At 68.1% G+C, this 56,101-nt stretch carries 57 protein-coding genes (2 of these 57 cut by a window edge); 31 read left to right on the top strand and 26 right to left on the bottom strand.

What is annotated here, in order from left to right; all coding sequences use genetic code 11:
- The 3 genes from O3I_RS33170 to O3I_RS33160 form a co-directional block, all read left to right on the top strand.
- Nucleotides 1-1,290 carry the 3' portion of a lysine N(6)-hydroxylase/L-ornithine N(5)-oxygenase family protein gene (locus O3I_RS33170; RefSeq protein ID WP_014987402.1) on the top strand. The gene continues 15 nt to the left of window position 1, outside the view, so 1,290 of the gene's 1,305 nt are visible here — the last part of the coding sequence; its start codon lies off the left edge, out of view; the stop codon is at nucleotides 1,288-1,290.
- 183 nt (nucleotides 1,291-1,473) lie between these two features.
- The gene (locus tag O3I_RS33165) at nucleotides 1,474-2,064 is read left to right on the top strand and encodes a hypothetical protein (RefSeq protein ID WP_014987401.1); all 591 of its coding nucleotides are present in this window, start codon (nucleotides 1,474-1,476) and stop codon (nucleotides 2,062-2,064) included.
- A gap of 238 nt (nucleotides 2,065-2,302) precedes the next feature.
- Nucleotides 2,303-3,328 (top strand): alpha/beta fold hydrolase, encoded by a 1,026-nt coding sequence (locus O3I_RS33160; RefSeq protein ID WP_041563021.1) that lies wholly within the window; start codon nucleotides 2,303-2,305, stop codon nucleotides 3,326-3,328.
- Between the two features lie 4 nt (nucleotides 3,329-3,332).
- Here O3I_RS33160 and O3I_RS33155 read toward each other — a convergent pair whose 3' ends face one another.
- Entirely contained in the window at nucleotides 3,333-4,346 is a 1,014-nt protein-coding gene (locus O3I_RS33155; protein WP_014987399.1) for a LysR family transcriptional regulator, read from the bottom strand.
- Nucleotides 4,347-5,216: 870 nt separating this feature from the next.
- Here O3I_RS33155 and O3I_RS33150 point away from each other — a divergent pair.
- Nucleotides 5,217-5,957: a hypothetical protein gene (locus tag O3I_RS33150; protein ID WP_141692132.1), complete on the top strand. Its 741-nt coding sequence runs from the start codon at nucleotides 5,217-5,219 to the stop codon at nucleotides 5,955-5,957.
- Between the two features lie 42 nt (nucleotides 5,958-5,999).
- Entirely contained in the window at nucleotides 6,000-6,923 is a 924-nt protein-coding gene (locus tag O3I_RS45960; protein ID WP_014987397.1) for a CAP domain-containing protein, read from the top strand.
- Between the two features lie 144 nt (nucleotides 6,924-7,067).
- Here O3I_RS45960 and O3I_RS33140 read toward each other — a convergent pair whose 3' ends face one another.
- Both O3I_RS33140 and O3I_RS33135 read right to left on the bottom strand, forming a co-directional pair.
- Nucleotides 7,068-8,222 (bottom strand): GDSL-type esterase/lipase family protein, encoded by a 1,155-nt coding sequence (locus O3I_RS33140; protein ID WP_014987396.1) that lies wholly within the window; start codon nucleotides 8,220-8,222, stop codon nucleotides 7,068-7,070.
- Entirely contained in the window at nucleotides 8,219-9,301 is a 1,083-nt protein-coding gene (locus O3I_RS33135) for an amidohydrolase family protein (protein ID WP_014987395.1), read from the bottom strand. Before O3I_RS33135 ends, O3I_RS33140 begins: the two co-directional genes overlap by 4 nt.
- Before the next feature lie 110 nt (nucleotides 9,302-9,411).
- On the opposite strand from O3I_RS33135, the gene O3I_RS33130 reads away from it, so the two are divergent.
- Complete coding sequence (locus O3I_RS33130; protein ID WP_014987394.1) at nucleotides 9,412-9,981, top strand: TetR/AcrR family transcriptional regulator; 570 nt, start codon at nucleotides 9,412-9,414, stop codon at nucleotides 9,979-9,981.
- On the opposite strand, the gene O3I_RS33125 is transcribed toward O3I_RS33130, so the two are convergent.
- Nucleotides 9,982-10,494, bottom strand: coding sequence for a mycothiol transferase (locus O3I_RS33125; RefSeq protein WP_041564679.1), 513 nt, complete (start codon nucleotides 10,492-10,494; stop codon nucleotides 9,982-9,984).
- A gap of 552 nt (nucleotides 10,495-11,046) precedes the next feature.
- Between O3I_RS33125 and O3I_RS33120 the strand changes: the two genes are divergently transcribed.
- A complete protein-coding gene (locus O3I_RS33120; protein ID WP_014987392.1) occupies nucleotides 11,047-12,294 on the top strand; it encodes a lipase family protein in 1,248 nt (415 codons plus the stop codon).
- Between the two features lie 65 nt (nucleotides 12,295-12,359).
- Here the strand turns inward: O3I_RS33120 and O3I_RS33115 are convergent, their stop codons facing one another.
- The gene (locus O3I_RS33115; RefSeq protein ID WP_014987391.1) at nucleotides 12,360-13,070 is read right to left on the bottom strand and encodes a DsbA family oxidoreductase; all 711 of its coding nucleotides are present in this window, start codon (nucleotides 13,068-13,070) and stop codon (nucleotides 12,360-12,362) included.
- Nucleotides 13,071-13,251: 181 nt separating this feature from the next.
- Here O3I_RS33115 and O3I_RS33110 point away from each other — a divergent pair, with 181 nt between their 5' ends.
- The 6 genes from O3I_RS33110 to O3I_RS33085 all read left to right on the top strand — a co-directional run bounded on the left by O3I_RS33110 (nucleotide 13,252) and on the right by O3I_RS33085 (nucleotide 17,759).
- The gene (locus O3I_RS33110; protein WP_141692131.1) at nucleotides 13,252-14,250 is read left to right on the top strand and encodes an AurF N-oxygenase family protein; all 999 of its coding nucleotides are present in this window, start codon (nucleotides 13,252-13,254) and stop codon (nucleotides 14,248-14,250) included.
- Between the two features lie 207 nt (nucleotides 14,251-14,457).
- Entirely contained in the window at nucleotides 14,458-14,667 is a 210-nt protein-coding gene (locus O3I_RS33105) for a hypothetical protein (RefSeq protein WP_014987389.1), read from the top strand.
- 114 nt (nucleotides 14,668-14,781) lie between these two features.
- On the top strand, nucleotides 14,782-15,009 hold the full coding sequence (locus O3I_RS33100) for a hypothetical protein (protein ID WP_014987388.1): 228 nt from the start codon (nucleotides 14,782-14,784) through the stop codon (nucleotides 15,007-15,009).
- A 7-nt stretch (nucleotides 15,010-15,016) separates the two neighbouring features.
- Nucleotides 15,017-16,039 carry an ArsR/SmtB family transcription factor gene (locus tag O3I_RS33095; RefSeq protein WP_014987387.1) on the top strand — a complete coding sequence of 341 codons (1,023 nt, stop codon included), beginning with the start codon at nucleotides 15,017-15,019 and terminating at the stop codon, nucleotides 16,037-16,039.
- Between the two features lie 69 nt (nucleotides 16,040-16,108).
- Nucleotides 16,109-17,041: a DMT family transporter gene (locus O3I_RS33090; protein ID WP_014987386.1), complete on the top strand. Its 933-nt coding sequence runs from the start codon at nucleotides 16,109-16,111 to the stop codon at nucleotides 17,039-17,041.
- 91 nt (nucleotides 17,042-17,132) lie between these two features.
- On the top strand, nucleotides 17,133-17,759 hold the full coding sequence (locus O3I_RS33085) for a SanA/YdcF family protein (RefSeq protein WP_014987385.1): 627 nt from the start codon (nucleotides 17,133-17,135) through the stop codon (nucleotides 17,757-17,759).
- A 152-nt stretch (nucleotides 17,760-17,911) separates the two neighbouring features.
- Here the strand turns inward: O3I_RS33085 and O3I_RS46620 are convergent, their stop codons facing one another.
- On the bottom strand, nucleotides 17,912-18,631 hold the full coding sequence (locus O3I_RS46620) for an LppP/LprE family lipoprotein (protein WP_014987384.1): 720 nt from the start codon (nucleotides 18,629-18,631) through the stop codon (nucleotides 17,912-17,914).
- Nucleotides 18,632-18,973: 342 nt separating this feature from the next.
- On the opposite strand from O3I_RS46620, the gene O3I_RS33075 reads away from it, so the two are divergent.
- Entirely contained in the window at nucleotides 18,974-19,876 is a 903-nt protein-coding gene (locus O3I_RS33075; RefSeq protein ID WP_014987383.1) for a hypothetical protein, read from the top strand.
- Here O3I_RS33075 and O3I_RS33070 read toward each other — a convergent pair.
- From O3I_RS33070 to O3I_RS33045, 6 genes are all read right to left on the bottom strand, one after another.
- A complete protein-coding gene (locus O3I_RS33070) occupies nucleotides 19,864-20,358 on the bottom strand; it encodes a group II truncated hemoglobin (protein ID WP_014987382.1) in 495 nt (164 codons plus the stop codon). The two genes, O3I_RS33075 and O3I_RS33070, sit on opposite strands and share 13 nt — an antisense overlap.
- A 127-nt stretch (nucleotides 20,359-20,485) precedes the next feature.
- On the bottom strand, nucleotides 20,486-21,064 hold the full coding sequence (locus O3I_RS33065) for a hypothetical protein (RefSeq protein ID WP_014987381.1): 579 nt from the start codon (nucleotides 21,062-21,064) through the stop codon (nucleotides 20,486-20,488).
- On the bottom strand, nucleotides 21,061-21,549 hold the full coding sequence (locus O3I_RS33060; RefSeq protein ID WP_014987380.1) for a F0F1 ATP synthase subunit B: 489 nt from the start codon (nucleotides 21,547-21,549) through the stop codon (nucleotides 21,061-21,063). The genes O3I_RS33065 and O3I_RS33060 overlap by 4 nt, the downstream gene beginning before the upstream one ends.
- A 27-nt stretch (nucleotides 21,550-21,576) precedes the next feature.
- A complete protein-coding gene (locus tag O3I_RS33055; protein WP_014987379.1) occupies nucleotides 21,577-21,834 on the bottom strand; it encodes a F0F1 ATP synthase subunit C in 258 nt (85 codons plus the stop codon).
- 49 nt (nucleotides 21,835-21,883) lie between these two features.
- Nucleotides 21,884-22,654, bottom strand: a complete 771-nt coding sequence (atpB, locus tag O3I_RS33050) for a F0F1 ATP synthase subunit A (protein ID WP_014987378.1) — start codon at nucleotides 22,652-22,654, stop codon at nucleotides 21,884-21,886.
- A gap of 26 nt (nucleotides 22,655-22,680) precedes the next feature.
- Nucleotides 22,681-23,082: a hypothetical protein gene (locus O3I_RS33045; RefSeq protein WP_014987377.1), complete on the bottom strand. Its 402-nt coding sequence runs from the start codon at nucleotides 23,080-23,082 to the stop codon at nucleotides 22,681-22,683.
- Between the two features lie 633 nt (nucleotides 23,083-23,715).
- Here O3I_RS33045 and O3I_RS45750 point away from each other — a divergent pair.
- Genes O3I_RS45750 through O3I_RS33025 form a run of 4 tightly spaced genes read left to right on the top strand, consistent with a single transcriptional unit; the run spans nucleotide 23,716 to nucleotide 27,468 of the window.
- Nucleotides 23,716-25,551, top strand: a complete 1,836-nt coding sequence (locus O3I_RS45750; protein WP_014987376.1) for a hypothetical protein — start codon at nucleotides 23,716-23,718, stop codon at nucleotides 25,549-25,551.
- A complete protein-coding gene (locus O3I_RS33035) occupies nucleotides 25,548-25,736 on the top strand; it encodes a hypothetical protein (RefSeq protein ID WP_014987375.1) in 189 nt (62 codons plus the stop codon). The genes O3I_RS45750 and O3I_RS33035 overlap by 4 nt, the downstream gene beginning before the upstream one ends.
- A complete protein-coding gene (locus O3I_RS33030) occupies nucleotides 25,733-26,131 on the top strand; it encodes a hypothetical protein (RefSeq protein WP_014987374.1) in 399 nt (132 codons plus the stop codon). Before O3I_RS33035 ends, O3I_RS33030 begins: the two co-directional genes overlap by 4 nt.
- Complete coding sequence (locus O3I_RS33025; protein ID WP_014987373.1) at nucleotides 26,128-27,468, top strand: hypothetical protein; 1,341 nt, start codon at nucleotides 26,128-26,130, stop codon at nucleotides 27,466-27,468. Before O3I_RS33030 ends, O3I_RS33025 begins: the two co-directional genes overlap by 4 nt.
- Here the strand turns inward: O3I_RS33025 and O3I_RS33020 are convergent, their stop codons facing one another.
- The 7 genes from O3I_RS33020 to O3I_RS32990 all read right to left on the bottom strand — a co-directional run bounded on the left by O3I_RS33020 (nucleotide 27,469) and on the right by O3I_RS32990 (nucleotide 35,821).
- Entirely contained in the window at nucleotides 27,469-28,749 is a 1,281-nt protein-coding gene (locus tag O3I_RS33020) for an ABC transporter permease (RefSeq protein ID WP_051067054.1), read from the bottom strand.
- Nucleotides 28,749-29,918 carry an ABC transporter permease gene (locus tag O3I_RS33015; protein ID WP_014987371.1) on the bottom strand — a complete coding sequence of 390 codons (1,170 nt, stop codon included), beginning with the start codon at nucleotides 29,916-29,918 and terminating at the stop codon, nucleotides 28,749-28,751. The genes O3I_RS33020 and O3I_RS33015 overlap by 1 nt, the downstream gene beginning before the upstream one ends.
- Entirely contained in the window at nucleotides 29,915-31,426 is a 1,512-nt protein-coding gene (locus tag O3I_RS33010) for an ABC transporter ATP-binding protein (protein ID WP_014987370.1), read from the bottom strand. Before O3I_RS33010 ends, O3I_RS33015 begins: the two co-directional genes overlap by 4 nt.
- A 27-nt stretch (nucleotides 31,427-31,453) precedes the next feature.
- Nucleotides 31,454-32,548 carry a BMP family lipoprotein gene (locus tag O3I_RS33005; protein ID WP_014987369.1) on the bottom strand — a complete coding sequence of 365 codons (1,095 nt, stop codon included), beginning with the start codon at nucleotides 32,546-32,548 and terminating at the stop codon, nucleotides 31,454-31,456.
- 138 nt (nucleotides 32,549-32,686) lie between these two features.
- A complete protein-coding gene (locus O3I_RS33000) occupies nucleotides 32,687-33,838 on the bottom strand; it encodes a metallophosphoesterase (protein WP_041563020.1) in 1,152 nt (383 codons plus the stop codon).
- A gap of 126 nt (nucleotides 33,839-33,964) precedes the next feature.
- Entirely contained in the window at nucleotides 33,965-34,885 is a 921-nt protein-coding gene (locus O3I_RS32995; RefSeq protein ID WP_041563019.1) for an aldose 1-epimerase family protein, read from the bottom strand.
- Between the two features lie 126 nt (nucleotides 34,886-35,011).
- On the bottom strand, nucleotides 35,012-35,821 hold the full coding sequence (locus O3I_RS32990; RefSeq protein ID WP_014987366.1) for an SAM-dependent methyltransferase: 810 nt from the start codon (nucleotides 35,819-35,821) through the stop codon (nucleotides 35,012-35,014).
- Nucleotides 35,822-35,916: 95 nt separating this feature from the next.
- Between O3I_RS32990 and O3I_RS32985 the strand changes: the two genes are divergently transcribed.
- From O3I_RS32985 to O3I_RS32930, 12 genes are all read left to right on the top strand, one after another.
- Entirely contained in the window at nucleotides 35,917-37,098 is a 1,182-nt protein-coding gene (locus O3I_RS32985; protein ID WP_014987365.1) for a cytochrome P450, read from the top strand.
- Nucleotides 37,099-37,546: 448 nt separating this feature from the next.
- Nucleotides 37,547-38,689 carry a 3,5-dihydroxyphenylacetyl-CoA synthase DpgA gene (gene dpgA, locus O3I_RS32980; protein ID WP_014987364.1) on the top strand — a complete coding sequence of 381 codons (1,143 nt, stop codon included), beginning with the start codon at nucleotides 37,547-37,549 and terminating at the stop codon, nucleotides 38,687-38,689.
- Between the two features lie 40 nt (nucleotides 38,690-38,729).
- Entirely contained in the window at nucleotides 38,730-39,455 is a 726-nt protein-coding gene (gene dpgB, locus O3I_RS32975; RefSeq protein WP_141692129.1) for an enoyl-CoA-hydratase DpgB, read from the top strand.
- Nucleotides 39,452-40,765, top strand: a complete 1,314-nt coding sequence (gene dpgC / locus O3I_RS32970) for a (3,5-dihydroxyphenyl)acetyl-CoA 1,2-dioxygenase DpgC (protein WP_014987362.1) — start codon at nucleotides 39,452-39,454, stop codon at nucleotides 40,763-40,765. The genes dpgB and dpgC overlap by 4 nt, the downstream gene beginning before the upstream one ends.
- Nucleotides 40,762-41,574: an enoyl-CoA-hydratase DpgD gene (gene dpgD / locus O3I_RS32965; RefSeq protein WP_014987361.1), complete on the top strand. Its 813-nt coding sequence runs from the start codon at nucleotides 40,762-40,764 to the stop codon at nucleotides 41,572-41,574. Before dpgC ends, dpgD begins: the two co-directional genes overlap by 4 nt.
- Nucleotides 41,575-41,584: 10 nt before the next feature.
- Entirely contained in the window at nucleotides 41,585-43,402 is a 1,818-nt protein-coding gene (locus O3I_RS32960; protein WP_014987360.1) for a thiamine pyrophosphate-binding protein, read from the top strand.
- Nucleotides 43,403-43,467: 65 nt separating this feature from the next.
- Nucleotides 43,468-44,538, top strand: coding sequence for a catalase family peroxidase (locus O3I_RS32955; RefSeq protein WP_014987359.1), 1,071 nt, complete (start codon nucleotides 43,468-43,470; stop codon nucleotides 44,536-44,538).
- Nucleotides 44,538-45,098, top strand: coding sequence for a cytochrome b (locus O3I_RS32950; RefSeq protein ID WP_014987358.1), 561 nt, complete (start codon nucleotides 44,538-44,540; stop codon nucleotides 45,096-45,098). The genes O3I_RS32955 and O3I_RS32950 overlap by 1 nt, the downstream gene beginning before the upstream one ends.
- Before the next feature lie 10 nt (nucleotides 45,099-45,108).
- Nucleotides 45,109-46,293, top strand: coding sequence for an MFS transporter (locus O3I_RS32945; protein WP_014987357.1), 1,185 nt, complete (start codon nucleotides 45,109-45,111; stop codon nucleotides 46,291-46,293).
- A gap of 84 nt (nucleotides 46,294-46,377) precedes the next feature.
- A complete protein-coding gene (locus O3I_RS32940; protein ID WP_014987356.1) occupies nucleotides 46,378-46,983 on the top strand; it encodes a M23 family metallopeptidase in 606 nt (201 codons plus the stop codon).
- 31 nt (nucleotides 46,984-47,014) lie between these two features.
- Complete coding sequence (locus O3I_RS32935) at nucleotides 47,015-47,983, top strand: DNA polymerase domain-containing protein (RefSeq protein WP_014987355.1); 969 nt, start codon at nucleotides 47,015-47,017, stop codon at nucleotides 47,981-47,983.
- A gap of 156 nt (nucleotides 47,984-48,139) precedes the next feature.
- A complete protein-coding gene (locus O3I_RS32930; RefSeq protein ID WP_014987354.1) occupies nucleotides 48,140-48,583 on the top strand; it encodes a hypothetical protein in 444 nt (147 codons plus the stop codon).
- A gap of 9 nt (nucleotides 48,584-48,592) precedes the next feature.
- Here O3I_RS32930 and O3I_RS32925 read toward each other — a convergent pair whose 3' ends face one another.
- The 7 genes from O3I_RS32925 to O3I_RS32895 all read right to left on the bottom strand — a co-directional run bounded on the left by O3I_RS32925 (nucleotide 48,593) and on the right by O3I_RS32895 (nucleotide 55,440).
- Entirely contained in the window at nucleotides 48,593-49,156 is a 564-nt protein-coding gene (locus O3I_RS32925) for a phospholipase D-like domain-containing protein (RefSeq protein ID WP_014987353.1), read from the bottom strand.
- Nucleotides 49,157-49,213: 57 nt separating this feature from the next.
- Nucleotides 49,214-50,116 (bottom strand): N-acetylmuramic acid 6-phosphate etherase, encoded by a 903-nt coding sequence (gene murQ, locus O3I_RS32920; protein WP_014987352.1) that lies wholly within the window; start codon nucleotides 50,114-50,116, stop codon nucleotides 49,214-49,216.
- Nucleotides 50,117-50,172: 56 nt separating this feature from the next.
- Nucleotides 50,173-51,102 carry a MurR/RpiR family transcriptional regulator gene (locus O3I_RS32915; protein ID WP_014987351.1) on the bottom strand — a complete coding sequence of 310 codons (930 nt, stop codon included), beginning with the start codon at nucleotides 51,100-51,102 and terminating at the stop codon, nucleotides 50,173-50,175.
- Entirely contained in the window at nucleotides 51,099-52,262 is a 1,164-nt protein-coding gene (locus O3I_RS32910) for an anhydro-N-acetylmuramic acid kinase (RefSeq protein ID WP_014987350.1), read from the bottom strand. The genes O3I_RS32915 and O3I_RS32910 overlap by 4 nt, the downstream gene beginning before the upstream one ends.
- Entirely contained in the window at nucleotides 52,262-53,788 is a 1,527-nt protein-coding gene (locus tag O3I_RS32905) for a sodium:solute symporter (RefSeq protein WP_014987349.1), read from the bottom strand. The genes O3I_RS32910 and O3I_RS32905 overlap by 1 nt, the downstream gene beginning before the upstream one ends.
- A gap of 73 nt (nucleotides 53,789-53,861) precedes the next feature.
- Nucleotides 53,862-54,788: an N-acetylglucosamine kinase gene (locus tag O3I_RS32900; protein WP_014987348.1), complete on the bottom strand. Its 927-nt coding sequence runs from the start codon at nucleotides 54,786-54,788 to the stop codon at nucleotides 53,862-53,864.
- Nucleotides 54,789-54,885: 97 nt separating this feature from the next.
- Complete coding sequence (locus O3I_RS32895) at nucleotides 54,886-55,440, bottom strand: hypothetical protein (RefSeq protein ID WP_041564669.1); 555 nt, start codon at nucleotides 55,438-55,440, stop codon at nucleotides 54,886-54,888.
- A gap of 423 nt (nucleotides 55,441-55,863) precedes the next feature.
- On the opposite strand from O3I_RS32895, the gene O3I_RS32890 reads away from it, so the two are divergent.
- A protein-coding gene (locus tag O3I_RS32890; protein ID WP_051066805.1) for a peptide ABC transporter substrate-binding protein crosses the window boundary here: on the top strand, nucleotides 55,864-56,101 show its start. Its footprint extends 1,385 nt past the window's final position; the window shows 238 of its 1,623 coding nt (coding positions 1-238); it begins with the start codon at nucleotides 55,864-55,866; its stop codon lies beyond the right edge, outside the window.

The following is a 56,101-nucleotide window of genomic DNA, read 5'->3' as shown; positions in this document are numbered from 1 at the left end:
GGTGACGAGATCGTCGATATCGCCGGGATCGGTTTCGGGCCCTCGAATCTCGCGTTGGCGATCGCGCTGGAGGAGCACAACCAAGACCGTTCACACGAGCGGCTGAGTGCCCGGTTCGTCGAGACGAAAGCGCGTTTCGAGTGGCATCCCGGCATGCTGCTGCCCGGCGCGACAATGCAGATCTCGTTCCTGAAAGACCTTGTCACGCAGCGCAATGTGCGCAGCAGGTACAGCTTCCTGAACTATCTGAAAGAACACGACCGGCTCACCGATTTCATCAACCTGTCGACCTTCCGGCCCACCCGGCTGGAGTTCCAGGACTACCTGCGGTGGGCGGCGCGCACGGTGGACGCCGAGGTGTCCTTCGGCACCACCGCGGTGTCGGTGGCCGCGGCCGGCGACTACTTCGAGATTCAGCTGGACGGTGCCGCGCCCGGCGTGCTGCGTGCGCGCAATATCGTGGTGGCCGTGGGCCTTTCGGCGCGTTTGCCGGAAGGGGTGGCCCCGAGCGCGCGAGTGTTCCACAGCCATCGCCTGCTGCCCAGCCTGGAAACGCTGCCGCGGTTGCGGCACAACAGGTTCGTGGTGCTGGGTGCGGGGCAGAGCGCGGCCGAGGTGGTCGGGCATCTGCATCAGCGCTACGAGGACGCGCGAGTACACGCGGTGTTCGGCAAGTACGGGCTCAGCCCGGCCGACGACAGTCCGTACGCGAACCGGATCTTCGACCCGGCCGCGGTGGACGACTTCTACGCGTCCTCGCCGGAGTTGCGGCGGCAGTTGATGACCTATCACCGCGGCACCAACTATTCCGCAGTGGAGCCCTCCCTCATCGAGCGGTTGTACGCGCAGGAGTACGCGGAGCGGGTCGCCGGTGATCGGCGGCTGTTCATGCACGGGGCCTCGACGGTCGCGAGCATCGAGGATTCCGGCAGCGGCGTCCGGGTCGACGTGACGCACGGGCCGACCGGCCTGACCGAGACCCTGATGTGCGATGCGGTGGTGTGCGCCACCGGTTTCCGGCCCGGCGACGTCCGGACCGTACTCGGGGAACTGGCCGAATCCGTCGCGTTCGAGAGCGGGCAGGTCCAGGTGACCCGGGACTACCGGCTGGTGCCGACCGCGCCGTTGCCCGGCGATATCTATCTGCAAGGCGGCACCGAGCACACGCACGGGCTCTCCTCGTCGCTGCTGTCGAATATCGCGGTGCGCACCGGCGAGATCGTGCGCTCGGTCGCGCGGGCGGCGACGGGTGCGCGGGCCGATCGTGCGGCGGACCGGGCGGGGAGGTAGCTACGCGATCTCCAGGCCCCGCCCGCGGGCGGCATGTGCGAAACTCGGTGTCGGACTTGGCATCCGAGTGGTTCGCGCGCATTTAAGTAATTCTAAACAGTGACAACGAACATGTTGACAAAATAAGGTGTGGCTATCCTAAGCTTCCGGCATCCCGACCACACCTACGAAGGACTTCGAAGAATGCTGATGAGGAACCTCGCCGCGACAGCCACCATGCTGATCGCCGCACTCGGTGTCGCCGCAGGCACCGCGGCCGCAGACCCGGCCGCCGCCGACGCGCCGATCAATTTCACCGCCGAGTCCACCGACACGCAGGCCATCGTCTCCCTGGACGCCGGCTCGATCGTCGTCGAGGACGGCGCGTTGAAGATCAAGGCCGCCAACGGAAACGTCGTCGCGGGCACCCCCCTGAAGTTCCGGCTCGACGAGTTCGAGTTCCCGATCGCGGCCGATATCGCCGGCCGCACGGCGACGCTGACCCCGCAGCTGGACATGAGCAAGGCCGTCTACAAGCCGGTCGCGCTGCCGTTCGAGGACAAGGCGCCGTGGAAGAGCGAGTACGACCGTGAGCAGGCCGCCTGGTCCCGCATGACCGGCACGATCAGCCTCGGCGCGAGCATCGCCACCCTGGTCGGCGGCCTCGGCGGCGCGGCCGCCATGGGCGCGCTCGGCACCGTCGCGGGCCAGATCTTCATCACCGCCCCGGTGGCGATCGGTGCGGCGATTCAGTACTTCACCACGATCAACCAGCCGTTCAACCCGGCCAAGTAAGACCTGACCCGGGTCGACAGCGCGAACCGCCCCTCACAAGGGGGCGGTTCGTTACTTTTGCGACCGAGTCGCCTGGAGTGGCTTGCCCCGCAACGAGTTCGGTGCCGCCGACGCGCGCGTTCGAATCCGCGGCATTCCTTGCGATGTGCTCCCCGCTGGCGATAGCCTGCCTGACTAGTTGCTGGACAGGGACGCCGGACGGGCGTTCTGCGCATCTCACTTTCGAGGAGCTCGTCGCGTGCGGATCTCGGTTCGAACATTGGCCGCGTTGGCGGCAGCAGCTCTACTCGGCGTCGTTCCGGGAGTGGCGCAGGCCGATCCCGCACCGGCCTCGGACAATTGCCGATCCTTTCCCTTCGAGGTAGCCCGGGGTCAGTTGGCCTCGACATTGTGCCTGCCCGCCGACGGTACGGCCGATACGGTCATGGTGCTCATGGCCGGGTCGAATTACAACGGTTCCTATTGGGATTTCCAGTACGCCCCCGAGACCTACAACTTCCGGCGCGCGATGAACGCCGCCGGATTGGCCACCCTCGTAGTCGATCGGCTCGGCAACGGTGACAGCACGCGTCCGCCGAGCCTGACCCTCACCGCGACCGCCACCGCGGACGCGCTGCACGACATCGTGCAGGCCCTGCGCGCCGGGCTCGCCGGCGCCGCGCCGTTCGCGAAGGTGATCAGCGTCGGGCATTCGCTGACCTCCGGTACCGCGGTGATCGAGGCGACCAGGCATCACGATGTGGACGGCGTTGTGCTGACCGGATATTCGCATTCGCTCAATATTCCGGAGACCCTCGGCGTGATCTCCACCTACTATCCGGCGGTGCAGGACCCCAAGTTCGCCGGGCAGGGGCTCGACTCCGGCTACCTGGTGTCCCGGCCGGGCACCCGCCTGCGCGACTTCTTCGATCCCGGCAATGTCGACCCGCAGGTCCTCGCGGTCGATGAACAGAACAAAGAAGTCTTCTCGCTCACCGAATATCCCGACGGCCTGACCTCCACCCTGCCCGGTATGTCCAGCCTCATCACGGCGCCGGTGCTGCTCGTCAACGGCAGCCGGGATCGATTGTCCTGCGGCACCAACTATTCGGTCTGCACGGACTCGGCCACCCTGCTGGCGTCGGAGTCCCAGTACTTCGGCCCGGCCGCGAAGTTGCGCGCCTTCGTGCTGCCCGGTAGCGGGCATTCGGTCAACTTGGCGCGCAACACTCGCGACTATCAGGCGGCAGTCATCGACTGGGCGAACTCGATGGTCCGGCCGTAACACCTCACTGCGCCTTGGCCTCGGGGATATAAGCGGAGTCACGGGCGCCGATCTGGGCGGGCACCTGCTGCCGCGACGCCGACTCGAGCTTCGGGCGCCGGATATCGAACAGTCCTGCGGCGCCGAACTTCCGGACGAGTTCGGTGTCGGTGATCGCGTCCAGGAACTTCTCCACATACGGGGATTTGTCGCGGGCGTGCACCGTCAGTTCGCGCCGGATCGGGCGGGGCAGCCGGACGATGGACACCAGGCGCGAGGACCCGTGCAAGGCCATGCGGGGCACCAGTGCCACGCCGACACCGTGTTCCACCAGGCTCAAGGCGGTGGACACGTCGGGCGCGCGGACCGCGAAGCGGATGTGCACGCCGGCCCGGCCCGCCTCGCGGGAAAGGATATCCGTGAGATCGGAATTCGCGCCGCAGCGAATCCACGGCGCCTCGATCAACTGCTTCCAGGAGCCGTCGAAGCTGTTGCGATGGCTGTGGTGGCACACGACGACGAGTTCCTCCTCGCCGAAGCAGTGGAACACCTTCGCGGTGGACCGCTCCAGCGGACCGACGGCGAGATCGAGCGCGCCCTCGTCGAGGGTGGAATGCAGTTCGCGGATATCGGTGAACGACCGGACCTCGATGTTGTCGATATTGCGCTCCAGCCGCATCCGATAGATCAGCGGCGGCAACAGTTTCTGCGCGATCGTCGGCGTCGTGCCGACGGTCATGACGCCGTCGCCGAACGTTTGACCCATGGCCATCGCCTGCCGGACCGAGTCGACGACATCGGAGGCCTGGGTGAAGAACTCGCGGCCGAACTTGGTGAGCCTCGATCTTCGGGATCGGGGGTCGAACAGTTTCCGGCCGAGCGAGCTCTCCAGCGAGTCGATCTGCTGCGACATCGCGGACGGCGTTATTCCGAATCGGCGCGCCGCCGCGGACAGTGAACCCAGTTGCACCGTGTTCACAAAGTAATCGAACTGCCGCAACGTGATCGTGTTGGAAGTGAGCAAGGGATAATCAGACATCGGCAACCTTCATATCGAGCCTTCGGCTCATCTACCGCACTTGCGGTCCTTCACTGAAATTTAAGTGAGCATCCGTCGCCGAGTCGTGGCAGTTGCCGATCAGCGTCGATCGACTTCGACTTCCGGCTCTTTCCGTTTACCGTGCGTTCATATCTCGAATGGTTCGGCGATGGCCGGGAAAGAACTAACTCGGAGATCGTGCCGACTTGCGCGGAGTCAGTATCTACGCGGGTGCAGGATACGTCAATGTGGAAGTATTTATCGTTCTGTTATCTGGATCACCTTGCCACTTCGCACACTGACTCGCTTGCTCTCGCTACCTGGGGTGATGGCTGCTGAACCGCCTTCTGGGTCCGTCGAGCGCGCCCCTGCATCGTGCTCATCGGATACTGGATCGTAACCGTGTCGGTCTCGAAGTATGGGCCGTGGGGTGCTTATTCAATCGAAACTTAACGCAATGTTAGAGCGGCTAACAACCGGTAGACATCTTGTATCGAATGACAATCGGGGTTGTGCGTTGCGACAACTCTCGCGATATGGCGGAACGGCTATGAATCGCGCGGTTTACGTGATCGCGTCGTGATCGGAGAATTGTCCGTTTCGACGCTGTACGTGATCTGACCGTGATCGCCGATCCAACGCCTGTTAATTGGGATCTTGATTCGATGTAAGAATGTTCTCGCCGCCTTGTCGGGTGTCTGCGGCGCTCGTACGCTTCGAATCGGAAGCCAGCACGCTGGAACCGCGTACTAGACCGCAGAGTCGCGGCTAGCCGGTCCGGCCGGTCGCAGTGTCGCGACCGGCCGGAATCGGCGATCAATTCGACTCAGTCGATCCGATGGACGATCGGCCATTTCGAAGGAAGACATCTTGGGTAAGCACAGCGCGCCGAGAAATACCTATGTCCCCGCCCGGATGGCGATGCTGTCCACGGTGACGCTGATCGGCATGGCGGTCTCGGCCAACGCGGGAGCCGGCGAGCCGGCGCCGCACGCAGGGGGTGCGGTTCGCGACGGCGCGACCGCGGCACCGGAACCGACGGTGGCCGTGCCTGTTTCGCGGACGCCCGCAGACGCGCGGGCGCAACGGCCGCAAGTCGGTGCCCCCGCGCAACAGTCGAGTCGTCCGGAGCGCGCGGAGCCGGACACCGGCAACACGGCGGCGCTGATCGAGAGTGCGCAGAAACTGCTCGAGCTGGGCGGCCCCGCCTTGCAGGAGCCGATGCGCGTGGTGATCAAGGCGCTCGCGGCGGCGCTCAGCGCGGGCAACGCCGCGATCGGTCCCGAGGTGGCCAAGGGGATCAACCAGTTGCTCGCCAGTGTTGCACCCGCACCGGCGCCTGGCGGTGCGCCCAGGCACGCGGCGGTCGTCTCGAACGACGAGGTGGAACCAGTCGACGAGTCGACCTACGGCGATGACGCGGCTGCCGAGACCGATGACTCGGCCTACGCCGACGATGATGCGCCTGCCGAAGCCGATGACTCGACTTACGCCGAGGACGACTCGGCGTACGAGACCGATGAATCAGCCTATGCCGCTGACGATTCGGCCTATGTGACCGACGACGACGCCGAGTGGGCTCCGCTCGCGCTCGGCCCGAGCGTCGGCTGACAACCGAACAACAAGGTAATCGACAACTTCACGAAGGAAATTGTGCGTTTCTCGCCAGCGACCATGCTGTCTCTGTCCACCGCTGTCGGCGCCTCGGCGATTGCCGTGGCCGCTCTTGCCGGAGCCCCCGCGGCTCAGGCCGCACCCTCGGCCGAATCGCCCACCGATGCGGTGATCAGTCTGACCAACGACGAACGCGCCAAGGCCGGTTGTCCGGCGTTGCGCGCGGAAAGTCATCTCACCCAAGCCGCACAGGGCCATTCGGAGGATATGGCCGCCGGCAACTTCATGGATCACAACTCGTCGAAGGGCGATCCGGGCGCACGGATCCGCGCGGCGGGGTACAAGCCGCAGACCTGGGCGGAGAACATCGCCGCCGGATACCAGAGTGCCGCCGACGTGGTCGACGGGTGGATGAACAGCCCGGGGCACCGCGCCAATATCCTGAACTGCGGACTGCGCGATATCGGGGTCGGATACGCGAAGGCGCGCAACGGAACTCCGTACTGGACCCAGAACTTCGGCACGTCGAGCCGGCCCGACTCCGGTACACCGACGGACGGTAAACCCGGCAAGCCGACCGACGGCCAGCCGGGCAAACCCGATAAGCCCGGCCAGCCCGGCCAGCCCGGCCAGCCCGGCGGTGGCGATCCCTCCGACGGTGACTGTGGGAACCCGTCAGACGGGGGCTCGCCGTGGGATCCGTGGGGCGATTGGTCCGACAGCGGCGGCGATTCCTGGGATCCGTGGGGGGACGGTTCCGACGGTGGCGGCGATTCGTGGGATCCCTGGGGTGAAAGCTCCGACGGCGCGGGCGATTCCTGGGATCCGTGGGGCGATTCCGCTTGGGACCCTTGGGGTTCGGACGACAGTGCCGAGTCGTCCTGGGATCCGTGGAGCAACGGCTTCGACGCCCCTATTCGAAATGTCTTCGAGCAGTTGGCCGCTCGTACGAGTCATCGCTGACTCGATAGGTAAGCCACAAACTCGCTTTGTGGTTTACCGGGTCTTCGCGGGACCGGCCGCGCCCGCGGGGGCTTCGGATCAGCACGCGAGGGTGCCGCCGGACCGAGGACCGGTCCGGCGGCATCCGCTGTTTGCGCGGCGGGTTCAGCCCACCGGTGCCAGCGGCCCCGACGCACCGAAGGCGAGGTCGGCGAAGCGCTCGCCGATGCGACGGTGCGTCGCGGCGTCCGGATGCAGTTGGTCCGGCAGCGGCAACTCGGCGAAATCCTGCTCGCCGTACAGCAATCGGCCGTCGAGATAGTGCAGGTTCGGGTCGTCGTCGGCACGCTGTTTGACGATGCGGACGAGTTCGTCGCGTACGACATTAAGGGTCAGTTTTCCGTGCGCTCGCTCCGCCGGATCGCCGAGCGCGCGGAAACTCACGCGCTGACCGTCGAAGTCCAGCGCACCCGGGCCGGGGGTGTCCTCATGGATCGGGCAGAGGATGGGCGACACCACCAGCAGCGGGGTGTCCGGGTGGCCGTCCCGGATGGTGTCCAGGAAGCCGTGCACCGCAGGCGTGAAGGCGCGCACGCGCATCACATCGCTGCTCACCAGGTTGATGCCGAGCTTCAGACTGATCAGGTCCGCGGGCGTGTCCCGGATCGCCCGGGCGACGAACGGATCGAGCAGACAGTTGCCGCGCAGGCTCAGATTCAGCAGCGAGACACCGCCGCGCGCCGCCGCCAGCGCGGGCCAGGTCGCGGTCGGGCGGTCGGCGTTCGAGCCGTGACTGATCGAACTGCCGTGGTGCAGCCAGACTTTCCGGCCGTCGGCCGGAGCGGGCTGGACCGGCGCGTTGGTGCGCAGCGCCACCAATGCGGCGGTTTCGGTGTGCGGCAGCCAGATCTCGATGTTCTTGGTGCCCGCGGGCAGGTCGAACCGGAGGGTGCCCGCCGCCGCGTCCGCGGTGACGACGGCCTGGGTGGTCATGTCGACGAGCCGGCCGGTGCCCGGCACGGTCGCGCTACCGGCCGGGCGGCCGTCGACGAGCAGTTCATAGACACCGGCGGCAGGGGTGGGTACGCCGGGGTAGAACGCCCTGGTGGGCAACGCGTCCAGTTCGATGCCGGTCGCATCGGTCCGCAACGCCAGCCGGACGCCGGTGGGCTGGGCCTCGACCGTCGCCAGGTAGTCATCCGGGAACTGGGCGCGGGCCGCGGCCGGAAGTCGGTGCGGCAGTAGACCGTCGGCGGTGTGCTCGACGTCGAGCGTGCCGCGTAACAGTGGTTCGATCGGGGTCGTGATCCAGTCGGTCACTGTGGTCCTCGAGGGGTAGGGGGCGTCAGACGGTAAGTGCGACGCGCGGTTTCGGCGAAGAGCGCGGCGAGCTCGGTGGCCGAGGCTCCGGCGGCGAGTCGCTTGAAGGTGTTCCACAGCGTTGCGTACCCGGTGCCCATCTTTTCCACGGGAAAGTTGCTCTCGAACATGCAGCGCTGCGGTCCGAACGCCTCGATGCAGGTGTCGAACCACGGCCGCCAGTGCTCGGCGAGTTCCGCCGAAGTCGGCGGCGTGGCCGCGGTCAAGTAGTCGAACGCGGCGGCTGTGCCGAGGAGGCCGCCGAGCTTGCACACCACGTTCGGCCGCTCGGCCAGCGCTCGGATGCCGCGAGCCCAGGTGGCGAAGTGCGTTTCCCGGTCGCGCGCGTAGGGACCGAAACCGAGCGGAGCGCCGCAGTGATCGAGCACCAGGCGCAGTTCGGGCACCGCATCGGCCAGTTCGGCAGCATCGGCGAGTTGCGGGGACAGGATCCACAGATCGAGCGTGAGATCACGGTCGGCGACGACGCGCACGCTGTCGCGGATGCGCGGCTCGGCCAGCATGCGCGGTCGCACCCCGGGATGACTGAGCGCGAGCTGGTCGCTCGCGTCCCAGCTCGCCGCGTAGCGCAGGCCGCGGAAACGGCCCTGCCCCGCCTGTAGGTGCGCTTCGATGACCCGGTCGACGATGCGGGCGTCGAGTTCGAAGTCGACCCGGCCGATGATCCCGGCCGCCACCCTGGTCGAGCCGCCTGCGGCGTCGCTCGCCGCGGCTAGGCTCGCGACGAACTCCGTCTCGCCGACCGGTCGCAGCTCGGCCGGTCCGTCGGTGCGATAGGCCGACAGGCATTCGGCATGGATCGTGGCGACCACGTGGTGTCCGCTGCCGAGGTCTGCCGCGAATTCGTCCAGCAGATAACGGAATCCGGGGTGCTGCCAGAGGTGGTGATGCGGATCGATGATGGGCAGTTCAGGTAGGAGGATCTCCTCCGGCGCCTGGTGCGCGAGCCAGCTCGGATCGGGCGGGTGGATCCGCCCGAACTCGGTGGGCCGAGTGCCGCGGGCAACCGGGTGACTCATAGTCACCACCCCTTCTCCTGTAGTTGCTGGCGCATTTAACAAGTCGATACGCTAAACTACCTAGTGGTATTAGGCAAATGAGTAATCCTGTAGTCACACGAGGAGAAGGCATGGCGCGCGCACGGGTCACGAGTGAGAACCTGATCGAGGCGGCGGCGGAACTCGCCGACGAGATCGGCTTCGACAACGTGACCGTCCCGGCGCTCGCGCGCAGAGTGGGCGTGAAGGACGCGAGCCTGTACTCGCGGTTGGCCGGTGCGCGCGAGCTGCGCGTCAAGATCGCGGTCATGGCGCTCGGCGAACTCGCCGACAAAGTCGCCGAGGCTTTGGCGGGTCGTGCGGGCAAGGATGCGCTGGTGGCGTTCGCCAACGCCTACCGCGACTATGCGAAGCAGCACCCCGGCCGGTACGCCGCGATGCAGCTGGATTTGGACCCGGCGACCGCCGAAGCCAGTGCCGCCCGCAGGCATTCGCAGATGACCCGCGCCATCCTGCGCGGGTATCAGCTCGATGAGCCGGCCGAAACCGACGCGATCCGCCTGCTGCACGGCACCTTTCACGGTTACGTGCAGCTCGAACTGGCGGGGCGCTACGACAGCCACCCGCGCGCGGTCGAGGACTCGTGGGCACGCTCGCTCGACGCCCTCGACGCGCTGCTCAGTAATTGGCCGAGCGCCTGATCATCTGCGGCGCAACAGGACTCCGCGGATGAATGCCGCTTGGCCGGAGTGCTGGATATCGTCGTCCACGACGCTGACCAACCGGACGCCGAGGGTGACCGGTGGATCCCAGCGGGTGTCGACGACGCGGGGGAGGTCGGCGTCGGTGAGGTCGGCGACGTAATCGAGCGTCTGTGCGTGCACCGCGTCGTAGTAGCCGAGCAGTAGTTCGACGGGCACCCGCCCGAGCTGCTCGATATCGGCCGGGGTGTGGCCGTAGCCGGTCGCCTCGTCGGCGAAGGGCAGGCCGAAGCGGTCCGCCCAGCCCGCGGCCGTCCACACCTGGTCCAGTCGCGCGACCTCGGCGATGTGATCGTCCTGCACCCGGGTCAGGTGCCAGAGCAGCCAGGCGATGGAGTTGGCACCGGGGTCCAGGCGCGCGCCCAGTTCGTCGGGGGTCAGGTCCGCGACGGCACCGTGCACGTTCTCCCGAACTCGGCCGAAGGCGTCGATCAACAAGTCAGCGCTGGTCATGTCCGAGCCGAACACGCGGTCGCCGTCCGTTATTCCCGGCGCGGGCCGGTGTGGCTGTCGCCGCCTGATCGGTGAATTCCGCCGGAGCACCTTGTTAGAAAGGTGTGAATTCTTCGCGACGCCGGACACCGGGATGGACCGGTATGGTTGCCGCTATTACGCTGACCGGACGACGGCGCGGAATGATCGAGAGTCGGGAGTGTGGCTGGGTTCGGATAATGATCGGACACCGGCGCCGGTAGATGCGGGCTATCGGGTAGCGGCCTGCGCGCATATCGGACTGTCTTGAGAGATGTTGCAGTGCAGCATGTTTCGTAAACCAGTCGAGATGATGCGATGCTGTGCCGGGTCGATCCGGACGGCCGGCCGAGGTGATGATGTGGGCGCGGCGGACATTCGTGGTAAATCGTATTATCGAGGCGTCGTGCCCGGCGGGCGTGCTATTTGCAAGCCGGTACTTAAAAGAGTGAAGCGCAGCTGAAATATTACGGTAGAGACAGCTGAATGCAGATCACCCGACAATTCTTGCGAAGCAGTGGAGGTACAGCAGCAGTGGGCAGACGTTTCTTCCGGCCGGACGGCGGCCGGAAATTCAGACCGATTCGCGCGATCCTCGGTGCGCTGACGATCGGCGTGGCCATGGCCGCGACCGGGACGGTCACCGCGAGCGCCCAGCCGATCTGGCCGCTCCCGGACCCGGACCCGTTCTATGCCGCGCCCGCCGACATCGCGAGCAAGGCCCCCGGCGACGTGCTCGACAGCCGGCCGATGCCACCACTGTTCTTCTTCCCCGGCGCCACGGTCACGCTGATCAAGTTCCGGTCGACGAACTCGCAGGGTGAGCCGATCGCGGCGACCACGACGGTGCTCACGCCGCTCGGTCACCGCGCCGACGCACCCCTGCTCTCGTTCCAGCACATCATCAACGGCCTCGGCACCCAGTGCGCGATCTCGCACGGGCTCTACGCCAACGACACCAACTTCATCGTGCCGTTCGCGCCGGTGCTGAACGTCGCGCTGGCCCGCGGCTGGAGCGTCGCGCTGCCGGACCACCTCGGCCCGAACAGTGCTTACGGCGCAGCGAAATTGGGCGGCCGGATCACCCTCGACGGGATCCGTGCGGCGCAGCGGCTGCCGCAGCTCGGCCTCGGACAGAGCCCGGCCGCGGTGGCCGGTTACTCCGGGGGCGGTATGGCGACCGCCTGGGCCGCCGCGCTGGCGCCGACGTATGCGCCGGAACTGAATCTGGTCGGTGCCGCCGAAGGCGGGGTGCCGATGAACCTGACCACCATGGGCTGGGCGATCGGGCACAACCAGCATCCGGCGTTCGGACTCGGCTTCGCCGCCGTGCTCGGCCTCGAGCGGGAGTACCCGGACCGCCTGCCGATCACCAGCGCGCTGAACGAGCGCGGACTCGCCGCGGCCCGGGGCATGGCGAACAGCTGCACGAATGACCTGATCGCGCGCGGAGTCGGGCACAGCTTCGACGACTACGCGAAAGACATTGTGCTGGCCCATGATCCGAAGGCCTGGGCGGTGGCGGACGAGAACAGCGTCGAGCTCTACGACGGTGTCCCGGACGCGCCGATCTTCGAATGGCATTCGCCGCAGGACGGGCTGATCCCGCTGGACGCGATCACCAGCACGGTGCACCGGTACTGCCGTGCCGGGGTCAAGGTGCAGGCGGAGCTGTACCCGACACCCGATCATCTGACGGCCGCCGAACTCGGGCTGCCGTCGATGATGAACTGGCTGGACGGACGTTTCGCCGGCCGGCCCGCGCCGAGCAACTGCGGATAACCAGACAGTTCGCCGTTCGCCCCGCGTGGTAGCTCGTTACCGTGCGGGGCGAATGGCGTCGCGGCTCAGTGCTCGGGCACTGCGCAGCCGTCGGGGCCGCAGGCGTCCGCGCCGCCGATCGTCTGCAGGACCGGTCGGTGCTCGGCCCAGGCCTGCTCGAGCGCCTGGGCGAACACCGCCGTGGGCTGGGCCCCGGATACGCCGTACTTGCGATCAAAGACGAAGAACGGGACACCGGTCGCACCCAGTTCGGCCGCTTCCTTTTCGTCGGCCCGCACGCCGTCGGCATAGGCCGTCGGGTCCGCGAGAACCGTGCGCACGGCCGATTCCTCGAGTCCGGCGTCCGCGGCGAGCCGGGCCAGCCGGTCGTGATCGGCGAACAGCGACTGCTCCTCGGCGAAGTTCGCGCGGTAGAGGGCGTCGAGCAGTTCTTCCTGTTCGCCCTGGGCGAGGGCGAAGTGCAGCAGGCGGTGCATGTCGAACGAACTGCCGTAGTCGCGGCCCTCGGTCAGATACGGCAGACCGAGTTCGGCGGCTTGCGCGCCGATACCGCGTTCGTTGGCCGCGGCCTGCGCCTCGCTGATCCCGTACTTGCGGGCGATTTTCGTGATCACCGGCCCGGACTCGTTCGCGGGCAGCGTCGGGTCCAATTCGAACGACCGGTGCACCACTTCGACATCGGCGCGATGCGCGAACTCGGCCAGCGCCGCCCCGAACCGCGCCTTGCCCAGGTAGCAGAACGGGCAGTTGATGTCGGTCCAGATCTCGACCCGCACGGGCGTCCTCACTCTCGTCGCAACCCCCTGAACAGCCAACACTCCGAGATTCGGTTCTGTTCCCGGGCGCGGTGTGCTCGGCAATCTGCCTAGCAGACCCGATCGATCTAGAAATGACTGAGACAGACTGTTACCGTAAACCTGTGTCACATTAACCTCGACCCGATATGAGGTAGACGTCATGGCAACACAGTCGGCAACGGCGCCGTCTCGCACCGCAGCAATGGGTGAGTACACGGCGATCCTGACGACACTGTCCGAAGGCTCGGTCAATCGGCACTTCGACCCGTACACCGAGATCGACTGGGAATCCGCCGAATGGGCGGTGATCCCGAACGACCCGCGCTGGATTCTCCCGGCCTCCACCGATCCGCTCGGTGCGCATCCCTGGTACCTCGCGCTGCCGGAAAGCCGCAAGATCGAGATCGGGATGTGGCGGCAGGCCAATATCGCGAAGGTCGGGCTGCAGTTCGAGGAACTGCTCATCGGCGGCGTGATGAACTATCTGTTCGCCAAGGTGCCCAACGGCTCGGCCGAGTTCCGCTACCTCAATCACGAGGTCGCCGAGGAGGTCAACCACACCCTGATGTTCCAGGAGATGGTCAACCGGATCGGTGCGGACGTCCCGGGCATGGGCTCGATCATGAAGCTGCTCGGCCCGCTGGTGCCGCTGCTCGGACGCTTCTTCCCGACTACCTTCTTCGTCGCGGTGCTGGCCGGCGAGGAGCCGATCGACCATGTGCAGAAGCAGGTGCTGCGCGCGGGCGAGGACGTGCACCCGATCATGCGCGACGTGATGCGGATTCACATCGCCGAGGAGGCCCGGCATATCGCCTTCGCACACGAATATCTGCGGCACCGGGTCCCGAAACAGCATCCGGTACAGCGCGCGACCCTGTCGCTGGCCTACCCGATCATCATGTTCATCGCCTGCGATCTGATCGTGAAGCCGCCGCGGTCGTTGTTCCGCGAGTTCGACATCCCGAAGGGCATTCGGCGCGAACTGTTCTGGCGCAGCGCCGAGGCCAGGGCGCGGCGCCGCGACTTCTTCGGCGAGGCCAGGATGCTGGCCGCCGAGATCGGGCTGATGAATCCGGCGGCCAAGCTGGCCTGGCGGGTGCTACGGATCGACGGCAAAGAGTCGCGGTACCGCGGCGAACCGGTGCGCACGCACTCCTGATCGCGAACGAAGGCCCGGCGGCAGCGCGACGCCGGGCCTTCGCCGTTTCAGGGTCGAACGCCCCGGTCCCCACTCGGTCGAATTCGGTTCCGATTTCGGTCCGAAATCGGAACCCCGGCGGTATCGTGACTGGATCCGACCTGCTCAGCGCGGTGGTTCAGGCTCGGAATCCGTAGTACCGCAAGCACCTTCGGCGAGGAGGTACCGATGCAGAGGCGCATCTCGTGGCAGGTGTTCCGGCGTCACATCGTCCGGGGATTGCTCTTGTACGGGGCCTGCGTGGGCGGTTCGGTGCGCTGCTTCATCGAGGCCGAGCGGATCGAAGCGGCCCGTGCCCAATCGCCGATCGTCCCCGGCTCGGACGCATGGGATTGGTCCGTGCCGCACCAGTGGTACGACATCGCGCACAAGCGCTGAGCGGGGATCGTCGAGCCCCGAGTTCCCAGGGTGTTTCGGCCTGGACCGAAACATGGTGCGTCCCACCCGCTCCCCTTCATAGGCTGCTGAGCAGTGACTATGAGGAGTGCGACGATGATGAAGGACGTAGCGGCGCCCGCCGGAGGCGAGGTCGCGCTGGTGGTGGCGCGGTGCGCCGACGGGATGGCGACGGAGTGGAAGCGAGGCACGCGGTGGTGGCAGACCATGTGGTCCCGCAGGAGCGAATCGGTGCTGCGGGAAGCGCCGCAGCCGAGCAATACCGGCGAACTGCTGACGAGCATCGATCCGTTCGTGGCGGTGCGGTGGCAAGGTCTGCGGTGAGCCGCGCATGAAGCGGATCATCTTCACGCCGGAGGATCTCGTCCGGATCCGGGTCGGGTCGCCACTGGGCGCCCTGGGCGAAACCATGCTGGCCACCCGGGCCGTGCAACGCTCGAATGTCGCCGTCTACACGGGCTGGCGGCAGCAGGTCGGCGCGGCGATCCCCGCCGACTTCGGCCGGATCGCCGAGATCTTCCCCGCAGAGGAGAATTTTCTCGACCTGATCACGCCGACCCGGGGCGCGCGGACGATGTCCGGCGGCGTCGAAGCGCTGCATCTGGCCTCGCGGTTGGAGCTGCGCAACGAGGTGGAGACCGTGGTGCGCCGGCGGGCGGAGATCGGCGAAACCCCGCTGCCCTCCTGGACCGCCGAACTCTTCGAACGCGACAGCAGCGCCAGGCAGAGCGTCGCGAGCGCCGTCGAGGCGTTCCACTCGGTGGCGTTCGCGGGCCGGTGGGCGCATATCCAGACCTATCTGGAGGTCGCCGCCGAACGGATGGCCCGCACCATGGCGGCCGAGGGCGTGGAGCGGCTGCTGTCCGGGCTCATGCCGCATGCCCGCTGGCGTGCGCCGGTGCTCGAGGTGCTGCGCGCGAAGGCATGCCACGACGAGCATCTGGCCGGCCGCGGCCTGCTCATCGTGCCGTCCCTGTTCGCCTGGCCCGAACCGATCACCCTGCACTCGACCGTCGACGAGACGGCGCCGATGATGCTGATCGTTCCGGTGCTGCGGGATATCGGCGACTTCGCCGCCGCCTGGGGTCCGCGCGGTACCAACGAAGCGCTCACCGCGTTGCTCGGCCGGACCAGGGCGGCCGCCCTGCAGGTGATCGCCGAAGGCTGCAGTACCACCGAACTCGCTCGCAGCCTGGGGGTTTCGCCCGCCACGGCAAGCGAACACGCGTCGATTCTGCGCGAGGCCGGGCTGGTCGACAGCTGGCGGCACCGCAATGCCATGCGTCACGAGATCACCACCCTGGGCGTCGCGCTGCTCGAAGGAGATCTCAGCAGCAACGCGCGGATCGCCTAGCGCCGCAGGGCGATCGCGCCGTCCGAAATCCGCGTGAGTTCTCCTGCCCCCTGATCTAGTGTTCGGTAAATGGAGCTAGTCGTTCGATCTGCCGGTCAAAAGGCCGCCGTCGCCGCTGCCGTCACGGTGGTGCTCTGGGCGTCGGCGTTCGTGTTCATCCGGTCTGCGGGAGCGGATTTCTCGCCCGGGGCTTTGGCATTCGGCCGATTGCTGACGGCGTCCATCGCGCTGGTGCTGATCCTGCTCATCAAGGGGGAGGGGTGGCCCGCGCGCGGCGCCTGGCCCGGCATCGTGGTCTCCGGTGTGCTGTGGTTCGGCGTCTACATGGTCGCGCTGAACTGGGGCGAGCAGTATGTCGACGCGGGCACCGCCGCGATGGTGATCAACATCGGCCCGGTGCTGATCGCGCTGTTGAGCGGATTGGTACTGCGCGAAGGGTTTCCGGCGCGCCTGATGGCCGGTATCGCGGTGTCCTGCACCGGCGCGGTGGTCGTGGGGTTGTCGAATTCGGACGCGGGCAGTTCCGCGGTGCTCGGGGTGGTGCTCTGCCTGACCGCGGCCGCCGCCTGGGCGATCGCGGTGGTCGCGCAGAAGCCCGCGCTCGCGCACGCGTCGGCGTTGCAGGTGACCACCGGCGGTTGTGTCATCGGGACGATCGCCTGTGCGCCCTTCGCGAGACAGCTGCTCACCGAAGCCGCCGCTGCGCCGCTGTCGTCGACGTTGAGTGTCCTGTACCTCGGCGTGTTCCCCACCGCGCTGGCCTTCACCACCTGGGCGTACGCGTTGGCCCGCACCACCGCGGGCAAGATGGGCGTGACCACCTATGTGGTGCCGGCCCTGGTGGTCGTGCTGGCGTGGCTCGCCCTGGGCGAGGTCCCGGCCCTGCTCGCGATCGTCGGCGGCCTGCTGTGCCTGTCCGGCGTGGCCATCACCCGAGCCCGTTCGGCCAAGCCGGTGGAGCCCGAAGACGTTGCGGTGCAACCGGTGCCGGACCCGCGGTAGGTCGAGCGCCTGGTCGCGGCAGGCACGTCACTACGATGGTCGCCGGTACGCCCGCGGGCGGGGTGCCTGTGCGCCGACGAAAGAGACGACAGTGCCGAGTGATTCGAAGCGGGCCGCCGGTGTGGTGCGGCGGTGGCTGACCGGCTCGGTCGCGGCGGCCGCCGTCACTGTGACGGGACTGGTGGTCGGCGCGAATCTCCGGCTGTGGCAGCTGTCGTCCGGGCATCGGTTCGATCCGGCGACGGCGCCCACCGCGCCGGTGGTGATCGTGCCGGGTGCGAAGGTCGCCCCGGACGGCGCGCCGATGCCGTATCTGCGCGGGCGGTTGGACGCCGCGATCGAGCTGCTGCGTGCGGGCACGGTGCGCGAAATCCTGGTCTCCGGTGATGCGGCGGGCACCTCCGGCGACGAAATCGTCGCGATGACAAGGTATCTCGCGGCCCATGGCGTCGACCCGGCGGTCGTGCGCACCGACGGCCTGGGATTGTCGACCCGCGCCACTGGCGAACGCGCGCAGCGGCTGTTCGGCATCGACCGCGCGCTCGTCGTCACCCAGTACCAGCATGTGCCGCGGGCGGTCGCCCTGTGCCGGGGCGCGGGGATCGACGCCGACGGCGTCACCGCCGCGTGTGCCTGCCGGCGAATAACGAAGGTGCGCAACAACCTCCGCGAGTGGGCGGCCGCGCCGAAAGCGGTCGCGGCGTTGCTCGCGCGCTGACCCCGGCACGGACGAAGCCCCTGTACCTCGGAGCAGGGGGAGATACAGGGGCTTCGCCTGGTGGGTCAGTGCGCTGCGAGCCCAGCGGCCGCGCGGGTACTGACGCCCGGTGGAGTCCGGTCAGGGGCAGTCGGCCGGACTCGTGGCTCGGTCTATTTGTCCGGGTCCGGCGGGAACTCGCCCTTGGCCTGGACCGTGGTGCCGGTCAAGGTGTAGGTCACGACGTTCGGGCCGCCGGAGGGGCAGCACAGCGCGTCCTGCGGGGTGACCCAGCGGTACTGCACCGACACGGTGTTCTTGGTCTTGCCGAGCACCGTGGTGTAGCCGTAGTACTTCGAGGTCGCGGTGCCCAGGTAGGTGCCGTTGGTGAAGAACAGGACGTGATAGCCGGGGTGGCTGCCGTTCCAGTCCACCAGCATCCAGGACAGGACGCCGGCGCAACCCGCGGAGATCGGGTCGGTGCTCGCCTCGCGGATCACCCACGGGTAACCCTCCTTGTTGGGCGCCAGCCGGGCGACCGCGGAACGGGCGAGATCGGAGTTCGAGTCGAAGCACAGGCCATGACCACTACCGTTGGGCGGCTGGTCCGCGGCGGGCGGGTCGGCCACGGGCGGCGGGTTGTTCGGGGCCGGCGGGTTGTTCGGGGCCGGAGCAGGCGCCTCGGTCACCGGACTCGGCTGCGCCTTGGGCGGATCTGCGGGCGGATTGCCCTCGCCCGGGGTGGGCGCCTGGGTGGCGGCAGTCGTCGAAGGCGCGGCCGAGGGGATCGGCGTCCTGGTGGCCTGTGGTGCCGGGCTGGAGTCGGTACAGCCGGTCGCGCCGAGTACGACGCTCGCGGCGAGTGCGGCGAAAGCCCACGATTTGACGTTCATTGAACCCCCGAAATCGGTTGGTGGATAACGGTGTGCTCCCGCTGCCCCGGTTACGGAGCAGTGCGCGCGGACCTCCACTCCCGCGCGCTCGGGAGACACCTGGAGATCGGCGGCCTCCCGAATCCTGTTACAAAGTTTCACACATGTGCTCCCACGTCAAAAATAGTGCCCCCAGCTCTCGGGGCCGATACCGCGGCAGACCGCAACCAATTGTCGCCACTGCCGGGTGTCGGGTTGCCCGGGCGCTGTCCCACTGGGCAAGATGCAGAGCGCCGAGCAGGACCTTTGCGACATGAAGCGAGGGATGAACGCGTGCGGTTGGTCAGGAGACGATTTCCGATAGTGACGTCCGGCGTGCTGATCGTCGCCGCGGTATTCGCCGCGGCCATGCTCTACGACCCGCCCGAGCCCGCGCAGCAGGCCCCGCTGCGGCCGGATACCGGTACGCCGCTCGGGTTCGACCCGGCCTTTACCGCGCGGATCGCCGAGGCCGAGGCCTACGTCAAAGGACGGCCCGGCTTCACCGCCATCGTGGTCCGGGATCGGCGCACCGGCGCGGTATGGCGCAATGCCGATGCGGGAACGCCGATCTCGGCGTGTTCGACGCCGAAGCTTGCCATGGTGGTCGACCTGCTGCTGCGTGCCGACGCGGGCACGATCACGTGGCGCGCCGACGATCGCGACCTGATGCACCGGATGCTGCACAGCAGCGACAACGACGCCGCCACCACGCTGTGGGATCGCTACGGCGGCGAGCGGGTGTTCGCGCCGCGGTTCCGTTCGTTCGGCATGACGGAGTTCAGCTTCTCCCCGGGTCATCCCGACTCGTGGGGCTGGATGATGGTCACCGCGAACGATCTCGAGCGCCTGATCGACTTCGCGCTGACGAAGCTGCCCGCCCGTGATCGCGCCTACCTGGTCCGCGAGATGCGCTCGGTCGACGGCAGCGACTCCGTCGACACGAACCAGCAGTGGGGGGTGTGGGGTGCGGGCGCGGACGCGTTGCCCGGCAACAAGAACGGCTGGGCCGACGACAACGACGACGGCTCCTGGCTGATGAACTCGGTGGGTTTCGCCGGCCCCCGGGAACAGTTCACGGTGGCGATCATGAACAACACCCAGGTGATCGAGAACGGCTACCAGGTGGGCCGCAAGACCGTCACCCGGGTCGGCGAGATCCTGTTCAAGGACTACTTCCCGCCGGTGTCCGCGGCGTCCGGACCGGCCGATGCCTACGGCCGATAGGGCGGTGCGACGCCCCAACCCCAGTGCGGCATCGGGGCTTCCAGCGGCGGCGTGGCCGTCGGCTGGGAATTGGCGTGGGCCAACCGGGTGCCCCATTCGATGTAGGAGGCGAAGGCGGCGCGGAACTCGGGATCGTCGGGTAATCCGACCTCGTCGGCGGCGTCCATCAGCAGATTCACCCAGCGCCGGCGCTGCGGTTCGGTGATCGCCTTGCCGAGGTGCTGGCGGACCATGTGCGCGTAGCCACCGCGCTCGGTGCTGTAGGTCGCCGGGCCGCCGAAGACCTCGGCCAGCCACATGGCGACGTATTTGGGATGGCCGGGATCCATGCCGCGGAACAGCGGCCCGACCAGATCGTCCTTCAGCACCTGCCGATAGAAGACTTCGGTCAGCGACTCGAAAGCGGCAGTGCCCCCCGCCCATTCGTACAGGGTGGGCACCGCGTCGGCGGTCTGCCCCGCCGTACCAGTTGCTTCCGTCATGATGCCGACTCCGATCCGACAAGCTGTAACTCGAACAGCGTCAGACTAGCCGCATGCCGATCTGTCGGCCACGAAAAAAGTGAGGGCCCTGCCTACCCGGCAGGGCCTCAATTCACTTGAAGCACACTCAATTCCACTGGGACTGGCTGCGGGCCCGGAGTTCGGAGCCTGCGTTCGCCATTGTTTCGAGCTCGTCCAGGAACTTCTCGACCGCGTCCGCCTTGACCTCGGGGGAGCGGACCTGTTCGCGGACGTCGTCGGTGGTGCGGGTCAACACCAGCTCGGTGAAGTCGTCCTTGAGGTCGCGGATCAACTGCCTGCGAGCCAGCTCGATCTGGTCGCGGCCCTGCTTGCGCACCCGCTCGACCTCCGCGGCCGCGGCCTCGCGCATCTGCACCACGATGGCCTCGGCGTCGGCGTGCGCGTCCTCGACCAGCTGGGCGAGTTCGGCGCGGGCCTCGGCCATGCCGTTGTCATAGACCTCTTTGGCCTGCGTGAGCCGATCCGCGGCCTCCTGGTTCTCCTCCAGCTGTTTGCGGATCGCGTCCTGGGACTTGGCCATCATCCGTTTGACCGGCGGCACAACGTATTTGACGATGACCCAGACGATGACCACGAAGCCGAACAGCTGGCTGAGGAAGACCGGCCATTCGAACTTGATCTGATAGATGCTCTCGGCGAGGATGTCGGTGCTGCTGAGGGTCATGACGACGCCCGTCCTGTCTGATGGCCGCGGCTGGTGCCCGCGCGCCGATCATTGACGCCGACCATGCGATTGGCCAGCGATTGGGCCAGCGGCTCGACAGCCTCACGCAAGTCCGCGGCGACCTGATCGGCCTGTGCCCGCAATTGCGCCTCGGCCTCCACGACAATCGCGTTGGCCTCCTGCTGTGCCTCGCCGCGCATCTGTTCGAGAATGGCGCGACCTTCCGCACGCGCCTGGTTCCGGATCGCGGCCGCCTCGGCGCGCGCCTTTTCCAGCGCCGCCTGATGTTTGGCCTCGGCCTCGGTGAACAGCTGCCGAGCCTCCTTGGTCCTCGTCAAGGTCTCGGCAACGCGTTCTTCGCGTTCCGCCAATACCTTGCGGATCGGCGGAACGACGAAGAACCAGATGACTCCGAGCACGATCAGAAAGATCAGCAGCTCGACGAAGAAGGTGCCATTGGGGATGAGGAAGTTCCCCTCGGCCACCACATCTGTTCTCGGAGACATGCCCGGTTACTTGCCGGGAGTAGCGAATACGAAGAGGGCCATGAAGGCTAGATTGATGAAGTACGCCGCCTCGACCAGACCGACGGTCAGGAAGAAGATGCCGCGCAGCCGACCTTCGGCTTCCGGCTGACGCGTGACTCCATTGATCAGCGCGGCACCGGCGAGGCCGTCACCGATACCCGCACCGATGGCGCCGCCCGCCATGATGATGCCGCCGCCGATAAGCGCGCCCTGGACGATGGACGCGGTGGTTGGGTCTGCCATGTTCTACTTCCTATTCTCGGATGTGTGCGTATGATTCGGCGCTCGCCGATCAGTGGTTTTCGTGCTCGAGGGACATCGACTGACTGAAATACAGCACGGTCAGCAGCGAGAAGATAAACGCTTGAATGGCGCCGACGAACAAGTCGAACAGCTTCCAGACGGCGTTCGGGCCCCAGCTGATCCAGAAGGGGAACAGGGTGATCACCGAGAGCATGACGCCACCGGCGAACATGTTTCCGAACAGTCGCAACGAGAGCGAGAGCGGCTTCGCGATTTCTTCGATGACGTTGATGAACACCATCGGTCCCCAGCCGGTATGGCCCTTCAACAACTGTTTGGCGTGACCGAACGGACCACGTCGCGCGATACCCGCGGACTGGTAGGCGATGAAGACGAACAGCGCGAGCGCGTAGACGAAGTTGACGTCCGAGGCGGGCGGCGCGATCAATTCACCGTCGCCGACCTGGACCGGCAGTACGGACAACCAGTTCGACAGCAGGATGAACACGAACAGCGTGACGGCGAGCGGCAGCGCGAACGGCGCGACCTTCATGCCGATGGCACTTTCCACCTGACTGCGCATCTGCACCGTCACGGCCTCGAAGAACAGCTGCACGCCGTTGGGTACCCCGGAGGTCAGCTTCAGGCGGAGCAGGAATGCGAGCACGAGCACGATGATCGCCGCGACCGACGTGGACACGATCGTGTCCACGTTGAAGTCCATACCGAAGACGTGGGCCACGGCGTGGTGGCCGACTTTGATCTTCGGTTCTTCTCCGGCGGGAGCCTCTTCGGCGAGCAAGGTGACGCTCGAGGCCATCTGGGTAAACGAAATGGCTGAGATCGTCATGGCGTTTGGCGGAGCCCTTTCAATTCAGGCACAACGGTATTGAAGACCAGGGCGACTTGAAAGAGGGCCAGGCCGAAGAAGATCCCGACGCCATTGGGGCGAGCCAGGAAAGCCACCAGGATCGCGACGGCGGTGATACCGAGCAGTCGCACGGCGGAAGAACCGACCAGGCGCTGCTTGCTCGGCGTGGCCGCGTTGGCTATTCGGGTGATGGCCCACAGGGTGAGCTGTGCATTCAGCCAACCGACGAACAACCCGGCGCAGATGAATGTGCCGAGCAGTAGTCGATCGATCATCCCGGTAATGGCCAATGCCAGCACACCCAGAGCGATCGCGACAATGGCTGAACGCCGTATCTGGAGCCTATTCACGTCCACACAGACACCGCCTTCGTCCATCGGCCCACCTCGTAGTGGGGGTCGTGATTGATCCACAGCATACACATCTCAACCTGCTTGCGTACCAAGGTTTTTGATCTTGCATTCCCATGATCTTGAAATGGGTTCTAGATATCCTCTGGTTACCAAAGGTGTTGTTATGCAAGTGCATAGGAGAAGGGCCCGGCGCCATTCCGGCGGGGCCACTTTTCCTTTCTTGAAACGTGTTGAACTGCGCTTTTTCTGGAGATCGTGGAGCCGGGTCCTGCGCGATCGAGCGGGCGGTCACCGGCTGGCCCAGGGTACGCCATCGAACGGTAAATCGATGGCAACACGACAGTACGTGTTCGTGCCCCGGTTGGTGACGTGTCACCGCTTGTTCAGATTTGTCCTGTTTAGTTTTTAAGTCCGTTTTGTCCGAATTTACGGCTGCTGAAAACTTGCTGCCGGAGAGTACCCGGTGCGTCGAACTCGACTTTCGGCAGGGCGGCGATGCGGATCTGCGTGCCCCGGTTGGGAACTGCCCCAGCGCGGAATGGCGGATAGCTGTGAGTGATCCCAGATCTGTAACTCGCGCATGATCATCCGCATATCTCGGCCGGTCCTGGGCATTAGCGTTTACAGAGACTTCGAGTTACAGAGAGAGTGTGCGCGATGAGGCCTGAGTTCGCGGTGTCCGCACGGGGTTCCGAAGGTGGCGGTGCCGCACTGGATCAGGTCGCGCTGCTGACCGGTGCCGCACTGGTGGTCGCCGCGGGTCTGTTCGTCGTGGCGTATCTGCATCGGACCCGGCGCATCACCTGGTTGCAGGCGAGCGCGGACTGGCTCGGCGCGTACAGCAATCGCCCGGGCTGGGTCGCGTTACCGCTCACGCTGTTCCTCACCACCATTCTCACCGCGCTGGTCGGCTTCATCTGGGACGTCAGCCTGCACGTCGGCAAGGGCAGAGACGAAGGGCCGCTGGCGAATCCGGCGCACTACTTCATCCTTATCGGGCTGTTCTTCTTGTTCATCGCGGGGATGACGGCCGTGGTCCTGCCGCTCGACGAGAAGCCGGGCCCGGCCGCCATCCGGATCACCCGCACCTGGTACGCGCCGGTGGGCGGGGTGCTGATGGCCGCGGTCGGGCTGTACGCGCTGATCGGCTTTCCGCTCGACGACGTCTGGCACCGGTTGTTCGGCCAAGACGTCACGCTGTGGGGCCCAACCCATCTCATGCTGATCGGCGGCGCCGGGCTGTCCCTGGTGGCGGTGCTGCTGCTGGAATTCGAAGGCAGGCTGGACCGGCCGGATCCCGAGCGGGTGGACGGGCGCTGGCTCTGGCTCGGGCGGGTGTTCGCCTTCGGCGGGCTGCTGATCGGGTTGTCGGTGTATCAGGTCGAATTCGACTTCGGCGTCGAGCAGTTCCGCTTCGTCTTCCAGCCGATGCTGATCACGGCGGCGGGGACGGTGGCCCTGGTGGGCGCGCGCTACACCCTCGGCCGCGGCAGTGCCTTGGTCGCGGTGGTGTTCGCCCTCGTGGTCCGCAGCCTCGTCGCCATGCTGGTGGGCCCGGTGCTCGGCGAACCGCACAACATCTTCCCGCTCTACCTCGGCATCGCCGTGGTGGTGGAGCTGATGGCGTTGCTACCGCTGTCCGGCAGGCCGCTGTGGTGGGGCGCGCTCACCGGGCTGGCCGCCGCCACCGCCGGGCTCTGGCTCGAATCACTGTGGATCCAGCGCGCATTCGTCAACAGCTGGCCCGCGAGCATGTGGCCGGAACTGCTGCTGATGTCGGCGCCGGTGGGCGTCGCGGGTGGCGTACTCGGCGCACTGTTCGGTCTCGTGCTCTGCGGCGAGCCGATACCGAGACCCGCGGTGCGGCGCTCGATCGTGGTGCTCGCCGTCCTGATCGCCGGCCTCGCCACCGCGAACGGGCTGCGCACCGAGGTGCCGGAGCAGGCCACCGCGACTGTCCGGGTACAGGACGCCGACCCGGTGCGCGGCGGGCGGATGGTCACCCTCGATCTCACCCTGACACCGACGGACGTGGTCGGCGACGATCCCGAATGGGTGCAGGTGCTCGCCTGGCAGGGCGGCGTCGGCCCGGACAGCCCGGGCCGCGGGCTCGTCGTCGACCAATTGCGGCTGGTCGAACCCGGGCATTACATCAGCACCAGACCCGTTCCGGCATATGGCAACTGGAAGACGGTGCTACGGGTGCACGACGGCCGGATGCTGGCGGCCCTGCCGATCTATATGCCGGACGACCGCGGCATCGACGCGCCGGGCGTGCCCGCCCAGGACGAGTTCACCCGCCCGTTCGTCGCCGAGATCACCGTGCTGCAGCGGGAGCGTTCGTTCGATCACCCGGCCTGGCTGCTCGCGGCCGCCTCGCTGGTCGTGCTGGTCTGCTCGCTGCTCGTGATCGGCGCGCTGTCGTGGGGCGCGGCCCGGATCAACCTCGCCTACCGCAGCGACGTCCGCGCACCGCAGGCGGTCCGGCGATGAACCCGGACGGCACAGTGCTGGCCGGTCATTCGATGCTGCTGGCGATTCCGGCGTTCGTGCCCGCGCTCGCGGTGGTCGGCGTGATCCTGGTGATCGCGGCGCGTGATCGCCGGGCCGAGCGGCGCGAGGGGCGGCGCGCCACCGGGGAGACCGCGGAACCGCCTCGCAGAGAGGAGAACCCGTGAAGCACACAGGCCGAGGCAGCGGACTGGCGGTGATCGCCGCCGTGGTCGCGATGGTGACGGGGTGCGGGGTGACCGCCGAGTCGCCCGCCGAGCGCACCGCCGCGAGCATCTCGATCGACCGTCCCGCGGAGGTGCGGATCGCCGTCCGCATCGCGGGCGCAACGGTGACGCCGACGAACACCAGAACCGAGGCCAGGCTGTTTCAACCGATCGTCATCGCACTCGACAGCGACGCCGCCGACGAACTGCATGTGCACTCGGAACCGAGTCAGACCTTCCCGGTCGAGGCACGGGCCGGGCAGGAGTTCCGCTTCATCGTCACGGTGCCCGGCCGCGTGGACATCGAACTGCACCGGGCCGGTAAGACCATCACCACCTTGTTGATCAGGCAGTGACCGGGTCGCTGGCGCACGGGCTGAACGGCGCGGCGGATCTGCCGATTCCGTTGACCTACGCCCTGATCGGGGCTGCGTGGGCCCTGACCTTCTCGTTCGCGATCCTGCTCGTCGCCTGGCGCCGACCCCGGCTGGACCCGGACGTGCCCGGCCTGCTGTTGCCCGCGCCCGTGCGCACGGTGCTCGACGCGCGGCCGGTCCGGGTCGTGATCGCCGTGGTGAGCGTCCTGGCCGCCGTGCTGGTCGCGCTGGTGGCGGTGTTCGGTTCCTCGTCGCCGCAGGACAATCCGGTGCCGGGGGTGCTCTATATATACGTGTGGGTCGGGGTGATGCTCGCATCGCTGGTGTTCGGTCCGGTCTGGCGGATCGTGTCCCCGATGCGAGCGGTGCATCGGTTCGGCTGCGCCGTGCTGGGCCGCGATCCCGGATCGGGTTTCCGCGCCTATCCGGAGGCGTGGGGGTACCGACCGGCGGTGCTCGGGTTGTTCGCGTTCGTCTGGCTGGAGCTGGCGTCCCCCGCACCGGGTTCGGTTGCCGCAGTGGGCTGGTGGCTGCTCGGCTATGTCGTGCTCACCATGGCCGGGCTGGTGGTGTTCGGTACGACCTGGGCCGCACGCGGGGATCCGTTCGAGGTGTACAGCAGCCTGCTCGCCCGGCTCAGCCCGCTCGGCCGCAGGTCCGCGACGGGTGCGCCGGTGCTGCGGTGGCCGTTGCACAATCTGGCGGGCACGCCGGTGCGGCCCGGGTCGGTGGCGCTTGCGGCGACCCTGCTCGGCTCCACCGCGTTCGACAGCCTTTCCGCGTTGCCCGGCTGGCGCGATCTGGTCGATACGCTCGGCGGCGCTTCGGTTTTCGCCGCGACGCTGGTCCGCACCGGTGGCCTGCTGATCGTCATCGCCGTGGTGGGCCTGCTGTTCGCCGGCGCCGCCTGCGCCACCGGCGGCTTGTCCCGGGCCGAGCGCGCACCGCTGCCCGGCCTGCTCGTGCACAGCATCACGCCGATCGTCGCCGGTTATATCGTCGCGCACTACCTGACCTTTCTCGTCGAGAAAGGTCAGGCGACGGCCTTGCTGTTCGCGGATCCGTTCCAGCGCGGCTGGGATATCGCCGGTCTCGGGCACCACCGGGTGGTCTACCTGCTGTCCGCACATCCCGCCGCGTTGGCCGGGGTGAAGGTGCTCGCCGTGCTCGCCGGGCACGTGCTCGGAGTGACCGCCGCGCACGATCGCTGCCTGCGGGTGCTGCCCCCGGCGCAGCGCGCCACCGGTCAGCTCGCGCTCATGCTGACCATGGTCGGCTTCACCTTCACCGGGCTGTACCTGCTGTTCGGCGGATGATCAGCCCGGCACATAGGGCTCGCCGCCGGCCTTCGGCGGCCGCACCTGGCCGACCGCGCCCGCCACGGCGATCACTGTCAGCAGATACGGCGTCATCTGCAACACCTCGGTCGGGATGGGCGTCGCCAGCACCTGCAACTGGCCCTGCAACGCCTTGGTGAAGCCGAAAAACAGTGCGGCACAGGTCGCGCCGAGCGGATGCCAGCGGCCCATGATCACCGCGGCGAGCGCGATGAAGCCGTTGCCCGCGGTCATCTCCTTGGTGAAACCGCCGGTGGAGCCGATGGTGAAGTAGGCGCCGCCGAGCCCCGCCACCGCGCCCGCGAGCAGCACGGCCTGATACCGGACGCGCAGCACCTTGATGCCCACCGTCGCCGCGGCGCGCGGGTGTTCGCCGACCGCCCGCACCCGCAGACCCCAGCGGGTCCGATACAGCACGTAGCCGATCAGCACGACCGCGACGACCATCGCGTACACCAGCGCGGTCTGATCGAAGACGGTCGGGCCGATGATCGGAATCGAGGACAGCACCGGAATCTCGATGGGCTGCAACGTGCCCGGGTTGTTGAACCGCGCCGGCCCGTTCGACAGGTCGCCGAGCTGATCGAACAGGAAGCCGGTGATGCCGGTGGCGAACACCACCAGCACGACGCCGAGCACGATCTGGTTGACCAGGTAGCGGATCGAGAACACCGCGAGCAGCCACGCGACGAACACCCCGGCGAGTATCGCCGCCACCGCGCCGACCACGAAACTGCCGCTGACAGTTGCGATGAGCGCCGCCGCGAACGCGCCTGCCAGGAGTTGGCCTTCGATGGCGATGTTGATGACGCCCGCGCGTTCGCAGAGCACGCCGGCCAGCGCGCCGAGGATCAGCGGGGTGGACAGCGCCAGCGTGCCCTGGATCTGATTGGTGAGCGGAAAGATCTTGCCCGAGGCCGCCCAGCAGACGAACGTCACCACGAACGCGAAGCCGAAGACGGTGAACAGCAGGGCCGCCCAGCGCCCGGACAGCCCCCGCCACAGGTGGGCGATCGCGATGCCGAGCGCGAGCACCGACAGCACCAGGGCCGTCGGTTTGGCGGGTACGTCGATATCCGACGGTCCGGCGGCATCCGGTGCGGCCAAACGGAAGTCGACGATGCCGGAGCGGGTGTAGAGCGCCAGCGCCACCGCGGTGAGCGCCAGGATCAGCAGCAGGATCCCGAGCCGTAGCCGCCGGTTCCGCTTCTCGGGTGATTCCAGCGGACGAGCGGTGGCCTCGGATGTGGTCGTCACCATCAGTTCCACCCTTTCGCGAGGACGGCGTCCGCCCGTTCGGCCTTGATCCGGAACACCGTGCGCACCACCGCGGGCGCCGCGACCAGCACGACGATCACCGCCTGCAACACGGTGACCAGGGTGAGCGGGGTGCCGGTCGCGGCCTGCATCTCGTTGCCGCCCGCGTTGAGCGCACCGAACAGCAGTGCGGCGTAGACGGTGCCGATCGGGCTGCCGCGCCCGAGCAGCGCGACGGTGATGCCGTCGAAGCCGAACGATCCGGCGATGCCGTTGGTCAGCGGCAGCGCGGTGCCGAGTACCTGCTGCGCCCCGGCCAGTCCGGCGAGGCCGCCGGCGATGAGCATCGCCAGCCCGTAGGCCTTGCCGACGCTCATCCCCGCGGTGCGCGCGGCGTCGGGATTGGCGCCGACGGCGCGCAACCGGAAGCCGAGCGTCGATCGGGACAGCAGCCACCAGACGAGTCCGGCCGCGCCGAGCGCCACGAGCAGACCGAGATGCAACCGGGTATCGCCGAACCGGGGCAGCTGCGCGGTCTCGTCGACCACCGGGCTGATCGGCTCGTTGCGCCCCGGGCGCTGCAACGTCGAGGTGGTGAGCAACCAGGTGAGCGCGTACAGCGCGACGTAGTTGCCCATGATCGTGGTGATCACCTCGTGCGCGCCGGTGCGGGCCTTCAGCAGTCCGGCGAGGCCGCCCCACAGCGCGCCGCCCGCGACACCCGCCAGCAAGGCGACCACCACGTGCAGCACCGGCGGCAGGTGCAGCGCGAAGCCGACCCAGCCCGCGCAGAGCGCCCCGGCGATGAGCTGACCCTGCGCGCCGATATTGAACAGTCCCGTCCGGAACGCCAGCGTGACCGCCAGTCCGGTGCAGATCAACGGCGTTGCGGCGACCAGGGTTTCGGCGATCTGGTGCTTACCGCCGAAGGCCCCGAGGAACAGCGCCCGGTACGCCTCGCCGACCGCGGTGCCCGCCGCGGACACGGTGTCCAGCGGCCGCGCGAAGAAATAGCCCAGTGCCGCGGTCACATTCGGGTCGCTGACGATGATCAGCACCGCGCCGACGGCCAGCGCGAGCACCAGCGCCAGTGCGCTGACGACGGTCTCGCGTACCCAGGCCCGGCCCGCCGGTCGGCCGTTGGTCGAATCGCCGCGCGTCGTCCCGGTCATGCGTCCTCCTCCGGCGCAACGCCCGCCATCATCAGGCCGAGCCGATCGCGCGGGGTGTCGGGGCCGGCGATGCCGACGATGCGGCCCCGATACATGACGATGATGCGGTCCGACAACGCGTAGATCTCGTCCAGCTCGGTGGAGACGATCAGCACCGCGGTGCCCTGATCCCGTTCGCGGACAATGCGTTTGTGCACGAACTCGATCGACCCGACATCCAGGCCACGAGTCGGTTGCCCGGCGATCAGCACCTCGAGCGGCCGCGACAGTTCCCGGGCCAGCACCACCTTCTGCTGATTGCCGCCGGACAGCGTGCGCACCGGGTCGGCGATCGACCCGGTGCGGATGTCGAACTCCGCGATCCGTTGGGCGGCATTGCGTTTCACCGCGGCCGGGGAGAGCACGCCGTGCCGGGAGAACTCCGGGCGGTCGATCAGATCGAGCACCAGATTCTCGGCGACGCTGAACGTGCCGATGATGCCGTCGTGCGAACGATCCTCCGGCACATAGCCGATCCCGGCCTCCAGGTGCTGACGCGGCGAGCGGCTCACCACTTGCCAGCCGCCGACGGCCACGGTGCCCGCCACCGGTGTCCGCAGCCCGAGCAGCGCGCCGACCAACTCGGACTGGCCGTTGCCGACCACGCCCGCGATGCCGACGATCTCGCCGCCGTCGACCCGGAACGACACGTCGTCCACGACGACGGCGCCGGCCGCGTCGACCACGGTCAGCCCGTCGACGACCAGGGTGGGTCCGGTCGGCGCGGCCGGTGTCTTGGCGACCACCAGCTCGACCGACCGGCCGACCATCAGTTCCGCGAGATCCGTTTCGGCGGTATCGGGTTCGACGGTGCCGACCACCTTGCCGCGGCGGATGACGGTGATCCGGTCGGCGATCCTGGTGACTTCCTTCAGCTTGTGCGTGATGAAGATGATCGAGGTGCCGTTCGCCGCGATGGCCCGCAGCACCTCGATCAGTTCGTCGATCTCCTGCGGGGTGAGCACGGCGGTCGGCTCGTCGAGGATCAGCACTTCGACGTTGTTGGCCAATGCCTTCAGGATCTCCACCCGCTGCTGCTCACCGACCGAGAGATCGGCGACCAGCGCGTCCGGGCGCACCGGAAACCCGTACCGCTCGGACAATTCGCGCACCTGCCGTCGCGCGGCCGCGCGATCGAGTACCGCGAACCCCTTGGTCGGCTCGCGGCCCAGGATGATGTTCTCCGCGACGGTGAACACCGGAACGAGCATGAAATGCTGGTGCACCATGCCGATTCCGGCAGCGATCGCGTCGCTGGGGGACAGGCAGGTCACGGCCTTGCCGTCCAGCAGGATCTCACCCTCGTCCGGTTGCAGCAGGCCGTAGAGCATGTTCATCAACGTGCTCTTGCCCGCCCCGTTCTCGCCGAGCAGGCAATGGATTTCGCCCGGTTCGACCACCAGGTCGATGTGGTCGTTGGCCAGCAAAGAACCGAATCGCTTGGTGAGACCGCGTAATTCGAGCCGCATATCGCTCCCCGTGGTGACGGCCGCGGCTCACTTGGCTGCGGGCTGGGCCTTCGAGGTCAACGTGATCTTCCCGCTCGCGATATCGGCGGCCAGCGCGGTGATCTCGCTCTTCAGCTCGGCGGGTACGACGGCGTCGAACTCGTGGTACGGGGCCAGGCTGACGCCCTTGTTGGCCAGCGTGCCGACATAGGCCTGGTTGCTGAACTGCTGGTGGAAGGCGTCGGTGATCGCCTTCTGCACCGCGACGTCCATCGCCTTCTCGACGCTGGTGAGCAGCGACGAGCAGTACTCGGCGGCGCTGACGCAGCCGTCGGTGTCGACCCAGATCGCAAGGACCTTGCCGCCCGAGGAATGCGCGGCTTCCAGCGCGCCCAGCCCCGCCGGACCGGCCACCGGCAGCACGATGTCGGCGCCCTGGCTGATCAGATCGTTGGCCTTGGTCTTGCCGATGTTCTTGTCCTGGAAGTCGTTGGTGATCACGCCCTGCTGCGTGGCCTCGTCCCAGCCGAGCAACTGCACCTGCTTGTTCTTCACCTTGTTGTAGTGCGCGATGCCCTCGGCGAAGCCGTCCATGAAGATCGCCACGGTGGGGATGTTGATGCCGCCGAACGTGCCGACCTTGCCGGTCTTGGTCTGCGCCGCGGCCAGATAGCCGGCCAGGAAAGACGGTTGGGCGGAGTTGAAGGTCAGCCCCTGCAGGTTCGGCAGCGGCGGGTTCTTCTGCGTATCGGTGTAGGCGTAGTCCACGATCGCGAAGTCGATGTCCGGATTGGCCTTCGCGGCGGCGTAGGTCGCGTCGCCCTGTTTGAAGCCGATGGTGACGATGATGTTGCACTTCTGCCGGACCATCGTGTTGATGTTGGTCGGGTAGTCGTTGTCGGACTTGGATTCCAGCTGAGCCTTCGAGATGCCGAGCGCGGCGACGGCGTCGGTGACGCCCTTGAAGGAGGTCTGGTTGAACGACTTGTCGTCGAACTTGCCGGAGTCCGAGACCATGCACGCCTTGAAGTCCTTGGCGCCCGGTTCACCGGCTTTGTCCTGTTCAGCGGGCGGACTACCGCACGCCGCGACGGTCAGCACGAGCACACCGGCGGCGGTGAGGGTGCGTAGCAACCTGCCCATTTTTGCCTCCTGAAACGCGATACCCCGCAACCCAACTCACCGATCCTGCCGAGGACTGCAGTGGTGGGAGGAGTTTAGGCCGCGAAACCGATCTTGGCGCGGTTTCGCCGACCTTCGCGGCGGCAGCGCCCCGCGCGGCTACCCGGTCGCCGCGGCGGTGCGCAGCACCAGGACGGTGATCTCGCTGGGGGCGAAGACGCGCAGCTGCGGACCCCAGAATCCGGTGCCGCGACTGGTGTAGAGCTGGGTGTTCGCGCCGTGCCTGCTGAGGCCGGCCACCACCGGCTGATCGAGCCGGACCAGGTAGTGGAACGGCCAGATCTGACCGCCGTGGGTGTGGCCGGAGATCTGCAGATCGATCCCGGCCGCCGCGGTGTCGGTGATCTGCTTGGGCTGATGGGCGAGCAGCACCACCGGCACCGACCGGTCCGCGCCGGCCAGTGCGGTGCGCAGATCGGGGCCGTGACCGGGCAGGCCGACACCGGTCGGATCGTCGATGCCCGCGATCACCAGCCGGTCACCGCCGCGGGTCACCGTCTCGTGCTGGTTGTGCAGCGGCTGCCAGCCGATCGAGGTCATGTGCTCGAGCCAGCCCTGCGCGTCGCCGAAGTACTCGTGATTGCCGGTGATGTAGAACCGGCCCAGCGGCGCGTCGACCTTGCCGAGCGGATCGACCTGCGGGTGCCGCTTCGCCACCGATCCGTCCGCGAGATCCCCCGCATGGCAGGCGATATCGGGTCGCTGCGCGTTGACGACGTCGACCACTTTTTCCGACCAGCGCAGCCGGTCGAGCGCGGCGAAATGGGTGTCGGTGACGACCACGAGGCGCAATCCGTCGAGCCCGGCACCGAGACCGCGAATCGGCACCTCGACCGTGCGCACCCGCGGCACCCGCCGCGCCTCGAACACGCCCCACGCCACCAGCGCGGTCGCGATCACGAACACGCCGGCCGCGACGACGCGCGAGCGCGCCGGATCGGACATCCCGCCGGCCGCCAGCGCCAGACCCGCGACATTGCCGAGCACCGACCAGCTGAACACCACCCACATGACGCCGAGCAGGGTGTCGCCCACGATCGACGCGGCATCCGACTGCGCGGGGCCGTGCCCGAGGAACATCGCCGCGGGCAGCACCGCGAAACCGAGCGCGAACAGCGCGGTGCCCAGCCAGAACAGCGGCCCCGCGCCCGTGGTCGGCGCGGCGACCAGCGTCCACCAGGGCAGCAGGAACAGCACTGCGGGGATCGCCAGGAACAGGGCGACGCGGGGCACGTACTTCACAGAGACCATCCTCGGGGGCGCGGTTGCGCACGGTCCCTCCGCCCGGCGCGGGCTCCGTCGAGATTACCCGGCGCGGACGGTGCGTTCGACGCGCGTTCGTCCACAGCAGAATTCGCGCGGCGAGCAGGGCCGGGGTCAGGGACGGGTCAGCCGTGCGCCCCATCTGGTCGCGACGGTGTCACCGGGGGCCAGCCGGATCAGCCGGTCGCCGCTCTGAAAGGCGTTGGGCGGACACGTCATCGGCTCCGCGGCCAGGCCGGTCCGCCGCCGCGGTGCGGGCAGCGTGTCGCCGGTGAACAGCTGGATCACCGGGTAGGAGTCGTCGACCCACAGCTCGGCGACCGCCCCGTCGGCGCCCTGCAATCGAACCCAGGCGCAGCCGTTCTCGTCCCGGATCAGATCGGTGAACGGGTGGTCGATCGCCACGCTGCCGAGCGGCTGCGGAGTGGCGAAATCGAACGCGGTGCCGCGGACAGGTTCGGTGCCGACGGGCAATTGCCGGTCCGGGTCGCTGACGATTCGGGTCCCGGCCTCGAAGCGCAATGTCGCCGCGTCGATCGGGCCGGTGCCCGGCGAGAGGTAGGGGTGGTGGCCGCAGCCGTACGGCGCGGGCGTGTCCCCCAGATTGCTCGCCGTGGTGGTCACCGTCAGGCCCTGGTCGGACAGCGCGTAGCGGATGGCGACTTCGAGCTGGAACGGGTAGCCCTTGCTCGGGTGCAAGGTGGCGCGCATGGTGACTTCGTCCTGCTCGTGCTCGGTCGCGCGCCACGGCCGCCAGCGCAGCAGCCCGTGGATGGCGTTCTGTTTGCCGGGTTCGGACAGGGCGAGCTGGTGGTCGACGCCGTCGAACCGGTACCTGCCGTCGGCCAGCCGATTCGGCCAGGGGATCAGCGCGGCACCGCGGCCGCCGTCCGACATCGCCGTGACGGCATAGGGCTCGAGCACATCGCGGTCACCGACGCGGTACTCCCTGATCCCGCCGCCGACCTCGACGATCACCGCCCGTTGCTCCCCGTGGCCGATAGAGAACTGCTGTCCGGACGGTGGCGGAGTCATGGGGAGGACGGTACCGCTCGGCCCCGTGGCCGCCCGCACCTGGTCGGTTGTTCAGTAGGGCGCGGTGTTCGGGAATGCCCATCGCACAACGAAGTTCGGTGCCACGCCCGACGCGCGCCGACCCGGTCAGGGGATGCGGGCGACCGCGCTGAGCATGGAGACCGCCTCGGCTCGCGGGTGCGGCCGATACTCCTCGGGCCGCCACGCGGTCACCGACGCGATGCCCGGCGGGACGAGTTCGAGGTCGGTGAAGAAGCGGGCGAACTCCTCGCTGGTGCGCAACCGGAACGGGACACCGCTGCGCTTGTTGGCGGCGTTGTTCTCAGCGAGTTCGTCGGGGGAGAGGTGGTCGCTGGTCGCGTGCGACATCACCAGGTAACTACCGGAGGGCAGTGCGTCGCACAGCTTGCGGACCAGTTCGTAGGGGCCGTCGTCGTCGGTCAGAAAGTGCATGATGGCCACCAGCATCAAGGCCACCGGCTGCTCCAGGTCCAGCACCCGGAGCAGGTCCGGGTGGCCGAGGATGCGGTCGGGGTCGCGGATGTCGGCGTCGAGGTAGGCGGTCGCGCCCTCCGGCGAGCTGTTCAACAGCGCGCGGGCGTGCACCAGCACGATCGGGTCGTTGTCCACGTAGACGATGCGCGACTCGGGCGCGATGCCCTGAGCGATCTCGTGCACATTGCCCGCCGTGGGCAGGCCGGCGCCGATGTCGAGGAACTGGCGCACGCCGGTATCGGCCAGGTAACCGACGGCGCGGCGCAGGAAGTTGCGGTTCTCCAGCGCGGCCAGCCGGATGGTGGGAAAAGCCTGCGCGACCATATCGGCGGACTCCCGGTCGGCGGGGAAATTGTCCTTGCCGCCGAGCCAGTAATCGTACCGGCGCGCCGGGTGCGGCTTCGAGACGTCGATTCTCGCCGCTGACGATTCCGAGTCCACAACGCCCTCAATTCATCTCGACTATGGTCATCATGTCAGCTCGAGTTGCGAACCAGTAGCGAGGGTGACGTCGCGCCGCCCCGGGAGGGTCCATCATGCCACTGCACTACAGCCCGTACGACTTCGCCGTGCACGAGGACCCGTACCCGGCCTATGCCAGGCTGCGCGCCGAGGCCCCGGTCTACCGGAACGAGACCGACGACTTCTGGGCGCTCTCGCGGCATGCGGATATTCTTGCCGCGCTACGGGATTCGGACCGTTTCTCGAGCGCCAACGGCTCGATTCGGATGGAGCCGGCGTTCTGGGGGCCGCAGGCCGAGCAGATGTTCTCCTTCGTCGCGATGGACCCGCCGCGGCACACCCGCATGCGCGGACTCGTGGTGCGGGCGTTCACCCAGCGCCGGGTGCAGGCGCTGGAACCGCGGTTGCGGGAGATCGCTCGTGGACTGCTGGAGCCCCTGCTCGAGCGCGGCGAATTCGATCTGATGACCGAATTCGCCGGCCCCTATCCGACGGACGTGGTCTCCGAACTGGTCGGTGTGCCCGAGCGCGACCGCGAGATGATCCGCAAGCTCGGCATGGAGATCATGTACTCCGACGAGGAGTCGACCGACCTGCGGCCCGAGGCGATCCAGGCGATCGGCGCCCTCATCGGCTACTACACCGAGCTGACCATCGAGCGCAGCAAGGATCGGCGCGACGATCTGCTCTCCGGGCTGCTCGACGCGGCCGATGGCACCGACCGGCTCACCCCGGAAGAGATCGTGGGCGTGCTGATCCTGCTGGTCGGCGCGGGCATCGAGACCACCATGCTCACCCTCGGCAACCTCTGGCATGCCGCCTGGCGGCATCCGGACCAGCGGCGCAAGGCCTTCGACGGGCGCATCGACGACTGGATCGCCGAGGGCATGCGATACGACCCGGCCACCCAGACCGCGCTGCGCACCGCGACCGAGGAGTTCGAGTTGCACGGGACGACGGTGCCCGCGGGTGCGCGGATGCTGCTGCTGACCGGGTCGGCCAACCGGGATCCCGCGGTCTTCGCCGAGCCGGACGTGTTCGACCTGGACCGCGACACCGGTGCTGCCCTGGTGTTCGGCAGCGGCAGGCATCACTGCCTCGGCGCCAACCTCGGACAACTCGAGCTGCGCGTCGCGCTGACCGAGATCGTCGGCAAGATCGCGGAGTACGAGATCGACCCGGACGGTGTGCGCCGCATCCACGCGTCGAACAACCGCGGTTTCGCGGCCCTGCCCACCACGGTCACGGCGCGCTGACCAGCGCGTTCGGTGGGCTGGCCGGGGCGGTCGGCGGGCAGCCGAGGCGCGGTCGCCCGCTATTCAACAATCAAGCGACCGGTTTGGTATTGGGATATCCGACGCATATTCGCCCACGGTGCATGCCCTCAATTCTCGGGGCCACTGTTCGCCGGCGGCCGCGACTTCCGGCCGGAACCTGTTGTGGCACAACGTATCAACGGGAAAGTGTCACTACTTCCAGGCGGTAGCGAGTACCGTCTTTTGTTATTGCGGGGCCGTAGGGGGGCTGCTAGTCTCGTGTCGAAGCGAAAATATGCTCGGGGGTGCGTCAAACAACGTCGAACTCGCGTTGTTGGCGACTGAAATCAGCAATTTTCTGGGGGAGACGCATGTCTATCACATGTGCGACGAATCTGCTCAATTCTACTACTGAAGTGCACCTTTGCCGCCGGATCGGACGCGACTCATGAGTGCACTCGAACAATACTGCATCGACGAGTTCGATGCGAAAACAGACCGGGTAGGATTTCCGGCTGAACCGTCCTATCCGCGATTGTTGGGCGTGGCGACCGCAACGCCGTCCACCCGCTACAGCCAACGCGAACTGGTCGAGCTGCTGAATATATCCGACCCCAAAATCAGGGGCATATTTCTCAATGGCGGAATCGAAACCCGGCACCTGGTGTTGCCGCCCCGCGACACCGACGGCAATTACCGGGTCGAAACGCAGGGTGAGCTGCTCGCCAAACACCGCAGGGAAGGCGTGCACGCGGCCGCTCAGGCGATCCGGTCCTGTCTGCGCGAGCTGGGCCGGGACGTGCGCGATATCGGCTACCTGGTGGCCGTCACCACCACCGGCTTCCTGACGCCGGGCTTCAGCGCGCTGCTGATCAATGAGCTGGGGCTCTCGGCGCATACCGCGCGCCTCGATGTCGTCGGCATGGGCTGCAATGCCGGTTTGAACGGGGTGACCGCCGCGGCCTCGTGGTCGGCGGCCCATCCGGGCGAGCTGGCGATGCTGGCCTGCTCGGAAACGTGTTCGGCGGCCTATGTTTTCGACGGAACACTGCGTACCGCGGTGGTGAACAGCCTGTTCGGCGACGGTGCGGCGGCGTTGGCGATCGGCACGGATCTCGCGCCCGAATCGTTCGCGCCGGCCGCCGAGCGCGCACCCGCGCTGCTGGCCCAGCGCAGCTACATGATCACGCACGCGGTCGGCGCCATGCGCTACGACTGGGACGAGGACGCGGGCAAGTTCAGCTTCTACCTGGACAAGGAAGTCCCGTACGAGGTCGGCGCGCACGTGGAGATCGTCGTCGACCGCCTGCTCCTCGAGAACGGACTGCGGCGCAAGGACATCGCGCACTGGATCGTGCACGCCGGCGGCAAGAAGGTCATCGACGCTGTGAAAATCAATCTCGGGCTCACCGGGCACGATGTGCGGCACACCGTCAGTGTCATGCGCGATTACGGAAATCTTTCCAGCGGGTCGTTTTTGTTTTCCTATCAGCGACTGCTCGCCGAGCGGGTGGTCCGTCCCGGCGACTACGGGATATTGATGACCATGGGGCCCGGTTCGCAGATCGAAACCGCATTGCTCAGATTCTGATCCTCTTCACTTTCGAAACCTACCTAGACAAGGCATGTCGATGAACAGTTCAACTGTCGAATCGAACGGCGCCGAGCAGGGAAATGGCGACGTTCATGTCATCACCGCGGTGATTTCCGCGGACCGCCCGTTGTCCGCCGATCTGGTGGCCTCGGTGACGGCGGTCGCACGCCGGGCCGAGGACACGACACCGGAATTACGCCAGTGTGTCGTTCTATATATCGACGGGGCCCGGTCGGACGAATATTTCGCCTGGCCCGGCGATGTCGCCGTCGCCGACGTCGGCAAATGGGAGAGCGCGCTGCGCCGCCTGGAGCAGGTGCCCGCGCCGATCATCGCCGTGGTGAGCGGTGCGGCCTACGGTCCGGCGGCCGAATTGCTGCTGGTCGCCGACTACCGGATCGTGCGCGCGGGCGCCACCTTCGGCCTGGCCCGCACCGGCGCCGGCGTCTGGCCCGCGATGGCGCTCTATCGGCTCGCCGGACAGGCGGGCCTGGGCCGTGCCAGGGAGCTGGCGATCCACGGGCGGACGCTGTCCGCCGAGGTGGCGCGCGAACACGGGCTGGTCGATCAGGTGATCACCGAGGGCGGCGAGGCCGCCGCGATCACGGCGGCCGTCGCGCTGTTCGGTGCCTCGGTCGGCGCCGAACTCGCGATCCGCCGCCGCCTGCTGCTGGACGCCGCGACCACGCGATTCGAGGATGCGCTCGGCGCCCACCTCGCGGCCTCCGATCGGATGCTGCGCCGGGAACGGGCCGCGTCGTGACGGCGGCCCACCTCGTGCGCACGGACGTCGCGCTCGACCGCGACCGAGCCGCATTGCGCACGGCGGCAACAGAACACGCGGCCTTCCTCGGTTCGCTCGGGCCGGTGCCGCGGCGCGGCGAGCTCGACGCGGCGCGCGCGGCCGAATCCCACCGCGCCGTGCGCACACTGCGCCGTAGGTTCCTGCGCGCGCATGTGGGCGAGGTGTACGCCGCGGCGACCGACGACCTGCGGCTCCCGCTGCGGCTGGCCGAACTCGCCGCCGTGGCCGGGGAGCTGTTTCCCGGCCTGCTGCCCGATGCCGGGCAACTCGCCGCCGAAGCCGGGACGCCGCAGGCGGCCAAGGAGGGCTGGGAGATCGACCAAGGTGTCTTCTTCCACGCCGTCTTCGCCGATCCCGTGGCGGGCAACCATCTGCTGGACGCGATGCGCGCCCCGACGCCGCGCGCGCTCGGCCTGCTGGCCGAGTACGAGGCGACCGGGCTGATCACACTGCCCGCGGTCGAGTTGCGGCGCACCGGTGCCACCGCGACGCTGACCATCACCAACGGCCACTGCCTCAACGCCGAGGACAACCAGCACGTCGCGGACATGGAGTGCGCGGTCGATCTGGTCCTGCTGGACCCGCGTTCCCGGGTCGGTGTGGTGCGCGGCGGCGTGATGGATCATCCGCGTTACCGCGGTCGCCGGGTGTTCAGCGCGGGCATCGACCTGACGCAGCTGCACGCGGGGCGGATCTCGTTCATCGATTTCCTCCTCGGCCGCGAAACCGGTTATATCGCAAAGATTCTGCGCGGGATGACCCGGGACGAGCGGCATTGGCTGTCCGGTCCGGCGACCAAGCCGTGGATCGCCGCGGTCGACTCGTTCGCGATCGGCGGCGGTGCGCAACTGCTGCTGGTCTTCGATCGGGTGATCGCGGCGGCCGACAGTTTCGTCAGCCTGCCCGCCGCGCAGGAGGGCATCATTCCGGGGGCGGGCAACCTGCGCCTGGGGCGCGCGACGAACTTCCGGCTCTCCCGCGAGGTGATCCTGTGGGGGCGCAGGATCGCGGCGACCGATCCCGATGCCCGCCTGGTGCTGGACACGGTGGTCGAACCCGACGCGATGGACGACGAAATCGACCGGGCCGCAGCTCAACTCGCCGCGCCGGCGGTTGTCGCGAACAAGCACATGCTGGTCTGCGCGGAGGAACCACAGGACGTGTTCCGGCGCTACCTGTCGGAATTCGCGCTGCATCAGGCGTTGCGTTGCTACGGCGCCGACGTGCTGACCAAGGTGAGCCGATTTTCCGCGGGGGTGCGCCGATGACGCTGTCCGTCGAGACCTTGACGACGGTGGACTACCGCAAGCGCGGCCGCGTCGCCACCGTGGAGCTCGACCGGCCCGAGGTGCTCAACGCGATGAATCTGCGGATGCATCACGAGCTCGGGCAGGTCTGGGACGATATCGAGGCCGACCCGGCGATCTGGGTGGTAGTGCTCGGCGGCAAAGGGGGACGGGCGTTTTCGGTCGGGCAGGATCTGAAGGAGCTGGCCGGCCGGATCGACGCGGGCACGGCGCACTCGTCGTTCGGTAGTGCGGGCAAGCCGGGATTCCCCCGGCTGACCGAGCGGTTCGACTTCGCCAAACCGGTGATCGCCAAGGTGTCCGGCTACGCGCTGGGCGGTGGTTTCGAACTCGCACTGGCCTGCGACCTCATCGTCGCCGCCGACGACGCCGAATTCGGGCTTCCCGAAGCCAAACTCGGGCTGATCCCGGGGGCCGGCGGGGTGTTCCGGCTGCCGCGGCAGGCGCCGTACCGGGTGGCGCTGGGGTATCTGCTGACCGGGCGGCGGTTGTCCGCCGCCCGGGCCGCCGCACTCGGCCTGGTCAACGAGGTGGTCCCGGCCGCCGAACTGGACGCCTGCGTCGATCGCTGGGTCGCCGATGTGCTGGCCTGTGCGCCGCTGTCGGTGCGCGCGATCAAACAGGCCGCCGCGGCCGGGGCGGCCGAGCCGCTGCCGGACGCATTCGTGGCCGATTACCCGTGGGAAACCCGGCGGGCGAACTCGGCCGACGCACAGGAGGGACCCCGGGCCTTCGTGGCGAAACGCGCCCCGAACTGGACCGGGCAATGAAGGAATGACAATGGATTCACCTGGTAAGAAGCTGGGACGCGACATCATCTTCGACTATCTGCGCGACGCGGGTATCGAATACGCCTTCGGCGTGCCGGGCACCCACGAGATCCCGCTGATCGACGGCACCACCATCCCGGAGAACGGAGTGTCCTACATTCCGTGCCTGCACGAGAACATCGCGCTCGGCGCCGCCATGGGCTACGCCCGGATGTCGGGGCGGCCGGGCGCGGCCATCGTGCACGTCACGCCGGGCACCGCCAACATCATCGGAAACCTGTTCAACGCTTACCGTTCCAACATCCCGCTGATCGTGTTCTGCGGCCAGCAGCACAGCGATCTGCTGGTGCAGGAGCCGATCCTGGCCTCGGACCTGGTGCGGACCGCGGGCCAGTACACCAAGTGGGCCCACGAGATCCGCAACGTCGACGAGATCCCGATCGTCATGCAGCGCGCGTTCAAAGAGGTGCTGGTGCCGCCGTTCCAGCCGGTGTTCATCTCGATACCGTGGAACTTCCTGATCGAGACGCCCGCGCTGCAGGAGACGGGCCGGGCCACCCGGATCGCGCACGCGGTGATCGGCGATCCCGCCGGCGTCGCGGCAGCGGCGGAAACCCTTGCCCGCGCGCGGAATCCGGTGCTGCTGGTGGGAGACGGTGTCGGCGAGGCGGCGGCCTGGCCGGAGATCGAGGAGCTGGCGACGCTGCTCGGTGCGGCGGTCTATTCGACGAATCAATCGAGCAGACTGAACTATCCGAACGATCTGCCGCACTGGCAGGGCGAGCTGCTGCCCACCCAGGAGGGTGTGCACATGCAGCTGGGCGACTTCGACACAGTCTTCCAGATCGGGGTGAACACCCAGGCGCAGATACTCGTCTTCCGCTGGGAGAACGGGCCGATCATTCCGGCGCACCTCACCCAGGTCACGCTGCACAACGACGCGTGGGAGATCGGCAAGAACTACTACTCGGAGGTCGGGGTCCTCGGTGACATCGCGATGACGTTGCCGCGGATCATCGACGGCATCGCCACCCACCCGGACTTCGACTGGTCCGCGGCGGAGGCGAGAAACTTTCGGGTGCAACAGCTTTCCACCGGACGCGACGAAGGGTTCGCGGCCCTGACGGATCTTTTCGCGCACGCCGACGTGGACGCGCGGATTCCCGATATCCAGGTGCCGATGGCCATCGCCGAGGTGCAGGAGACGCTCAGCAAGCCGATCACCGTCATCAACGAGGCGTTCTCGATCCTGGCCGCGGTGCAGAAGACGATCCGGTACGACGTGCCCGACGCCTACTTCTGCACCACGGGCGGTTCGCTGGGCTTCTCTTTGCCTGCGTCGCTGGGTATTTCGCTCGCGCTGGGCAAGGAGCGGCTGGTCGTGAACATCGTCGGCGACGGGTCCGCGCTGTTCCACACCAATGCCTGGTGGACCACGCGCAAGTTCGATCTGCCGGTGCTGTACCTGGTGCTGAACAATCACGAGTACAAGACGCTGATGACCGGCGTCGGCGCGATCGAAGAGATCTACGGCTGGGAGCCCGCCAACGAACCCTGGTATCTGCGGCTGGGGCAGCCCAATCAGGACTTCGCGGCGATCGCGGCGACCTTCGATATCGACGGCGAGGTCGTCACCGAGGGTTGCAAGCTGCGCGACGCCATCGAGCGCGGTTTCAAGGTGATCGAGGGCGGTGCGCCCTACGTGATCGACATCCGCGTCGATCCCGCGTCCGGGCCGCCCGCGCCCACGGTGGACATGTTCATGGCCGAGAAGCCGGGCGTGGACGCCGAACTGGTGCAACGCCTGCAGGCGCTCGGCCCGCCCTGATCCGGCCGCGCAACACCCTGGGGCGGCGGCCGCCGCCCCGCCAGTGCACGAAAGAGGGGGAACTCATGACCGACGAAAGTGCGGGTTTGTCGTTGAATCGGCGCACGGTACTGGGCGGCGCGGTGCTCGCCGCGGTCGGTGCCGCGAGCATCGGCGGCTTCCTGTTCAGCGAAAACAGCATCGGCCCTTGGCGTTTGACGGCCCGGCGCATCGCCGACCGGCTGCAGGAGGCGGCGGGCGGGAACTTCTCCGGCCGCCGCCGCAACCACGCCAAGGGGGTGGCCGTCGCAGGGTATTTCGAGAGCAATGGCAACGGCGTCGAAATGTGCCAGGCGTCGGTGTTCCGCGCCGGCCGGTATCGCCTCGACGGCCGGTTCTCCCTGGCGGGCGGAAATCCGCATGCGCCGGACGATCTCGCTACGCCGCGCGGACTCGGCCTGCGGCTGTTCCTGCCGAACGGGGAGCAGTGGCGGATGGCCCTGGTGAACGTCCCGGTGTTCCTCGACGCGACCCCGGACGATTTCTACACGCGGACACTGGCTTTCGCGCCCGATCCGGCGACCGGCAAGCCGGACCCGGAGCGGATGCGCCGACATCTGGCCACCCATCCGAAAACCGCGGCCGCCCTGGCGCTCATCGAGCAGGGGCCGCACGCCCCGAGCTTCGCCAGTTCGACCTACTACGGCCTCAACGCCTTCGAGTGCACCGATGCCGAAGGCCGGTCAGTGCCCGTGCGCTGGCAGTTCGAACCGGAGGCGAGCCCGGCGCCGCCGGATCGGCCGGGCGCGGACCAGCTGTTCGACGCGCTCGTCGCCGATCTGCGGCGCGGCCCGTTGCGCTGGAAACTGCGCCTGGTCATCGGGATTCGTGGCCAGGACCCGACCGACGACGCGACGAAACCGTGGCCCGCCGATCGGCCCGCCGTGGAGGTCGGCACGCTGGTGCTCGACGCGGTGCGCACCGAAGCCGCCGACAATGTGCAGGACGTCAATTTCGATCCGCTCGTGCTACCCGACGGCATCGCGGCGTCCGACGATCCGCTGCTGCCCGCGCGGTCCGCCGTCTACGCCGAATCGTTCCGGCGGCGGGCGGGCGAGCCGCGGGCCGCGGGTGCGATCCAGGTGGTGCGGGCATGATGACCACACTCGGCGAAACCCGCACCGAGCAGCTCGGCCGATTCGGGGTCACGGCGCGAATCCTGCACTGGCTGATGGCGATCCTGATCGTCGCGATGATTTTCCTCGGCGGCGCGCTGGTCGGCTCGCTCGGCCACTACCGGCTGCTGCTGGAGGTGCACAAGTCCCTCGGGTTCGCGATCCTGGTGCTGGCCGTGCTGCGCATCGGAAATCGGCTGTGGCACCGGCCGCCCCCACCGCCGCTCGGCCTCAGCAAGCCCGAGCGGCTGATCGCCACCGGCTCCGAGATCCTCATGTACGCACTGTTCCTGGCCCAGCCGATCATCGGCTGGGCCCTGGTTTCGGCCTCGGGGATACCGATTCGGATCTTCGGCGGGCTGCGCGTCCCGGCGATCGTGCCCACCGACGCGGGGCTGTACGCGACGCTGCGCACGGTGCACGGCCTCCTGGCCTATCTGCTGCTCGCGGCCTTCACCGCGCACATCTGCGCGGTGCTGTTCCACGCGTTGCTGTTGCGGGACAAGCTGCTTCGGCGGATGACCTTCGGCTCGCGCCGTTAGGGCCTAGCCGATGAACTCCGCCGTGGTCGCGGGCGACCGCACCCGAAGCCTGCCGACCGCGGGACTGCTGATCGGCATCGTGCTGATCGGCGCGAACCTGCGGGCCGCGCTCACCGGCGTCGGCGCGTTGCTGCCCACCATCGAACGCGAGACGGGGCTGTCCAGTGCGGGCAGCGGGGTGCTCGGTGCGTTGCCGTTGCTGATCTTCGCCGCCGTCTCACCTGTGGTCGCCCGGATGGCGAGCCGCGGGTCCGCACAGATACTGCTGTTCGCCCTGCTCGGGCTCATCGCGGGTGTGCTGCTGCGTTCCGCGGCCGGCCTGTGGTGCCTGTTCGCGGGCACCGCGATCCTGGCGGTGGCCATCACCTTCGGCAACGTCCTGTTGCCGTCGGTGCTGCGCGCGACCCTGCCCGAGCGCCGGATCGGCTGGGCGACAGGCGCTTACGTGACCGCGATGACCTTGGCCGCGGCAGTGTCGTCCGGTGTGTCGGTGCCGCTGTCCGAGCACTTGCCCGGCGGCTGGCGCAGCGCGCTGGCATGCTGGGCGGTGCTCGCGGTCACCGCGCTGCTGGTCTGGTCGGGGCAGCAGCGACGACAGGTGCGGGCACCGGCCGCCACGGCGCCCGCGGGCATGCCGTGGCGGTCCGGTCTCGCCTGGCAGGTCAGCGTGTTCATGGGCCTGCAGTCGCTGGGCTTCTACGCGATCATCGCCTGGCTGCCGAGCATCGTGCACGATAACGGCATGTCCGAGCGGGCGGCGGGCGTGCTGCTGTTCGCCTTTCAGCTGCTCGGCCTGCTCGCCGTCAACCTGCTGCCGTGGCTCGAGCGGTGGCTCGGCGACCAGCGGCTGCTCGCCGCGGGCGCCTCCGCGCTCAACGCGATCGGGTTCCTGCTGCTCGCGCTCGCACCGCGCTATGCGCTGGTTTCGGTGCTGCTGATCGGACTCGGCGCGGGCGTATGCCTGGTGCTGGCCATGACCTTCCAGAGCAGGCGGGCCCGCGACGCCGCGCAGGCGGCCGCCCTCGCGGGGATGGCACAGACGGTCGGCTTCGCGGTCGCCGCGGCCGGCCCGTTGCTGCTCGGTTTGCTGCACACGTTGACCGCGGGCTGGGCGCTCGCGCTGCTGACGCTGACCGCCGCGACGCTCGCGCAGGCGGTGGTCGGCTGGGGCGCGGGACGTGACCTCCGGCTGTGAGCGCCGGCCCGGCCCGTTGAGCGGACCGGGCCGGTATACCCGCGACGGCTCGCACCGATATCCGGAGCGGAGAGGAGGGCACGCATGACTCGCTATTGGCCCATGACCCGCGAAACGCTCACGATCGGTTCGCCGTTCGGCCCACGGGACGGCGGATTCCATTCCGGTCAGGACTTCCCGGCGCCCGACGGGACACCGATCCATGCCTGTGCCGGCGGCACGGTGCTCCACCTCGGGGCCGCCGCGGGCTACGGACAGTGGATCGTCATCGACCATCCGGCCGCGCAAGGCGGCGGTGTCACCGAATACGGGCATATGTGGGATGCCCGCGCGACCGGGCTGTCGGTCGGGGACCGGGTCGAGGCGGGCCGGCTGATCGGTTACGTCGGCAGCAATGGCCAATCCAGTGGTCCGCACCTGCATCTCAGCGTGATGCCGTACGGCTACGACCCGGGCGCCAAGATCGATCCGCTCGACTGGCTCGCCGCCGCGCGCTTCCCGGGTGGGTTCCTGTCCTCGCTCAGCGACCCGGAACAACGGGAGCTGCTCGACCGGACCCGGGAGGTCTGGACCCAGTTGCTGGGGCCCGCCGGGCAGGGCTGGCCGCAGCTCGGGCGGCACGCGAACGGCGCGAATCGCACCGTGGTGGACGCGCTCGCCGCGATACAGCCCGCCAAACACCCGGGTTGACCGCGCTGCCCGCGGCGGGCATGGTGAGCCGATGGGCAGTGCAGAGGTCCGCGCGGGGATCGCGCTGACCAACCTCGACAAGCCGCTGTTCGACGGCGCCGAGGCGACCAAGCGCGATCTGGTCGACTATCTGGCGGCCGTCGGCGAGCGAATGGTGCGCCAGCTGCGCGACCGGCCGCTGTCGGTGATCCGGGTGCGGCCGGGGCAGGAGCCGTTCATGCAGAAGAACCTGCCCAAATACACCCCGGAGTGGATGCACCGGGTGACGATGTGGGCCGAGAGTTCCCGTCGTGAGGTCACGTACGCGCTCGCCGACGAGGTCCGCACGCTGGTGTGGTTCGGCAACCAGCGGGCGATCGAATACCACACGACGCTGCTGCTCGCCGACCACGGTAAAGGCCCGACGCACCTCGTGCTCGATATCGATCCGGCGCCGGAGCAGCCGTTCGGGCAGGCGGTGCGCGCCGCGCAGCTGATCCGCACGGCGCTCGGCAACGACGGGCTCGACGGCGCGGTGAAAACCAGTGGCGCCAAAGGGGTGCACGTGTTCGTCCCGCTGGTGCCCGGGCTCGCCATCGACGACGTCGCGGCCGCGACCCGGGCGATCGCCGCCCGGGCGGAGCGGATCGATCCGGAGCTGGCGACCACCGCGTTCATCCGGGAGGACCGGGGCGGTCGCGTGTTCCTCGACTCCACCCGCGCGGGCGGTGCGACCGTCGTCGCCGCCTACAGCCCGCGCATCCGGCCGGGCACGACGGTGTCGTTTCCGGTGGCGTGGTCGGATCTCGACCAGGTCACCCCACGTGATTTCACCGTGCGCAACGCGGTGGCACAGCTCGGCGGCCGCGACCCGTGGGCCACCGAAATGCCCGCCCCGCAACCCCTGCCCGCCGACCTCGTCGCCGAAGGCCACACCATCCCGATCGCCCGCGTACAAGCCATGCACGAGGGCAAACGCCGCGCCCGCGCCCGCCGCGCAAATTCCACCCCGGACGCGTAACGCGCCGCGGTAATTCATCCGCGCGCCCGCGCGGGTTATTCGTATTTCCTTGTAATACTGGCTGGTCGGTTGTGTCGGCTACCGGAATGGAAGGGATTCGGGACTGTGCCATCAGGTAATGCCAGGGGGATGTCCGGGCGTTTTGTGGAGGGGGTTGTGCTGCTGGGTGCCGGGGTGCTCGGGCTCGGTGTGCTGACCGGTGTCGCGCCCGTCGCGCGTGCTGTGACCTGCGAGTCGGTGGCGGATCGCAGCGCGTATGACGGTGCGTGGAAAGGGGGCGAGAACAATACGCTGGTCGGTGGATTCGGGGGGCTGATCAATTTCGTGGAAACGAAGTACACCCGGGCGGGTGCGGAACCTGTGGTTTACCTTGGGCAATTCGTGGTCGACGCGAAGAATGTGCTGACCAGCTGGAGCGGCACCCAGTTGATCGGTGACGGCAGCACGGTGCATGCGGCCATTTCCGGGCTGACGTGTGACGGCACCGGAAAACCGAGCAGTTTCACGGCGGACGTGGTGCGCATCGGTACCGACAAAAAGAAGACCGAGCTGGGTACCTTCACGATGAAGAAGGTCGCGCTGGGCTCGACCGGCTCCTAGCCACGGTGCTCAGATCGTCAGCGGCAGCATCGGCAGCGCTGCCTCGCCGAGATCGGCCGGGGGCGCGGGCATGAGCTGGAGGTCGCGCTCCTCGGTCCACGCGTAGTGGCGCAGTGTATTGAACTGGGCGACGAAATGGTCGCGCCAGGCCTGGGCGCCGAAATTGAGCGCCGTATTCACCTGGAGCCACCCGCTGGTGCTGAAATTGACCGAGCCCTCCCAGCATTGCGGACCGGCGGGGGTGTCCACCACCAGGCCTTTGGTGTGGCAGATGTATTTGCGTCCGCTGGTGCTCGTACCGATGGTGACCTCGATACCGGCGGCGACCAGCTGCCGCACGATGGGCTGCTGCGTGTGTCCCGCGGACTGGGTGTGATCGAGATAGAGGTGCAGCGGCACGCCCCGCCGGTGCGCGGCGATCAAGTTGTCGGCGGCGTCGGTGAGGGTGAATCCGTAGGCGATCAGCCAGGTTTCACCCGGCCCGGCGACCAGTTCCAGGAACCGGCGTTCGGCCTCGGCGTGGTCACCGGGCATTAGGTAGCACGTCATCGGACCATCGATCACGAAGGGCATGCCGGTACCGTACCGGCGCGGTCTCCGGCGCGCCTGGAGGCGGACTCGCGTCGGCCGCTAGCTTTCCTCGCCCACCGCGACCCGCACGAAACCGCCCGCGCCGGCGAGCAGCGAACGGGCCGCGTCCGCGTCGACACCGGCCAGGCGCATGACGATCGCGGTCTTCGGGTGGCCGCCCGCGTCGTCGAGCAGGGCGGCGGCGGTGGCGAGGTCGGCGCCGGTGGCGTCGGCGACGATCCGGCACGCGCGGTCGACCAGTTTGGCGTTGGTCGGCCGCACGTCCACCATGAGGTTGCCGTACACCTTGCCGGAGCGCACCATGGTCGCGGTCGAGAGCATGTTGCAGACCATCTTCTGTGCGGTACCCGCCTTCAGCCGGGTTGATCCGGTCAAAACCTCTGGGCCCGTTTCGATTTCGATGCCGATATCGGCGTACGCGCTGAGTTCGGCCCGGCGGTTGCAGGAGACCGCTACGGTGCCCGCGCCGACGGAGCGGGCGTATTGCAGCGCGCCGATCGCGTACGGTGTCCGGCCACTGGCCGCGAGCGCGACGACGACATCGCGCGCGGTGAGGGTGATCGCCGCCATGTCCTGCCGGCCGCGCTCCGGGTCGTCCTCCGCGCCCTCGATCGCCCGGGTGAACGCCTGCGCGCCACCGGCCATGATGCCGAGCACCTCGCCGGGATCGGTGCCGAAGGTCGGCGGGCACTCCACCGCGTCGAGCAGGCCGAGCCTGCCGCTGGTGCCCGCGCCGACGTAGACCAGCCGGCCGCCCTGCTCGCGCGCCGCGACGATCCGGTGCACGGCACGCGCGATCTGCGGCAGCGCCTGCGCCACGGCGGTGGCCACGCCCGCGTCCTCGGCGTTCATGACGCGCAGCATGTCCTCGACCGGCATGGCATCGAGTGCGGCGGTATGGGGATTGGCTTCCTCGGTGGTCAGTGCGCTGATCTCGTTCACTTCGCCTCCTCTGTCCTGCGGGTCCGCCAACTCCGGGGGTCGAGCGAAAGTCGATCTCACGGAGACTTCCGGAGCGAGCGTGGCATCCTGCGGTCCGCGACCGCGTCGTAGGTGCGGCGCAGCGCCGACGCCGCCGACGGAGTGCGTTGCAGCACACCGACATACAGCGCGTCGACGACCAGCAGCTGACTCATCCGGCTCGCCATCGCGGCGGAGCGGAAGCCGTCCTCGCGCCCGGCCACCAGCACGGTGTGCGTCGCGACCCGGGCGAGTTTGGACTGCGGGCCCGCCGTGACGGCCACCGTGGTGGCGCGCCTGCCGCGGGCATGATCCAGGGCGTCGACGATCGCGGCGGTCTCCCCGGAGTGTGAGAACGCGATGAGCACATCACCTTCCTCGAGCAGGCTGCCGAGCACCAGCGCCTCGTCCTCGGAGGTGCACGCGTCACACCACATGCCGATCCGGGCGAGTTTCTGTGCCATATCGGTCGCGACCAGACCGGACGCGCCGATGCCGATGAGTTCCACGCGGCGCGCGTGCACCAGGGCCTCGACCACCGCGAGCATGGTGGCGGGATCGGCGAGTTCGGCGGTGGCCAGCATGCCCTCGGTTTCGAAGGCGGTGAGCTTCTGCAACACCTTCGACAGCGGGTCGTCGGCGTCGATATCGGTGGCGAACACCGGCCTGCCGTCGTCCTTGGCGGTCGCCGCGAGCGCCAGGCGCAACTGCGGATAGCCCTCGTAGCCAAGGGCTTTGGCGAGCCGGACGACGGCCGAGGTGCTGGTCGCGGCGCGCTCGGCCAGCTCGCTCACGGTCAATTGCGCGGCGCCGGAGGGGTCGTCGCGAATCACCCGGGCCACCCGCAACCCGGCCGGCGTGAGTCTGGGGAGCGCCCCCAGTAATCGCGTGCGTACGTCGTCGCCCTCCGGCCCACCCGGCACGCGGCCACCGCCTTTCGTCGAATCGCTGTGTGCTGCATCGGTCATCGCGCCACCACCGTCAGCCGTTCCGGTGGGGTACCCGGTACCGCGGGAAGTACGAGCGGCGTCGCGCCCGGCGTGATCGAACCGAGCACCGCGGCGTGGCGCGCGCCGGTGCCCGCCGGATGGGTACCCGCGAGACCGTGCGCGGTCAGGAAGCCGAGTACCGCGAAGGCCGCGGCTTCCTTGGCGGCCGAGGGTAATCCGAGTTCATCGGAGGTGCGCAGCGTCGCCGGGCCCAGCCGGTCGCGCAGCATCGCCGACAGCGTCGGATTCAGCGTGCCGCCGCCGGAGACGATCACCTCGTCCGGTGCGAAGGGAGCCAGCGCGTCGGCGATGGTGTGGGCGGTCAGGGCGGTCACCGTGGCGACGATATCGTCGCCGGAGGGTGCGTGGTCCGGCAACACGCGCGTGAGGTAGGCGCTGTTGAACAGCTCTTTGCCCGTCGTCTTCGGCGCCGCCGCCCGATAGTAGGGTTCCGCGAGAAGGGCTTTCAGCAGGTGCTCGTCCACCGTGCCGCGGGCGGCGCGCAGTCCGTCGCGATCGAACAGTTCCGCGCCGCCGGTCGCCATGGCGACGGCGGCATCGATGAGCGCGTTGCCCGGCCCGGTGTCGAAGGCCACCGGGGGCTCGCCGGTGACGGTGACATTGGCGATGCCGCCGATGTTCAGCGCGGCCGCGCGTCCGGGCCGTCCGGCCAGCCACAACAGGTCGAACAGGCCCACCAGGGGAGCGCCCTGTCCACCCGCCGCGATATCACGCGGGCGGAAGTCGCTGACGACGGGCAGCCCGGTCCGTTCCGCGATCCAGGCCGGTTGCCCGAGTTGCAGCGTGCCGTGCACGACGCCCTCGTGCACCCAGTGGTACACGGTCTGGCCGTGCGAAGCGACGAGATCGGCTGTGCCGTCGAAGAATTCGTGGACCGCCGCGTCGGCCGCCGCGGCGAACTGCTGTCCGATCGCGGTGTCGAGCCGGCACACGGTCGCCATATCGATCGAGGCGGGCGGCAGTGCCGCGATCAGCTCGGACCGCAACTCGGCCGGGTAGGGGCGGCTCAGCAGCCCGGCGATCCGGACCTCGATCGTCTTGTCCCGCAGGCATATTTCCGCGGCGACCGCGTCTATCGCGTCGTGCGACGTGCCGGACATCAACCCCACGACGCGCACTAGGCCACCGCCTCGACCGGGTCTGGTTTCGGTTCGGGGGCGGGATGGAGGCGGCTGGTCAGCCCGCCGACCAGCAGCGTGACGAGCACCCCGATCGGCACCAGCCACTGTGCCGCGATGCCCTTCTCGACGGTCTTGCCCGCCACCGTGACATCGATGTGGACCGCCCGCACCACGATCGTCATCACGATCACCGTCACCACGAAGGCGATGATGGCGTCGACCTGGTTGGCCCGCGGGACGAGCCGGCCCAGCAGGAACGCCCCGAGCAGTGCGCCGTAGGTGTACCCGGCGATGGTGAGCGCGGTCAGGTAGACGTTGCCGGTGGTCGCGCTGAAGCCCATCGCGCACAGCGCCATCAGCACCGCCCACACCAGGGTCATGTAGCGGGCCAGTTTCAGCATGGACGTGTCGGAGATCTCGCGCTTGGCGAAGCTGCGGATGATGTCGGCGACCGTCGAGTTCGCCATCGAGTTCAGTGCCGAGGACAGCGATCCCATCGCGGCGCCGAGGATGCCGGCGACCAGCAGGCCGGAGATCACCACCGGCAGGCCGTGCAGGATGAAGTTGGGGTAGAGGTTGTCCGCGGTGGCGAGGCCGAGTTCCTTGGGCGTCTTGCCCTCGTTGTAGGACCACAGCAGCGCGCCGACCAGGGAGAAGGCGGCGAACTGGATGGCGACGAAGATGCCGGAGCCGATCATCGCCTTCTGGCTGTCGCGCAGCGAGCGGGTGGCCAGGATGCGTTGCACGATCAGCTGGTCGGAGCCGTGCGAGGCCATGGCGAAGATGGCGCCGCCGACGATCGCCGTCGGCATGGCGAAGGGACTGGTCAGAATGTGCGCCAGGCCGAAATCGGTGTCGAAGACCTGGAACTTGCCCGCGTGCAGCGCATCCGACCAGCCCGCGGCGCCGACGTGACCGGTGAGCACGCCGATCGCGATGATCGCGCCGGACAGGTACAGGCCCATCTGCAGCGCGTCGGTCCAGATGACCGCCTTGATCCCGCCGAGATAGGTGTAGACGACCGTCAGCAGGGTCAACGCGATGATGATCACGTCGTACCCGAGGTCGATGCCGAATTCGCTGAGCAGCAGCTTGATCGGGATGGCGGAGGCGAACAGGCGCACGCCCTCGGCGAGCAACCGGGTGAACACGAACGTCACCGACGCCACGCCCTGCAGGTAGCGGCCGAAGCGCAGCTCGAGGTACTGGTAGGCGCTGACGAATCCGCCGCGTTTGTACAGCGGGATCAGCGCGGTCGCCACGATGGTGCGGCCGATGATGTAGCCGAGCGCCAGTTCGACGTTGCCGAACGCCTGATCGGTGTACGCGCCGCCGGGTATCGAGATGACCGTGAGCACGCTGGTCTCGGTGGCCACCACCGAGAAGCACACGGTCCACCAGGGCATCCGGCCCTCGCCGACGAAGTAGTCGCTGCTGGACTTCTGCTTCCCGGACAGCCGTAGGCCGATCCACGCCACGGTGATCAGATAGACGACGATGACGGCGACGTTGAGTGCGTTCATCGCAGCTCCTAGGTGACGCGACGTGCGGATTGCAACTTAGTGTCAGCCGTGACGTGGACTCTGTCAATGATTGTCAGACGATTCGTACCACCAATTTCTCCAATACCGTAGCCGTATCACCGGCCAGCAGGGCAGCGCCGTCGATCGGGCCACCCAGCGCGGTCCGCCGATCGATGAGCGGCGCGATCTCCTGATCCAGCGGTTCGAGCAGCGCCGCACCGAGATTGACCAGCCCGCCGGTGAGCGCGTAGGGGACCGGCGGTCGCAGGCCCGAGCGCGCGATCGCCGCGCGGACGGTGCGAGCCAGCGCGCGTCCGGCCGCGGTCAGGACGGCCGCAGCAGTCTCGTCGGTGGCCGCGGCCGCGGCGACGACCGGCGCGAAGCGGGCCGCCAGCAGCGCGGGATTCTCGTGTTGGCCGAGGTGCCTGGGCAGTTCGTCGAGCGTCACGCCGTAGCTCTCGGTGGCCTTGGCGGCGAGGGCGGTGTGCGGGCCGCGACCGTCGTGCGCGCGCAGCGCCGCACGCAAACCCTCGGTGCCGATCCAGGCCCCGCCGCCTTCGTCGCCCAGCAGCGGACCCCAGCCGTCGGTCCGGATGAATCGGCCCGCCGCGTCGACCGCGGTGGCCACCGCGCCGGTGCCCGCCGCGAGCACGACGCCCGGTGCGCCGCCGAGCGCGCCGGCATGCGCGGTGACCGCGTCGGAGGTGACCGCGACGGATCGGGCGCCGGGCAGATCGGTCAGCGCGTGCGCGAGCAGCCGGGCGGCCTCCGGCGCGGCGAGTCCGCCCGCGGCGCCGACGAGCAGGGCAAAGCCGGTGGCGGGCGGCGTGATCCGGGCGACGACCGCGCGGATCGACTGCTCCGCGGCCGCGACGCCACCGGCATTGGCCAGGCCGGGCGTGCCGGATCCGGTGGCGGCGCCGATCTCGTGGCCGTCGCGGCGCAGCGAGGCGCGGCAGCCGGTCTTACCGAGATCGATCGCGAGCACAAGGTCGGTCATGCGGACCATCATGCACAGTGGCCGGTCCGCGCCCGACCCGGTACCGGCTCATCCGAAGCGCCGACGCGGACCTGCCGCGTCGGCGCTTGTCGGCGAATTACGGTGTGGAGTAACCGATCAGGGCTCCGATGCCCGCGCCGATCGGGATGGTGACCAGGGCGCCGACACCGCCGAGGAAGAACCCGATCACCGCGCCGATGCCCGCGCCGATCAGGGCGCCGATGCCCGCGTTGTACTGCTTGCGCGCGATGGTGTCGTCCGCCTGATCGACGAGCTGGGCCAGGTGCGCGCTGGTTTCCGGCGCGCTGATCGGGGTCAGTGTGACCGTGCGGCCCGCGTCGGTGAGCTCGGGCCGCAGCGCGAACGTCGCGCCGTCGGCGGTGAACGAGGTGGGTAGCGCGGCGACCACGGTGCCCGCGCTGTCGGTCAGCGTGACCGCGGCCCCGTCATGGGTCAGCGCGAACACGCCCGCGTCGACGGTGGTGCGCACCCCGCGGCCGTCGGTTGTCGTGGTGTATCCGATGCCATGATCGACGCCATACGCGCTGACCTCGGCTGATGGTGTCGAAAGCGGTTCGGCGGCGACGGTGCCCGCGGTGATTCCGGTAGCTCCTACCGCGAGAAGCGCGGTGGCAAATCCTTTGATTTTCATCGTGTTTCCCCACATGTTCTGCTCGGCCACGACAGCCGATAGTTCGGAGTGAAGGCGGATCAGGCCGCTTTTATTCTCGCGCGGGGGCCTGGGCCGAGTGATCGATTCCGCGAATCCCGCGCAACGAAATCCGGCGAATTGCACCGCGAAATCGGCAGGAGCACAGGGGTTCCGGCGCCGATTTCCTGAGTTGCCCTGGCATCGCTGGGTGCCGCTACCACGACACCAACAACATTCGGACCGGTTGGTTGTGCTGCGCATGGTGGTCGGGCCAGTCCGCAAGATCGTGCCCCACCCGCCGCAAGTTGTCGATCTGATGACAGCGCTTGCCGGAATCGCTACTGTCCGAGGACATTCAAGGCGGATCGTGTCGGCACGCGCTGGTGACCTCACGCGTGTCACGGGTTCCCTCCATTTCTCGACATGGGGAGAAACGCAGTGAGATTCACAAGAGCTGGTGCGTTGACGGCGGCGGTGCTACTGGCCGCGAGCCTCGGACTGTCCGCGTGCTCGTCCGACGAGGACACCGACGCGGGCATCGTGACGACCAATATCACCGAGCCGCAGAACCCGATCGTGCCGACCAGCATGAACGACAACAACGGCAGCCGGATCGCGGACCGGATATTCGCGGGGCTGAAGTATTACGACGCCGACGGTG

Origin of the sequence: Nocardia brasiliensis ATCC 700358 (assembly GCF_000250675.2) — a bacterium.
Classification (GTDB): domain Bacteria; phylum Actinomycetota; class Actinomycetes; order Mycobacteriales; family Mycobacteriaceae; genus Nocardia; species Nocardia brasiliensis_B.
The sequence above is the reverse complement of the archived record's forward strand: the minus strand, read 5'-3'. Positions and strand labels throughout refer to the sequence as shown.

What these genes read in the sequence shown, in the direction of transcription:
- O3I_RS32900 (WP_014987348.1), bottom strand. Translation starts at nt 54,788, where the DNA reads ATGACCGACCTTGTGCTCGCGATCGATCTCGGTAAGACCGGCTGCCGC.
- O3I_RS33000 (WP_041563020.1), bottom strand. Translation starts at nt 33,838, where the DNA reads ATGGTCTCTGTGAAGTACGTGCCCCGCGTCGCCCTGTTCCTGGCGATC.
- O3I_RS32935 (WP_014987355.1), top strand. Translation starts at nt 47,015, where the DNA reads ATGGGCAGTGCAGAGGTCCGCGCGGGGATCGCGCTGACCAACCTCGAC.
- O3I_RS33035 (WP_014987375.1), top strand. Translation starts at nt 25,548, where the DNA reads ATGAACCCGGACGGCACAGTGCTGGCCGGTCATTCGATGCTGCTGGCG.
- O3I_RS32960 (WP_014987360.1), top strand. Translation starts at nt 41,585, where the DNA reads ATGGATTCACCTGGTAAGAAGCTGGGACGCGACATCATCTTCGACTAT.
- O3I_RS33045 (WP_014987377.1), bottom strand. Translation starts at nt 23,082, where the DNA reads ATGGACGAAGGCGGTGTCTGTGTGGACGTGAATAGGCTCCAGATACGG.
- O3I_RS32925 (WP_014987353.1), bottom strand. Translation starts at nt 49,156, where the DNA reads ATGCCCTTCGTGATCGATGGTCCGATGACGTGCTACCTAATGCCCGGT.
- O3I_RS32940 (WP_014987356.1), top strand. Translation starts at nt 46,378, where the DNA reads ATGACTCGCTATTGGCCCATGACCCGCGAAACGCTCACGATCGGTTCG.
- O3I_RS32985 (WP_014987365.1), top strand. Translation starts at nt 35,917, where the DNA reads ATGCCACTGCACTACAGCCCGTACGACTTCGCCGTGCACGAGGACCCG.
- dpgB (WP_141692129.1), top strand. Translation starts at nt 38,730, where the DNA reads ATGAACAGTTCAACTGTCGAATCGAACGGCGCCGAGCAGGGAAATGGC.
- O3I_RS32955 (WP_014987359.1), top strand. Translation starts at nt 43,468, where the DNA reads ATGACCGACGAAAGTGCGGGTTTGTCGTTGAATCGGCGCACGGTACTG.
- O3I_RS33105 (WP_014987389.1), top strand. Translation starts at nt 14,458, where the DNA reads ATGCAGAGGCGCATCTCGTGGCAGGTGTTCCGGCGTCACATCGTCCGG.
- O3I_RS33165 (WP_014987401.1), top strand. Translation starts at nt 1,474, where the DNA reads ATGCTGATGAGGAACCTCGCCGCGACAGCCACCATGCTGATCGCCGCA.
- O3I_RS32945 (WP_014987357.1), top strand. Translation starts at nt 45,109, where the DNA reads ATGAACTCCGCCGTGGTCGCGGGCGACCGCACCCGAAGCCTGCCGACC.
- O3I_RS33135 (WP_014987395.1), bottom strand. Translation starts at nt 9,301, where the DNA reads ATGAGTCACCCGGTTGCCCGCGGCACTCGGCCCACCGAGTTCGGGCGG.
- O3I_RS33065 (WP_014987381.1), bottom strand. Translation starts at nt 21,064, where the DNA reads ATGACCCTCAGCAGCACCGACATCCTCGCCGAGAGCATCTATCAGATC.
- O3I_RS33100 (WP_014987388.1), top strand. Translation starts at nt 14,782, where the DNA reads ATGATGAAGGACGTAGCGGCGCCCGCCGGAGGCGAGGTCGCGCTGGTG.
- O3I_RS33155 (WP_014987399.1), bottom strand. Translation starts at nt 4,346, where the DNA reads ATGTCTGATTATCCCTTGCTCACTTCCAACACGATCACGTTGCGGCAG.
- O3I_RS33090 (WP_014987386.1), top strand. Translation starts at nt 16,109, where the DNA reads ATGGAGCTAGTCGTTCGATCTGCCGGTCAAAAGGCCGCCGTCGCCGCT.
- O3I_RS33005 (WP_014987369.1), bottom strand. Translation starts at nt 32,548, where the DNA reads ATGGGCAGGTTGCTACGCACCCTCACCGCCGCCGGTGTGCTCGTGCTG.
- O3I_RS33010 (WP_014987370.1), bottom strand. Translation starts at nt 31,426, where the DNA reads ATGCGGCTCGAATTACGCGGTCTCACCAAGCGATTCGGTTCTTTGCTG.
- dpgA (WP_014987364.1), top strand. Translation starts at nt 37,547, where the DNA reads ATGAGTGCACTCGAACAATACTGCATCGACGAGTTCGATGCGAAAACA.
- O3I_RS33095 (WP_014987387.1), top strand. Translation starts at nt 15,017, where the DNA reads ATGAAGCGGATCATCTTCACGCCGGAGGATCTCGTCCGGATCCGGGTC.
- O3I_RS33015 (WP_014987371.1), bottom strand. Translation starts at nt 29,918, where the DNA reads ATGACCGGGACGACGCGCGGCGATTCGACCAACGGCCGACCGGCGGGC.
- atpB (WP_014987378.1), bottom strand. Translation starts at nt 22,654, where the DNA reads ATGGCCTCGAGCGTCACCTTGCTCGCCGAAGAGGCTCCCGCCGGAGAA.
- O3I_RS33055 (WP_014987379.1), bottom strand. Translation starts at nt 21,834, where the DNA reads ATGGCAGACCCAACCACCGCGTCCATCGTCCAGGGCGCGCTTATCGGC.
- O3I_RS32895 (WP_041564669.1), bottom strand. Translation starts at nt 55,440, where the DNA reads ATGAAAATCAAAGGATTTGCCACCGCGCTTCTCGCGGTAGGAGCTACC.
- O3I_RS33125 (WP_041564679.1), bottom strand. Translation starts at nt 10,494, where the DNA reads ATGACCAGCGCTGACTTGTTGATCGACGCCTTCGGCCGAGTTCGGGAG.
- O3I_RS33070 (WP_014987382.1), bottom strand. Translation starts at nt 20,358, where the DNA reads ATGACGGAAGCAACTGGTACGGCGGGGCAGACCGCCGACGCGGTGCCC.
- O3I_RS33130 (WP_014987394.1), top strand. Translation starts at nt 9,412, where the DNA reads ATGGCGCGCGCACGGGTCACGAGTGAGAACCTGATCGAGGCGGCGGCG.
- O3I_RS32995 (WP_041563019.1), bottom strand. Translation starts at nt 34,885, where the DNA reads ATGACTCCGCCACCGTCCGGACAGCAGTTCTCTATCGGCCACGGGGAG.
- O3I_RS46620 (WP_014987384.1), bottom strand. Translation starts at nt 18,631, where the DNA reads ATGAACGTCAAATCGTGGGCTTTCGCCGCACTCGCCGCGAGCGTCGTA.
- O3I_RS32950 (WP_014987358.1), top strand. Translation starts at nt 44,538, where the DNA reads ATGACCACACTCGGCGAAACCCGCACCGAGCAGCTCGGCCGATTCGGG.
- O3I_RS45750 (WP_014987376.1), top strand. Translation starts at nt 23,716, where the DNA reads ATGAGGCCTGAGTTCGCGGTGTCCGCACGGGGTTCCGAAGGTGGCGGT.
- O3I_RS33110 (WP_141692131.1), top strand. Translation starts at nt 13,252, where the DNA reads ATGGCAACACAGTCGGCAACGGCGCCGTCTCGCACCGCAGCAATGGGT.
- O3I_RS33020 (WP_051067054.1), bottom strand. Translation starts at nt 28,749, where the DNA reads ATGGTGACGACCACATCCGAGGCCACCGCTCGTCCGCTGGAATCACCC.
- O3I_RS32905 (WP_014987349.1), bottom strand. Translation starts at nt 53,788, where the DNA reads ATGAACGCACTCAACGTCGCCGTCATCGTCGTCTATCTGATCACCGTG.
- O3I_RS32915 (WP_014987351.1), bottom strand. Translation starts at nt 51,102, where the DNA reads ATGACCGATGCAGCACACAGCGATTCGACGAAAGGCGGTGGCCGCGTG.
- dpgD (WP_014987361.1), top strand. Translation starts at nt 40,762, where the DNA reads ATGACGCTGTCCGTCGAGACCTTGACGACGGTGGACTACCGCAAGCGC.